Origin of the sequence: Williamsia serinedens (assembly GCF_024171725.1) — a bacterium.
GTDB classification, from domain to species: domain Bacteria; phylum Actinomycetota; class Actinomycetes; order Mycobacteriales; family Mycobacteriaceae; genus Williamsia_A; species Williamsia_A serinedens.
This window is the reverse complement of sequence record NZ_JAMTCG010000002.1, coordinates 401,869-458,582: the sequence shown is the minus strand read 5'-3', so window position 1 is coordinate 458,582 and position 56,714 is coordinate 401,869. Positions and strand designations below refer to the sequence as shown.

At 71.5% G+C, this 56,714-nt stretch carries 56 protein-coding genes (2 of these 56 only partly in view); 29 read left to right on the top strand and 27 right to left on the bottom strand.

Translation table 11 applies throughout. The annotated features are described in order from the left end of the window. Nucleotides 1–993 carry the 3' portion of a Mur ligase family protein gene (locus LX12_RS05640; RefSeq protein WP_253653536.1) on the top strand. 522 nt of this gene lie to the left of the window's left edge, so only the last 993 of its 1,515 coding nucleotides appear in the window; its start codon lies off the left edge, out of view; its stop codon occupies nt 991–993. Here the strand turns inward: LX12_RS05640 and LX12_RS05635 are convergent. Beyond that, on the bottom strand, nt 941–1,552 hold the full coding sequence (locus LX12_RS05635; protein ID WP_253653535.1) for a TetR/AcrR family transcriptional regulator: 612 nt from the start codon (nt 1,550–1,552) through the stop codon (nt 941–943). The two genes, LX12_RS05640 and LX12_RS05635, sit on opposite strands and share 53 nt — an antisense overlap. 104 nt (nt 1,553–1,656) lie before the next feature. Between LX12_RS05635 and LX12_RS05630 the strand changes: the two genes are divergently transcribed. The 6 genes from LX12_RS05630 to LX12_RS05605 all read left to right on the top strand — a co-directional run bounded on the left by LX12_RS05630 (nt 1,657) and on the right by LX12_RS05605 (nt 8,138). Next, nucleotides 1,657–2,838, top strand: a complete 1,182-nt coding sequence (locus LX12_RS05630) for an MFS transporter (protein ID WP_253653534.1) — start codon at nt 1,657–1,659, stop codon at nt 2,836–2,838. Between the two features lie 72 nt (nt 2,839–2,910). Beyond that, nucleotides 2,911–4,317: an amino acid permease gene (locus LX12_RS05625; protein ID WP_253653533.1), complete on the top strand. Its 1,407-nt coding sequence runs from the start codon at nt 2,911–2,913 to the stop codon at nt 4,315–4,317. Beyond that, nucleotides 4,314–5,405 carry an alpha-hydroxy acid oxidase gene (locus LX12_RS05620; protein WP_253653532.1) on the top strand — a complete coding sequence of 364 codons (1,092 nt, stop codon included), beginning with the start codon at nt 4,314–4,316 and terminating at the stop codon, nt 5,403–5,405. The genes LX12_RS05625 and LX12_RS05620 overlap by 4 nt, the downstream gene beginning before the upstream one ends. Further along, on the top strand, nt 5,402–5,785 hold the full coding sequence (locus LX12_RS05615) for a RidA family protein (protein ID WP_253653531.1): 384 nt from the start codon (nt 5,402–5,404) through the stop codon (nt 5,783–5,785). Before LX12_RS05620 ends, LX12_RS05615 begins: the two co-directional genes overlap by 4 nt. Beyond that, nucleotides 5,782–6,792, top strand: coding sequence for a class I SAM-dependent methyltransferase (locus LX12_RS05610; RefSeq protein WP_253653530.1), 1,011 nt, complete (start codon nt 5,782–5,784; stop codon nt 6,790–6,792). The genes LX12_RS05615 and LX12_RS05610 overlap by 4 nt, the downstream gene beginning before the upstream one ends. After that, the gene (locus LX12_RS05605; RefSeq protein ID WP_253653529.1) at nt 6,789–8,138 is read left to right on the top strand and encodes an FAD-binding oxidoreductase; all 1,350 of its coding nucleotides are present in this window, start codon (nt 6,789–6,791) and stop codon (nt 8,136–8,138) included. The genes LX12_RS05610 and LX12_RS05605 overlap by 4 nt, the downstream gene beginning before the upstream one ends. 3 nt (nt 8,139–8,141) lie before the next feature. Here LX12_RS05605 and LX12_RS05600 read toward each other — a convergent pair whose 3' ends face one another. Then, nucleotides 8,142–8,687, bottom strand: a complete 546-nt coding sequence (locus tag LX12_RS05600; protein ID WP_253653528.1) for a molybdenum cofactor biosysynthesis protein — start codon at nt 8,685–8,687, stop codon at nt 8,142–8,144. Nucleotides 8,688–8,734: 47 nt separating this feature from the next. Beyond that, nucleotides 8,735–9,424 (bottom strand): hemerythrin domain-containing protein, encoded by a 690-nt coding sequence (locus LX12_RS05595; protein WP_253653527.1) that lies wholly within the window; start codon nt 9,422–9,424, stop codon nt 8,735–8,737. Between the two features lie 144 nt (nt 9,425–9,568). Here LX12_RS05595 and LX12_RS05590 point away from each other — a divergent pair, with 144 nt between their 5' ends. Continuing rightward, the gene (locus LX12_RS05590) at nt 9,569–9,991 is read left to right on the top strand and encodes a nitroreductase family deazaflavin-dependent oxidoreductase (protein ID WP_253653526.1); all 423 of its coding nucleotides are present in this window, start codon (nt 9,569–9,571) and stop codon (nt 9,989–9,991) included. Nucleotides 9,992–10,017: 26 nt separating this feature from the next. On the opposite strand, the gene LX12_RS05585 is transcribed toward LX12_RS05590, so the two are convergent. Together LX12_RS05585 and LX12_RS05580 are read right to left on the bottom strand one after the other, a co-directional pair. After that, entirely contained in the window at nt 10,018–10,641 is a 624-nt protein-coding gene (locus LX12_RS05585) for a YqgE/AlgH family protein (protein ID WP_253653525.1), read from the bottom strand. A 61-nt stretch (nt 10,642–10,702) separates the two neighbouring features. Then, the gene (locus tag LX12_RS05580; RefSeq protein ID WP_253653524.1) at nt 10,703–11,266 is read right to left on the bottom strand and encodes a TetR/AcrR family transcriptional regulator; all 564 of its coding nucleotides are present in this window, start codon (nt 11,264–11,266) and stop codon (nt 10,703–10,705) included. Between the two features lie 80 nt (nt 11,267–11,346). On the opposite strand from LX12_RS05580, the gene LX12_RS05575 reads away from it, so the two are divergent. Both LX12_RS05575 and LX12_RS05570 read left to right on the top strand, forming a co-directional pair. Further along, entirely contained in the window at nt 11,347–12,312 is a 966-nt protein-coding gene (locus LX12_RS05575; protein WP_253653523.1) for an NADP-dependent oxidoreductase, read from the top strand. Between the two features lie 74 nt (nt 12,313–12,386). Continuing rightward, on the top strand, nt 12,387–13,727 hold the full coding sequence (locus LX12_RS05570; RefSeq protein ID WP_253653522.1) for an MFS transporter: 1,341 nt from the start codon (nt 12,387–12,389) through the stop codon (nt 13,725–13,727). On the opposite strand, the gene LX12_RS05565 is transcribed toward LX12_RS05570, so the two are convergent. Beyond that, on the bottom strand, nt 13,690–14,292 hold the full coding sequence (locus LX12_RS05565; protein WP_253653521.1) for a hypothetical protein: 603 nt from the start codon (nt 14,290–14,292) through the stop codon (nt 13,690–13,692). The two genes, LX12_RS05570 and LX12_RS05565, sit on opposite strands and share 38 nt — an antisense overlap. Nucleotides 14,293–14,372: 80 nt before the next feature. Between LX12_RS05565 and LX12_RS05560 the strand changes: the two genes are divergently transcribed. After that, complete coding sequence (locus LX12_RS05560) at nt 14,373–15,467, top strand: aminotransferase class V-fold PLP-dependent enzyme (protein WP_253653520.1); 1,095 nt, start codon at nt 14,373–14,375, stop codon at nt 15,465–15,467. A 7-nt stretch (nt 15,468–15,474) separates the two neighbouring features. On the opposite strand, the gene LX12_RS05555 is transcribed toward LX12_RS05560, so the two are convergent. Then, the gene (locus LX12_RS05555) at nt 15,475–17,016 is read right to left on the bottom strand and encodes a glycerol-3-phosphate dehydrogenase/oxidase (RefSeq protein WP_253653519.1); all 1,542 of its coding nucleotides are present in this window, start codon (nt 17,014–17,016) and stop codon (nt 15,475–15,477) included. Next, a complete protein-coding gene (locus LX12_RS05550) occupies nt 17,013–17,615 on the bottom strand; it encodes a TetR/AcrR family transcriptional regulator (protein WP_253653518.1) in 603 nt (200 codons plus the stop codon). Before LX12_RS05550 ends, LX12_RS05555 begins: the two co-directional genes overlap by 4 nt. Nucleotides 17,616–17,680: 65 nt before the next feature. On the opposite strand from LX12_RS05550, the gene LX12_RS05545 reads away from it, so the two are divergent. Continuing rightward, complete coding sequence (locus LX12_RS05545) at nt 17,681–19,276, top strand: FAD-binding oxidoreductase (protein ID WP_253653880.1); 1,596 nt, start codon at nt 17,681–17,683, stop codon at nt 19,274–19,276. After that, on the top strand, nt 19,273–20,178 hold the full coding sequence (locus tag LX12_RS05540; protein WP_253653517.1) for a diacylglycerol kinase: 906 nt from the start codon (nt 19,273–19,275) through the stop codon (nt 20,176–20,178). The genes LX12_RS05545 and LX12_RS05540 overlap by 4 nt, the downstream gene beginning before the upstream one ends. A 274-nt stretch (nt 20,179–20,452) precedes the next feature. Here the strand turns inward: LX12_RS05540 and LX12_RS05535 are convergent, their stop codons facing one another. Then, a complete protein-coding gene (locus LX12_RS05535; protein ID WP_253653516.1) occupies nt 20,453–20,989 on the bottom strand; it encodes a Dps family protein in 537 nt (178 codons plus the stop codon). A gap of 179 nt (nt 20,990–21,168) precedes the next feature. On the opposite strand from LX12_RS05535, the gene LX12_RS05530 reads away from it, so the two are divergent. Next, a complete protein-coding gene (locus LX12_RS05530; RefSeq protein WP_253653515.1) occupies nt 21,169–21,387 on the top strand; it encodes a hypothetical protein in 219 nt (72 codons plus the stop codon). Between the two features lie 4 nt (nt 21,388–21,391). On the opposite strand, the gene LX12_RS05525 is transcribed toward LX12_RS05530, so the two are convergent. The 6 genes from LX12_RS05525 to LX12_RS05500 are packed head-to-tail and all read right to left on the bottom strand — an operon-like array spanning nt 21,392 to nt 26,689. Next, complete coding sequence (locus tag LX12_RS05525) at nt 21,392–22,000, bottom strand: class I SAM-dependent DNA methyltransferase (protein WP_253653514.1); 609 nt, start codon at nt 21,998–22,000, stop codon at nt 21,392–21,394. Beyond that, nucleotides 21,997–22,791 carry a PIG-L deacetylase family protein gene (locus LX12_RS05520; protein ID WP_253653513.1) on the bottom strand — a complete coding sequence of 265 codons (795 nt, stop codon included), beginning with the start codon at nt 22,789–22,791 and terminating at the stop codon, nt 21,997–21,999. The genes LX12_RS05525 and LX12_RS05520 overlap by 4 nt, the downstream gene beginning before the upstream one ends. Further along, nucleotides 22,788–23,765, bottom strand: coding sequence for an acyl-CoA dehydrogenase family protein (locus LX12_RS05515; protein ID WP_253653512.1), 978 nt, complete (start codon nt 23,763–23,765; stop codon nt 22,788–22,790). The genes LX12_RS05520 and LX12_RS05515 overlap by 4 nt, the downstream gene beginning before the upstream one ends. Continuing rightward, nucleotides 23,762–24,481, bottom strand: a complete 720-nt coding sequence (locus LX12_RS05510; RefSeq protein WP_253653511.1) for a glycosyltransferase family 2 protein — start codon at nt 24,479–24,481, stop codon at nt 23,762–23,764. The genes LX12_RS05515 and LX12_RS05510 overlap by 4 nt, the downstream gene beginning before the upstream one ends. Further along, a complete protein-coding gene (locus LX12_RS05505) occupies nt 24,474–25,142 on the bottom strand; it encodes an HAD family hydrolase (protein WP_253653510.1) in 669 nt (222 codons plus the stop codon). The genes LX12_RS05510 and LX12_RS05505 overlap by 8 nt, the downstream gene beginning before the upstream one ends. Continuing rightward, nucleotides 25,139–26,689 (bottom strand): catalase, encoded by a 1,551-nt coding sequence (locus tag LX12_RS05500; RefSeq protein ID WP_253653509.1) that lies wholly within the window; start codon nt 26,687–26,689, stop codon nt 25,139–25,141. Before LX12_RS05500 ends, LX12_RS05505 begins: the two co-directional genes overlap by 4 nt. A gap of 101 nt (nt 26,690–26,790) precedes the next feature. Between LX12_RS05500 and LX12_RS05495 the strand changes: the two genes are divergently transcribed. Next, nucleotides 26,791–27,507, top strand: coding sequence for a GAF and ANTAR domain-containing protein (locus tag LX12_RS05495; protein ID WP_253653508.1), 717 nt, complete (start codon nt 26,791–26,793; stop codon nt 27,505–27,507). Here the strand turns inward: LX12_RS05495 and LX12_RS05490 are convergent. The 3 genes from LX12_RS05490 to LX12_RS05480 all read right to left on the bottom strand — a co-directional run bounded on the left by LX12_RS05490 (nt 27,504) and on the right by LX12_RS05480 (nt 31,007). Beyond that, complete coding sequence (locus LX12_RS05490) at nt 27,504–27,941, bottom strand: hypothetical protein (RefSeq protein WP_253653507.1); 438 nt, start codon at nt 27,939–27,941, stop codon at nt 27,504–27,506. The two genes, LX12_RS05495 and LX12_RS05490, sit on opposite strands and share 4 nt — an antisense overlap. Beyond that, complete coding sequence (locus LX12_RS05485; RefSeq protein WP_253653879.1) at nt 27,941–29,104, bottom strand: EAL domain-containing protein; 1,164 nt, start codon at nt 29,102–29,104, stop codon at nt 27,941–27,943. The genes LX12_RS05490 and LX12_RS05485 overlap by 1 nt, the downstream gene beginning before the upstream one ends. A gap of 427 nt (nt 29,105–29,531) precedes the next feature. Beyond that, nucleotides 29,532–31,007: a CCA tRNA nucleotidyltransferase gene (locus LX12_RS05480; protein ID WP_253653506.1), complete on the bottom strand. Its 1,476-nt coding sequence runs from the start codon at nt 31,005–31,007 to the stop codon at nt 29,532–29,534. Between the two features lie 98 nt (nt 31,008–31,105). Here LX12_RS05480 and LX12_RS05475 point away from each other — a divergent pair, with 98 nt between their 5' ends. The 10 genes from LX12_RS05475 to LX12_RS05430 all read left to right on the top strand — a co-directional run bounded on the left by LX12_RS05475 (nt 31,106) and on the right by LX12_RS05430 (nt 44,521). Further along, nucleotides 31,106–32,260 (top strand): NUDIX hydrolase, encoded by a 1,155-nt coding sequence (locus tag LX12_RS05475; protein WP_253653505.1) that lies wholly within the window; start codon nt 31,106–31,108, stop codon nt 32,258–32,260. After that, complete coding sequence (locus tag LX12_RS05470) at nt 32,257–34,689, top strand: DUF6049 family protein (protein WP_253653504.1); 2,433 nt, start codon at nt 32,257–32,259, stop codon at nt 34,687–34,689. Before LX12_RS05475 ends, LX12_RS05470 begins: the two co-directional genes overlap by 4 nt. A 125-nt stretch (nt 34,690–34,814) precedes the next feature. Then, entirely contained in the window at nt 34,815–38,561 is a 3,747-nt protein-coding gene (locus LX12_RS05465; RefSeq protein WP_253653878.1) for a murein biosynthesis integral membrane protein MurJ, read from the top strand. Nucleotides 38,562–38,568: 7 nt separating this feature from the next. Further along, on the top strand, nt 38,569–39,204 hold the full coding sequence (locus LX12_RS05460; protein ID WP_301284193.1) for a DNA-3-methyladenine glycosylase I: 636 nt from the start codon (nt 38,569–38,571) through the stop codon (nt 39,202–39,204). Further along, nucleotides 39,201–40,238, top strand: coding sequence for a nitronate monooxygenase (locus LX12_RS05455; RefSeq protein ID WP_253653503.1), 1,038 nt, complete (start codon nt 39,201–39,203; stop codon nt 40,236–40,238). Before LX12_RS05460 ends, LX12_RS05455 begins: the two co-directional genes overlap by 4 nt. A gap of 31 nt (nt 40,239–40,269) precedes the next feature. After that, entirely contained in the window at nt 40,270–40,923 is a 654-nt protein-coding gene (sigM, locus tag LX12_RS05450) for an RNA polymerase sigma factor SigM (RefSeq protein ID WP_253653502.1), read from the top strand. After that, complete coding sequence (locus tag LX12_RS05445) at nt 40,920–41,708, top strand: anti-sigma factor family protein (RefSeq protein WP_253653501.1); 789 nt, start codon at nt 40,920–40,922, stop codon at nt 41,706–41,708. Before sigM ends, LX12_RS05445 begins: the two co-directional genes overlap by 4 nt. 118 nt (nt 41,709–41,826) lie before the next feature. After that, a complete protein-coding gene (gene trxB, locus LX12_RS05440) occupies nt 41,827–42,813 on the top strand; it encodes a thioredoxin-disulfide reductase (RefSeq protein WP_253653500.1) in 987 nt (328 codons plus the stop codon). A gap of 70 nt (nt 42,814–42,883) precedes the next feature. Continuing rightward, nucleotides 42,884–43,222 carry a thioredoxin gene (trxA, locus tag LX12_RS05435; protein WP_253653499.1) on the top strand — a complete coding sequence of 113 codons (339 nt, stop codon included), beginning with the start codon at nt 42,884–42,886 and terminating at the stop codon, nt 43,220–43,222. 135 nt (nt 43,223–43,357) lie between these two features. Continuing rightward, a complete protein-coding gene (locus tag LX12_RS05430) occupies nt 43,358–44,521 on the top strand; it encodes an N-acetylmuramoyl-L-alanine amidase (RefSeq protein WP_253653498.1) in 1,164 nt (387 codons plus the stop codon). Between the two features lie 35 nt (nt 44,522–44,556). Here LX12_RS05430 and LX12_RS05425 read toward each other — a convergent pair whose 3' ends face one another. The 9 genes from LX12_RS05425 to rpmH all read right to left on the bottom strand — a co-directional run bounded on the left by LX12_RS05425 (nt 44,557) and on the right by rpmH (nt 50,971). Further along, entirely contained in the window at nt 44,557–45,261 is a 705-nt protein-coding gene (locus tag LX12_RS05425) for a hypothetical protein (RefSeq protein ID WP_253653497.1), read from the bottom strand. Nucleotides 45,262–45,381: 120 nt separating this feature from the next. Then, entirely contained in the window at nt 45,382–46,407 is a 1,026-nt protein-coding gene (locus tag LX12_RS05420; RefSeq protein ID WP_253653496.1) for a ParB/RepB/Spo0J family partition protein, read from the bottom strand. Then, nucleotides 46,404–47,417 carry a ParA family protein gene (locus tag LX12_RS05415; RefSeq protein ID WP_372504931.1) on the bottom strand — a complete coding sequence of 338 codons (1,014 nt, stop codon included), beginning with the start codon at nt 47,415–47,417 and terminating at the stop codon, nt 46,404–46,406. Before LX12_RS05415 ends, LX12_RS05420 begins: the two co-directional genes overlap by 4 nt. A gap of 56 nt (nt 47,418–47,473) precedes the next feature. Beyond that, nucleotides 47,474–48,166 carry a 16S rRNA (guanine(527)-N(7))-methyltransferase RsmG gene (gene rsmG / locus LX12_RS05410; RefSeq protein ID WP_253653495.1) on the bottom strand — a complete coding sequence of 231 codons (693 nt, stop codon included), beginning with the start codon at nt 48,164–48,166 and terminating at the stop codon, nt 47,474–47,476. Between the two features lie 99 nt (nt 48,167–48,265). Next, complete coding sequence (locus tag LX12_RS05405; protein ID WP_253653494.1) at nt 48,266–48,874, bottom strand: Jag family protein; 609 nt, start codon at nt 48,872–48,874, stop codon at nt 48,266–48,268. Nucleotides 48,875–48,964: 90 nt separating this feature from the next. Beyond that, nucleotides 48,965–50,122 carry a membrane protein insertase YidC gene (gene yidC / locus LX12_RS05400; RefSeq protein WP_253653493.1) on the bottom strand — a complete coding sequence of 386 codons (1,158 nt, stop codon included), beginning with the start codon at nt 50,120–50,122 and terminating at the stop codon, nt 48,965–48,967. After that, entirely contained in the window at nt 50,116–50,400 is a 285-nt protein-coding gene (gene yidD, locus LX12_RS05395; RefSeq protein WP_253653492.1) for a membrane protein insertion efficiency factor YidD, read from the bottom strand. The genes yidC and yidD overlap by 7 nt, the downstream gene beginning before the upstream one ends. Beyond that, nucleotides 50,397–50,792, bottom strand: a complete 396-nt coding sequence (rnpA, locus tag LX12_RS05390; RefSeq protein ID WP_372504930.1) for a ribonuclease P protein component — start codon at nt 50,790–50,792, stop codon at nt 50,397–50,399. Before rnpA ends, yidD begins: the two co-directional genes overlap by 4 nt. Nucleotides 50,793–50,827: 35 nt before the next feature. Beyond that, nucleotides 50,828–50,971: a 50S ribosomal protein L34 gene (gene rpmH, locus LX12_RS05385; RefSeq protein ID WP_076479106.1), complete on the bottom strand. Its 144-nt coding sequence runs from the start codon at nt 50,969–50,971 to the stop codon at nt 50,828–50,830. A 536-nt stretch (nt 50,972–51,507) separates the two neighbouring features. Here rpmH and dnaA point away from each other — a divergent pair. From dnaA to recF, 4 genes are all read left to right on the top strand, one after another. Further along, a complete protein-coding gene (dnaA, locus tag LX12_RS05380; RefSeq protein ID WP_253653490.1) occupies nt 51,508–53,058 on the top strand; it encodes a chromosomal replication initiator protein DnaA in 1,551 nt (516 codons plus the stop codon). A 494-nt stretch (nt 53,059–53,552) separates the two neighbouring features. Beyond that, complete coding sequence (dnaN, locus tag LX12_RS05375) at nt 53,553–54,716, top strand: DNA polymerase III subunit beta (protein ID WP_253653489.1); 1,164 nt, start codon at nt 53,553–53,555, stop codon at nt 54,714–54,716. 10 nt (nt 54,717–54,726) lie between these two features. Further along, nucleotides 54,727–55,626: a phosphogluconate dehydrogenase (NAD(+)-dependent, decarboxylating) gene (gene gnd, locus LX12_RS05370; protein WP_301284192.1), complete on the top strand. Its 900-nt coding sequence runs from the start codon at nt 54,727–54,729 to the stop codon at nt 55,624–55,626. A gap of 27 nt (nt 55,627–55,653) precedes the next feature. Beyond that, nucleotides 55,654–56,714: the 5' portion of a DNA replication/repair protein RecF gene (gene recF, locus LX12_RS05365; protein ID WP_253653487.1), read on the top strand. 136 nt of this gene lie beyond the right edge of the window; the window shows 1,061 of its 1,197 coding nt (coding positions 1–1,061); it begins with the start codon at nt 55,654–55,656; its stop codon lies beyond the right edge, outside the window.

The window sequence follows — 56,714 nt, the reverse complement described above, 5'->3', positions numbered from 1 at the left end:
GAGGTCTCCTCCCACGCTGCGGTCCACCGACGCGTCGACGGCGTGCGCTTCCGCTCGGTGGCGCTGACCAACCTGGCGCCCGAGCACCTCGACTTCCACGGGTCGATGGAGGCCTACTACCGCGCGAAGACGTCGTTGTTCACCGCCGACCGCACTGGCCGCGCCGTCGTGTGTGTCGACGACGAGCACGGCCGTCGCTTGGCGCGCGAGGTCGGGGTCCCGGTGACGACGTGCTCGGTGTCGGACACGCCCGCGGACGTCCACGCGGTCGACGTGCGCGCACCCGACACCGAGGCCGACCATCTCGGGCACCGGTTCGTCGTCCACACCCCGGTCGGTGACGCAGAGGTGCGCCTGCAGGTCCTCGGACCCCACCAGGTGGCCAACGCAGTCGTCGCCGCGGCAGTGCTCGTCGGTGACGGCCTTCCCGTCGAGGCCGTGGCACAGGGCATCTCGGCGCTGCGAAGCATCCCGGGACGGTGCGAGCCGGGGCGTGTCGGCCAGTTGTTCACCGCACTCGTCGACCACATGCACAACGTCGCCGGGCACCGCGCGACGCTGCCGTACCTGCGGTCGCGCACGCCCGGCCGGCTGATCGTGGTCATCGGCGCCACCGGTGATCGCGACCCCGCGAAGCGGCGGCCGATCGGTGCGACGGCGGCGGCGTACGCCGACCTCGTCGTCGTCACCGACGAGAGTCCCGGCAGCGAGGACCCCGCCGCGATCCGCGCCGAGGTGACGGCGGGGGCCGTCGGCGCCGGCCGGGCCGAGGTGCTCGAGGTCGCCGACCGCGACGAGGCGTTCCGCGTGGCGGTGACCGGAGCCCGGCGCGGCGACACGATCGTCGTCGCGGGTCGGGGGAGTGACCTACGCCGGGAGTACGGCTCGCAGGTCGTCGCGTTCGACGATCACGCGCGGCTCGCGCAGGCCGTCGCCGACCTCACCCCGTGGACGGGTCCCGGAACCGGAGGGCCCCCCGCACGGCGGACGTGAGGTGGTCGACGATCTGGGCGGTGGACCACCCGTGGTGGTGCGCGAGGTCGTACACGACCCGCTCGTCGAACACGGTGACCCACAGGAGGACGGTCGCGGTGACATCGGACGCGGGCACGATCTGGGCGTCGACCAGTTCCTGCACCACTGCGGCCAGGGCGCCGTGCAGCGCGACGATCGCGGGGTCACCGGCGACGAGGCGCTCGATGAAGCCCTGGTGACTGCGGATGTGTCGGACCGCCGGCCCCCACACCTGCGCCTGGGCGACCCATTGCTCGCAATAGGCGTCGAACCTCGGCGCGGGGGCGTCGACGTCGATGCGCAGCAGCGCGTCAACGAGTTCGCCGGCGGCCCGGGAGTAGTAAGCGTGCAACGCATCCGACGGTGAGGGGAAGTGTCGGTAGGCGGTGGCGACCCCGACGCCGGCCTCGCTCGCGAGCTCCGGGACGGAGAAGTCGACGCGACCGTCCTCGAGCAGACGCCCCACCGCGTCGGTGAGCGCGGATCGACTGCGGATCGCGTCGCTGCGAGTCCGCGCGGATGTGTTCCGGACCACCATGCGACGGATTCTATCCGAGAAGATCTTCCCAATTCATCGTCGGTGCGCTAGCGTCCTCCGCCAAGTGACAAGAACTTCTCATTTCACGGCGAAGGGAGACGGACATGCGTGTCGCGATGCCCGGGATCCTCTTCGTCCTCGTGATGGCCCAGCCCAACCTCGCGACCGGGATGATGCCGCTGTACCGGTCGACGTGGCACCTGGCCCCGCTCCTGGTCACGGTGGTGTTCGCGGCGTACCTGCTCGCACTCGTCCCCACCCTGGCCGTACTCGGACGGCCCGCCGGCCGCACCGGATGGTGGTGGCGCATCGCCGTCGGGGTGATCGCCGGGGTGGCGGCCGACATCGTGATGGCGGTCGCGGACTCCGCGACGGGGGCATGCGTTGCTCGTGTCGCTGCGGGCGTGTCCGTCGGCCTCGTCACGGGTTCCATCTCCGGCCTCGTGCTCGAGCGTGCGGGCGACCGCGGCCGCACCACGATGGCGACCGCGACCGTCCTCGGTTCGGCGCTCGGCACCGTCGCCGCCGCCGTGTGCGCGCAATACCTGCCGGCCCCGACGGTCCTGGTCTACCTGGTCCACGCCGGCCTGCTCACCGCCGCGGGAATCGGCGTCGTCCTCGACCGTGCCCCACTCACCGAGGCGGCCGAGTCCCCAGCACCGACGGTGTCGACCTCACGGCTCCCCGCGGACGGCGCCTACCGCCCGGTCACCGGATACGTCAGCGGTGTCTCTGCGTGGGTGTCGGCAGGGCTGGTGGTCGCACTGCTCCCCAGCTACGGCGCGTCGCTGCTCGCCACCGACGACCTCGCCGTCCTCGCAGCGCCGGTGACGGTCTACCTGGTGGCCGCGTGGCTCGTCCAACGAGTGGTGCCGGCGACATCGCGCATGGCGAAACCCGTTGTCGCGCAGACGCTGATCGTCGTCGGCGTGCTCGTGGCCGGTATCGTCCCCCTCGTCCCCGACGTGACCGTGCTGCTCGTCGCGGGCGTCGTCGCGGGAACCGGGCAGGGCCTCGCCTACCGGTCCGGCCTGCGAATCGTCAGCGCAGCGTCCGCGCCGGGTGATCACGCCCGGGCAGCCGCACGCTATGCGGCCGTCTCGTACCTGTTCGCCGCGGTCGCCACCATCGCGTTCGGCGCCGTGGCCACCGCCTGGTCGATGTCGGTGGCCGTCGTCGTCGCCGCCGTCGCTCTCGGCGCACTGCTCATCACCTCGGTCGTCGCCGTCAGGCGCCGTCCGGCTCCGGCATCGGCGCCGGAGACCCCGTCGGACGCGCTCGTCTGACAGCTCTCCACCACCCCGCCGGGCCCGACGTCGTACCCGCGGACACCGTTCACGAACGACCGCGAGGATCCCATGTCCCACCTGCCCGCTTCCTCTGCCACCGCGCCGGCGCTCCGGCGACGCCTCGGCCGCGTCGACCTCATCGCGATGGGGGTCGGAGCCATCGTCGGCGCCGGCATCTTCGTCACCACGGGCGTGGCCGCCGCCACGAAAGCCGGCCCCGCCATCATGCTGTCCTTCGTGCTCGCAGGCGTCATCTGCGTGCTGGTCGCGCTCTGCTACAGCGAGCTGGCGTCGATGACACCGCGGTCCGGGAGCGCCTACACCTACACGCGGGAGTCGATGGGCGAGGGTCCGGCGTTCCTGGTCGGCTGGAATCTGTTGCTGGAGTTGGTCGTCGCAGGATCCGCGGTCGCGATCGGGTGGTCCGGTCTGTTCACCGCCGCGTGCAAGAGCCTGTTCGGGGTGACCCTGCCGACCGCTGTCACCGCGGGACCGTCGGCGGGTGGGGTGATCAACGTGCCGGCCGTGGCGATCGTCGCCGTCATCGTGGGCATCCTCGTGCTCGACGTGCGCATGACCGCGGCCGTGGTCAAGACCCTGGTCGTGGTGACCGTCGGTGTGCTCGTCCTGGTGATCGCGATCGGGGCACCGCACATCTCGACGTCGCACTGGACCCCGTTCGCCCCGTTCGGTGTCCACGGAATCGCGGCCGGTGCAGCACTGGCCTTCTTCGCCTACCTCGGCTTCGACATCGTCGCCACCTCGGCGGAGGAGACGAAGCGGCCCGGTCGCGACCTGCCCTGGGGGATCATCGGATCCGTCGTGATCGCCACCGTGCTCTACGTGGCCGTCGCCGCCGTCCTCACCGGCGTCGCCCCCTATCCGTCCCTGAACAACGAGGCACCGGTGGCCACCGCTCTCGAGGCGCTCGGCGCGGGCTGGATCGGCGACGTCATCCTCGTCGCCTCCGTGATCGCCCTGACCAAGGGCCTGCTCATGCTGTTCTACGGTCAGACCCGGCTGGTCTTCGCCCTCTGCCGCGACGGCATGCTGCCCCGGGGCCTGTCGGCGACGTCGTCACGCGGCGCGCCGCGGCGCCTCGGGCTCGTGCTCGGTGTCGTCGGCGCGGTGATCGCGGGGCTCCTCCCCATCGACACGGTCGCCGAGCTGGTCAACATCGGTGCACTGTTCGCGTTCGCCGCAGTCGCCCTCGGGGTGATGGTGCTCCGCTACCGATCACCCGAGCGACCCCGGACGTTCCGCGTCCCCCTTATGCCGCTCATCCCGGTGCTCGCCATCGCCGGATGCGTCTGGTTGCTGACCACCCTGGACGGGCTCACATGGGTTCGGTTCGCGGTCTGGAGCGCCGCCGGCGTGGCGGTGTTCCTCCTCTACTCACGACGACACCTCGTCACCGCGCCTGTGTCACAGCAGGATCCGATGCCCGTCGCGACGACCGAAGGCGTGACGGCGTGACCGACACCATGTATCCCACGACCGTCGAGTTCGGGTCGCTGGACGAGATCCACGAGACCGCCCTGGGCGTCCTCCCCGGGGACGTCGCCGACTTCCTCGAGGGCGGGGCCGGCGGGGAGACGACGCTGCTGCGCAACCGGCAGGCCCTCTCGCGGTGGGCCGTCGTACCGGAACCGATGAGCGGCGTCGCCCTTCCCGACACGGGGACGACCCTGCTGGACATCCCGTTGTCGGCACCCCTGCTGGCCGCACCCTTCGGCGGGGACACCCTGTTCCACCCCGACGGCCATCGCGCGGTGATGCGGGCGTCCGCGGCGTTCGGTGTCGTGGACATCGCACCCGAGGCGGGCAGTTTCTCCTACGCAGACCTCCGGGCCACCGCTCCCGCCGCGGCGCGGATGGCTCAGCTGCATCCCTTCGCCGGTGCGGTCGACGTCGCAGGGCGCATCGCCGACGCCGGGTACGAGGCCCTGTGCGTGACCGTGGACTGCCCCGTCGGTGGGTTCCGGACCCGCAACATGCGGAACCGGTTCTCTCCCGATCTCACGCCGTTCTGCGGCAACACCCCGGTCTCAGCCGGCGACGCACCACGAGTCGCAGAGGTGATGGGGCAGTTGATGTCCGGCGGCGGGGCGGCGTGGACGTGGGACGATCTGACGCACGCGGCCCGCCGGTTTCGACTCCCGTGGATCGCCAAGGGTGTCCTGACGCCCGCCGCCGCGCTGCGGGCGATGGACGCTGGTGCCACCGGAGTGGTCGTGTCGAACCACGGCGGGCGCCAGGTCGACCCGGCACCGTCGAGCCTCGCGGTCCTGCCCGCGATCCGGGCGGCGGTCGGGCCCGACGTGCCCGTCGTCGTCGACAGCGGCTTCCGCACCGGCGCCGATGTCTTCGTGGCACTCGCGCTCGGGGCGGACGCGGTCATCCTCGGCCGGGCCATCGTCTACGGGCTGGCCGCCGGGGGAGAGGCGGGGGTCACCCGCGTCCTCGAGCTCGTCACCGAGGAACTTCGCGTCCTCATGACTCTCGCCGGTGCCGCCGACTTGCGGGCCGTCACCTCTGACCGGGTGGTGGAGATCCTCCGATGACACGGACCGCGCCCCGCTTCCCGTCTGCCCGCATCCACGCCGGGCTGGTGTACACCTCGGGCCTCGCGAGCATCGACACCGCGTCGATGGTCCCGAGGTTCCCGGACTTCGCCCGGCAGTGCGACGACGTACTCGACCAACTCGACCAGGTCCTGGCACAGCACATCTCGACGCGCGCGGCGGTCCTGCGCCTCGAGTGCTTTCTCGCCGACCGCGGTCACTTCGCCGCGTGGAACGCGGCGTTCACCCAGTACTTCCTCGGCAGCGTCGCCGGGGCCGCGGGCGTCCCCGCCCGCACCACCACCATCGCGACGCTGCCCATCGACGGGTTGCTCATCGAGATCCAGGCCATCGCCTGCACCACGAAGGAGACACCATGACCCTCACCGACTCCACCACCCGACACACCGACGGCACCACCGAGCTCCCCGCGATGTCGATGCGCGACATCGTCGACGGTCACACCGCAGGCCATCTCGTCGTCGCCGCCGACGACTACGGCTGGTGGACAGATCTCCTCGATGGCGTACCCGTCCACGTCAGCACCCCCATGGAGGACGTCGTCGCCGACGGCCTCACCCGCGCAGGTCTGCTGATCCGCGAGGGGGAGACACTCCGGCTGACGGTCGCCGGACGCGACGTCGCGGCCCACCGGGGGTTCGTCCGGGTGACGGTGCGCGGCTGGGAGCCCACCTTCCGCCGTCTGGCGTCGGCGCGTGAGGCCGACCGTGTGCCCGCTGCCACCGAGCCCGACAACGTCGCACGCGGTTGCACCGACATCGCCCGCCGTCGGCCGGAGATCCTGGCCGCCGTCGGCGGCGCGCTGGCGGCCGACGAACCCGGGGTCACCATCGACCTGGGATGCGCCGACGCGGGACGCGTCGCCCTGCTCTCCGCGCTCGCGCCGCACGAACAGTTCATCGGCGTCGACATCGAGGACGGGGTCATCGCAGACGCCACGGTCGACATGGCGGCACGCGGCCTGGCGCAGCGGATCTCGCTGCTCACCGGGTCCGTCCAGTCGACCGACGACCGGCCGTCCTGGCTGGACGAGGTCGACTGCGACGCGGTCACGACGGCGATGTCGTTCTTCCTCCTGCACCAGCTGGCGAGCGACGGTGGCGGGATCGCGGCCGTCCTCCGCGGATGGATGGAGTGGTTCCCGAACCTGCGACGAGTGGTGATCGGTGACGGCATCCGGTTGACCGCGCCGTCATGGACGCAGCAGCCGTGGTTCTCGCCGACCTACGAGATCTACCACGCGATCACGGGCGTCCGGTTGTGGAGCGACGAGGAGTACACCGCGGCGTTCGCCGAGCTGGGATGGACGGTCCGACAGCGTCACTCGGACCACACCATGCTGGTCACGACCATCCTCGAGCGATGACCCCGACCCCGGCGGACGTCCTCGCCCCCGGTATCGACACGCGTCTGTCGGTGCGGGAGGGCTTCACCCGCGACGAGACGGGCCTACGCGGTCGGGTGCCGCGCGGGGTCGTCCGCGCTCGCAGCACCGCAGACGTCGTGGCGTGCGTGCGATGGGCAGCCGCCGTCGGGGTCCCGGTCATCCCGGTGGGTGCGCGGACGAGTCTCGAGGGCCATCTGCTGCCGCTGGGAGACGAGGTGATGCTGGACGTCTCCGCGATGTCCGAGATCATCAGGGTCGACCAGTCCGATTTCGTCGCCGTGGTGCAGCCCGGGGTGACGCGGCGACAGCTGTCGGCGGCGGTGTCCCCATACGGCCTGCACTTCCCGGTCGATCCCGGAGCCGACGCCACCCTCGGGGGCATGGCCGCCACCAACGCGAGCGGGACGACATCGGTGCGCTACGGCGGCATGCGCCGCAACGTCCTGTCGCTGACCGTCGTGACGGCCGACGGCACCGTCCACCGGCTCGGGCGGCAGGTCGCCAAGACGAGCAGTGGATACGACCTGAAGGACCTGTTCATCGGCTCGGGCGGCACGCTCGGGGTGATCACCGAGCTCACCGTCCGACTGCACCCGGTACCGGACTCGCAGGGGTCGGTTCGGCTCTCGTTTCCCGACGTCGAGGCCGCGGTCGACGCGGCGACCGACCTGATCGGCACGGCGGCACCGGTGTCGAGACTCGAATTCGTCGACGCCGCCGCGACCTCCGCGCTGAACGGCTTCTGCGGGGGTGGGCTCCCGCCATCACCCGCCCTGTTCGTCGACGTGGAGGCCACCTCGAGCGCGGCGTTGGTGGACGTCCTCGACGGCGTGGAGGCCATCGCGCGGGACCACGGACTCCTCGACGGCTGCCGAGCGCAGTCCGCCGCAGACCGCACTGCGCTGTGGGACATGCGTCATCGGCTGTTCCCGGCGATCAAAGCGGCGCATCCGGGCCACGGTTTTCTCGTGACCGACACCGCCGTCGCCTACTCACGCATCGCCGAGGCGGTCGCGCGCGCTCACCGCGTCGCCGACGAGCTGGGCGTCCACGTGACCACCGCCGGACACATCGGGGACGGCAACGTCCACGCGGTCGTGCCGTACTCGGGTGCCACGTTCGACCGGGCACGCCGCTTCTCCGACCGCATGGTGGAGCACGCTCTGTCGGTCGGGGGCACCGCGACGGGCGAACACGGGATCGGGCTCGCGAAGAAGCGCTACCTCGCCGACGAACACGGGTCCGCGTGCGTCCTCATGGCGGCCGTCAAGACCGCGCTCGACCCGCAGAACCTGTTCAACCCGGGAAAGGTTCTCGACCCCTAGAACTCAGATCGGCTGAGCCCGGCGCACCTGATCGGCCGCGCGGGCCGGGTCGAGGTCGACGTCGGCGACGACGACGCCGGGGCCGACCCGGAGGATCCCGTCGGTGAGCGGCTGCGCCCGCAGGCCGCCCCGTCCGATGAGTGCCTTGCGCGTGCCGTAGCCGGCCATCGTGTCCATCCACGAGCACGGGTGTGCCGGACGGCCGCCGCGGAAGCGGATCGGTCCGTCGCCGGTGTCGAGGGTGAACTCGACGCCACGCAGCGGGTCCAGCTCGAGTCCGCGGACCATCACGTTGCGGCGCGCGAGGTGGGGATCGGCGTCGGCGGCCGCGGCCTCCCACGCCTCGAGCGCGAGAAAGGTCACGGCCGCCTCGGTGTGGGCGCGCACCCCGAAGAACCGGTCACCACGGATCCCCTTGTCGGCGACGATCTCGACGCTCGCGGGATGCGACGTCTCCACGTCGTCGGCGGCGCCGTCCTTCGGTCGCCCGAAGTACGCGTGACGCGGGGACACCAGGAGGGACACCACCTCGATCGGGTAGGTGTGCATGCGTCCACGGTGGCACAACCGCTTCCGCGCCGGCGTCGGGCAGGCGCTCACGCGCCGGCGATGACCGCCTCGCGCCGGGCGAACGCGCGTCCCGCGGTGGCCTTGATGACCGAGAGCATCAGTCGCAGGCCGACACCGCCGTCGGCGAGGGCACGGTCGAGCTCGGCGGGCGTGGTGTGCACGAGGAACCGCGGGAACTCGAAACCGAGCTTGCCGCTCTTGCGGGCGGTCTCCTCCACCGACGACCACGCCTCGGGCGAGAGGTGCCCGCGGATGATCGGGAACACGAGTCGCTCCTCCTCGGCGATGTGCTCGTCGAGCAGCGTGTGCAGATCGCGGAGCAGGCCACCGAGCGCAGCAGCCGTCGACGGGTCGGGGTCCGCGGTGCGGTACGACGCGACGAAATGAGCGGTGAGCGACCGGAGTCGATCGAGCAGCGGGTCGAGGCTGTCGTGGTCGTCGGTGAGCTCGGTCAGGTCGACCGAGTCGCCGACGGCCTCGACGATCAACGGCCACAGGACGTCGTCCTCGACGGTGTGGTGGTGGTGGATCGAGTCGGCGAAGTCACGCAGGTACGCGCCGATCGCACTCGCCCGGCGTCGCGAGCAGGGCGCGCCGGCCCCGACTGCGGCGAGCATCGTCGCGAAACGGTCCGAGTCGGCGAGCATGCCGCGGTGGGCGACCTGCATGCCGAGCAGGTCGAGTTCGGCGGCGGGGGCGGTCTGGCTGGTGGTCATCGTGTCCTCCGGTGTCGGTGTGGTGGGACCACGGTCCGACGGCCCGCTTGGAGATCACTGGGAGGCCGCTTGGCGCGCACACCGCGGAACGCACCGACGAGCGTTCGGCGGAATCCTGACGGCCCGGCGGCGTTGATGGACGGCATGGCGGAGAAACCGGAACTGAGCCCCACCGACTGGGTTCGCGACCAGACCGAGAAGATCCTCGAGCAGGGCACCACCGACGGTGTCGAGGTGATGGGCCGACCCGTCGTGCTGTTCACGACGACCGGCGCGAAGTCGGGTCAGAAGCGCTACACGCCGCTGATGCGGGTCGAGGAGAACGGCAAGTACGCGATGGTCGCGTCCAAGGGCGGCGACCCGCGACATCCCGCCTGGTACCACAACGTCAAGGCCAACCCGGCGGTGACGGTGCAGGACGGCACCGAGGTCCGCGAGATGACCGCTCGCGAACTGTCGGGCGACGAGCGGGAGCACTGGTGGTCGCTCGCGGTCGACGCGTACCCGCCGTACGCGGAGTACCAGACCAAGACCGACCGGCAGATCCCGGTGTTCGTCCTGGAGTGACGGGTGCGGCGTCGAGCGCCGCGACGTCAGTTCCGGTCGACGTCGACGGGGTGGGTCGCCAGGAGGGGCAGCGGCCACGGTTGCCGACGGAGCACCGAGGCGAAGACGTCGGTCTGGGCCGAGGCCAGGAGGTCGCCGGGAAGCGCTGAGCCGACGAGCCACGAGTCGCGGCGCAGTTCGTCCTCGAGCTGGCCGATGCCCCAGCCGGAGTACCCGGCGAAGATGCGCAGCCCGTCGAGCACGTCGGCCAGCTCCTCGGGATCGGCGTCGAGGTCGACGAGGACCACACGTCCGTCGACCGGGCGCAGACCCGACACCCCGGTCGCGTCGACACCGCGGCGGACGACGCCGAGGCACAGGGCCGCGTCCTGCTTCACCGGCCCGCCGATGAACACCGCCCGTGGTGAGGCCGACAGGTCGGTCCACCGGGGGAGGAGGTTGTGCACGGCGGTCTGGCTCATCCGGTTGACGACGACCCCGAGGCTGCCCGCGTCGTTGTGCTCGATGATGTAGATGACCGTCCGGCGGAACGTCGGCTCGGTCAGCGTGGTGCTCGCGACGAGGACGCTGCCGGCGCGAATCCGATTGGCTGACACCGTGTCGTCCGGGCCCCCGTACTCGGGTCCCTGGTGCTCCGGATCATGCGGCATCGGCATCACCTCATTGTGGCACGCACCACCGGCACACTGCGGTGCCTTGACCCCGCGACGCTCAGTCGCGCCGGACGAGGTCGGACACCTCGGCGCTCGCCGCATCGATCAGCCTGGTGAGATCGTCGGCGCCGACCCCGTTCCAGTCCGCGACGGCGCGTTCGAAGATCGCCGCCCCGATCCGCGCGGTCAGGCGGGCCGTCGGCTCGGGGACACCGCGTCCCGCGACGGCGTGGGTCACGGCCTCGTCGACAGCTGCGGCCTTGGCGCGGGCGCGCTCCTGCAGAGCCGGGGAGGTCGCGATGATGCGCGCCCGGCGGTGCGCGACGGGGCGGCCGGCGACGACCAGCGGGACAGCCCCGTCGTAGGCACGCAGCACGAGGGCCAGAAGCGAGAGGTCGTCGGGCGCGTCGACGATCGCGGCGACCATCGTGTCCAGCAGAGCGGCCTCCCCGTCGAAGAGGACTTCGCGCTTATCGGCGAAGTGCCGGAAGTACGTCCGTTCGGTGACACCTGCCCGCTCGGCGATCTGTGCGGTCGTCGTGGCGTCGTAACCCTGCTGCTCGTACAGGTCCAGTGCGGCTTCGCGCAGTCTCGCGCGCGCTCCCGCTCCGCTCCTCGGCATCACACCATCGTAGCGACAGTCGCTGTCGTTACGTGTAGTGTCAGTGACTGTCACAACGATTCTGCTCCCGGGAGGCACACATGCCTGCACGTCAGTCTCGCGTCCTGCGCTTCCACTCGTTCGGGGAACCGCTCGACGTGCTCTGCGAGGACCACGTCGAGGTCGCGGACCCGCCGGCCGGCACCATCCGGGTCCGCACGATCGCGACCGGCCTCAACCCGGCCGACTGGGAGCTGTGTCGAGGGTTCCTGCAGGCCCCGCTGCCGCGCGGTGTCGGATACGACGTCGCCGGGATCGTCGACGCCGTCGGGCCGGACCTCTCCGAGGGCGCCCCGGGCGTCGGTGATCTCGTCGTCGGCTCGGCCGACTTCGCGCGGCAACCGAGCGCGGGTGCCGCGGACGTGGCGATCCTCGACGCCTGGGCACCGGTCCCGGACGGTCTGGCTCCGGTGGAGGCGGCGACGCTGCCCATGGTGGTGCAGACCGCTGCGTGGACCCTGCAGGCGATGGGCGTCCACGCGGGCGCGACGGTTCTCGTCCACGGCGCCGGCGGCATGGTCGGCCACGCGGCGGTCCAGATGGCGCTCGCACGCGGCGCCCACGTCCTCGCGACCGCCGGGAGCACCTATCGCGACGACCTGACCCGGTACGGCGCTCACGTGACCGGGTACGGCGCCGGGATGGTCGAGCGGGTACGCGCCCTGCCCCGGGGTTCGCACGTCGATCTCGTCCTCGACGCCGCGCGGCCGAGCCCGGGGACGATTCACGATCTCGTCACACTCGCCGGCGGCGACCCCCGGCGCGTGATGACCATCAGCAACCACGACGAGGCGCGCGCCGCCGGCGCACGGGTCAACCTCGACGAGATGTCGCCGGCCTTCACGCCGTTGCCCGAGCTGCTCGCGACCTACGCGGCGCTCGCCGCACGTGGCGCGTTCCGTCTGCCGATCGCGCGAGCCGTGCCGTTCCCGCAGTGGCGGGACGCCGTCGACCTCAGTGTGTCCGGTGCACCTCGCGGCAAGGTGGTCCTGCTCGTCGCGCCCTGACGGAGTCCGCCGGTCCCGGTCGTCGATCTCACAGGTCACGGCACGGCTGCGGCGCTGGTCGTACCCTCGTGTGCGTGAAAGCTGTTCGTGCACTGTGCGAGCGTCCCTTCGCCGGGCGTCTGCTGACCGTGCGCATCAGCAGCCAACTCACCGACGGCCTGTTCCAGGCGGCGCTCGGCGGGGCCATCCTGTTCAACCCCGAGCGTCACGCCGATCCTCTCGCCGTCGCCGGCGGACTCGCCGTGCTGCTGCTGCCGTACTCGGTCATCGGGCCGTTCGCGGGCGCGCTCCTCGACCACTGGGACCGACGGACCGTCCTCATCTGGGCCAACCTGCTGCGCGGTCTGCTGATCTGCATCGCCGCCGCGACCATCGCGCTCGGTGCCCCCGACTACGCCGTGCTGGTCGCCGCACTCGCGGTGACCGGGTCGAGCCGGTTCGTCGCGTCCGGCCTGTCGGCGGCGCTGCCGCACGTCGCGGTCCGCGAGCGGCTGGTCCCGACCAACGCCGCCTTCACGACCATCGGCTCGGGAGCCCTCGCGCTCGGCGCGGGTCTCGCGCTCGGCCTGCGCGCGATCTTCGGCTCCGACAACGCCGGCAGCGCCGCGACCACACTCACCGCCGCGGCACTGGCCGTGGTCGCGGCGGCCATCGCCGTGGGGTTCGGCCGACTCGCGCTCGGACCCGACCACCCCGACGTCGACGGCGCCCATGTCGACGAGCGTCACCCCCGGGGTCCGGTGCTCCGGGCCGTGGCCGTCGGGTTCGCCCACGGTGCCCGCGCCGTCGTCCGCACGCCGACGGTGCTCGCGGCACTCTCGGCCATCGGCGGGCACCGGCTGGTGTTCGGTCTGAACACCCTGATGCTGCTCGTCCTCGCCCGGCACTCCGGGTCGTCGGGCGGGTCGTCCGACGGCCTCGCGGGCATCGGCCTCGTCGCCACGCTCACCGCGGTCGGGCTCGTCGCCGCGGCCGTGGTGACGCCCGTGTCCATCGCCCGCCTCGGTCGCCGGCGGACGCTGTTCGTCGCGCTCGCCGTCGGCACGGTCGCCGAGCTCTCGCTGGTGTCCTTCGACACCGTCCTGATCTGCGTCGCCGCGCTGGTGCTCGGGCTCATCGGACAGATGGCCAAGCTGTGTGGGGACGCCGCGATGCAGATCGACACCGACGACGCGGTCCGCGGGCAGGTCTTCTCGGTGCAGGACGCGGTGTTCAACGTCGCCTACGTCGCCGCGGTCACCGTCGCGGCGCTCACCATCGCCCCCGACGGTCGGTCACCGCTGTTGCCCGTCGTCGGCGCGGTGCTGTACGTCGTCGCGATCGTCGTCGTGCGGGTGATCCATCCGCGGCTGGACCCCGCCCCTCGCGACGAGACGCTCAGCCCCGTTCGTCCCGGCGACCGACTGCCGACCTGAGCGGTTCGTCCTCGCGTCCGCTGCCGTCGGCGAAGGCGGGATCACCTCGCACCAACCATCGGTCGGCGACGCCGTCGGCGTCGGAGTCGACGAGGGCCGCGTCCGCCCGCTCGTCGGCGTCGAGGTCGACGAGGACCCGCACCGGTGTCGTCGACGAGCCCGCGGGGAAGACCAGGCCGATGCCGTCGGGGGCAGTCGGCGTTGTGGGGGCTGCCGGGGCGGCAGGCGGGCTCGGCGCCGCCGCGGCCCGGGGCTCGGCGGCCGGCTCGCGCGGGGCCGGGCCGACGTCGTGGACGCGGTGGTCCCACAGTCCGCGTCCGGTGTCGGAATAGATGCGGTACTCACCGTCGGCGTCGACGACGACGAGGTCGGCGCGGCCGTCGCCGTCGCTGTCCCACATCGCGTCGTCGCGGTGCCCGTCGCCGTCGAAGTCGAGGGTGAGGGCGTCGAGCACACCGTCGCCGGACACGTCGCGGTCGAGCGGGGACGTCCACGTGTGGACGGACCCGTCACCGGTGCCGAAGGAGTAGACGAGATCGTCGGTGTGAGCAGGCTCCACGTCCATTCGACGCAGCCCACGGCTGGCCGGTTCCACCCGTGGGGGCGGCGGTACGGTGACAGCGCGGTCGAGCGGAGAGGCGGGGCATGTACATCAGCGAGCTGGGGGACTTGTGGCACCGCTCGCGCGTCGCCCCCGACATCGTCCACCTCGACTCCGCGGCCGCCTCCCGTTCGTCGGACGCGGTGATCGGCGAGGTGACGGACCACCTGTGGCGGGAGTCCGCCCGCGGTGCCTATGTCGCCGCCGAGCAGTGCGCCGAACGACTCGACCGTGCCCGCCGCGACCTCGCGGCGATGGTCGGACACGACCCCGACGGCATCGCGTTCCGCGAGAGTGCGTTGTCCGCGCTGCGTGCGCTGCTGACCTACTGGAACATGCCCGTCTCCGCGACGGTGTGGGTCTGCCCCACCGAGTACGGACCGAACCTCGATCAGTTCGAGCGCCGCGGCTACTCGGTCCACACCATGCCGTCCACCGACGACACCGGCCGGGTGAACACCGACGCGCTCGAGAACATGCTGCAGTTCGAGCAGCCCGACGTGATCCACGTCTGCCACATCGGCTCGCACAGCGGCGTGGTGCAACCGGCCGCCAAGATCGTCGAACTCGCCCACCGCGTGGGCGTGCCCGTCGTCGTCGACGCCGCACAGGCCATCGGCCAGGTCGACTGCGTCACCGGAGCCGACATCGTCTACGGCACCAGCCGCAAGTGGCTCGCCGGCCCACGCGGCGTCGGGTTCCTGTCGGTGAGCGACACGTCGCTGCGTCCCGTCGAGATCGAGAGCTCGGAGGCGTTCATCGCCGGCCGCATCGGTTTCGGCACGGCCGTGCAGGAACTGCAGAGCTACGGACTCGAGCGGGTCCGTCGTGAACTCGCGACGATCGGCGAGCGCACCCGCACACGACTCGACGGCGTCGGCAGCTGGCAGGTCGTCGAACCGCTCGACGAGCCGTCGGCGATCACCACGCTCGCACCGCCGCCGGGATGGCAGGACTCCGACGTCGCGGCGGCGCGTGAGGCACTGCGCTCGCGGGGCATCCTCGTCACCTGCGCCGACACCTGGCGGGCACCACTGTCGCGGGAGGAGCGGTCGGTGCTGCGCATCAGCCCGCACCTCGACGTGGAGGACACCCACCTCGACCGCCTCGCCGCCGAACTCCTCGGCATGGGCTGGTGACCCGCCACTAGGCGGTGTGGGCCGCCCCGATCTGGTCGAGGATGTGCACCACCGCAGGGCGCGCGCGGGCCGCGTCGGCGTCGACCAGCCCGATCCGCGTGCGACGCGCGAGGATGTCGTCGGCGTCGCGGGCGCCCTCGGCGGTGACGGCGAACTCGATCTCGGCGCGCGTCACGTCGATCCCCGGGGCGATGGGTGCGAGCGGCGCACCGACGGTCGACATCGCGACCACCCGGTCGGCCTCGCCGCCGTGCCGGGCCAGCAGCGACGCGGGCAGACGCCGGTTGCGCGGTCCCTGCGCACCGATGAGCGGGATGGACGCGGTCACACAGGGGTGTGCGTCCAGTCCGCCGTGCTCGACGGCGAGGTCGAGGGCGTCCGACGCCATCTTCCGATAGGTCGTGAGCTTCCCGCCGACGACGGTGATCACGCCGTCGTCGTTGCGGGTGACCGAGTGCTCCCGCGACACGTCGGCGGTCGCGCCGTCGGACTCCAGCAGCGGACGCAGACCGGCGAACGTCCCCACGATGTCGTCGCGCGTGAGCGGCCGCGCGAGAGCGGTGTTGATCGTGTCGAGGATGAAGTCGACGTCGTCCTCGGTGGCGGTCGGGATATCGGGGACGGGTCCGGGCGCGTCGGTGTCGGTGAGTCCGATGTGCACCCGTCCGAGCTGGGCGGGGATCGCGAAGACGAACCGGCTGTGTGACCCGGCGACGGGCACCGTCAGCGCCGCGGTCGGGTTGCCCAGACGCGCGGCGGACACGACGAGATGCGCACCGCGGCTCGGCCGGACGGCGATGGACGGGTCGACGGTGCCCGCCCACACGCCGGTGGCGTTGACGACGGTGCGCGCGGCCACGTCGAACGACTCCCCGGTTGCCGTGTCGGTGAGGCGCGCACCGCGGCCGGTGATCTCGTCGGCCCGCACGCCGGTGACGACCGTCGCGCCGTGGGCGGCCGCGGTCCGCGCGATCGCGACGACGAGGCGGGCATCGTCGACGAGCTGCCCGTCCTGCGACGTCCATGCGCCCTTCACACCGTCGAGGGAGACAGCCGGGCACAGGCGCGCGAGATCGTCGGCGTGGATCCGGCGCGGCGGCGCCAGCACACTGCGCGGGGTCCGCGCGCCGCGGCGGAGGAGGTCACCGAGCAGCAGCCCGGAGTGGACGATCGTCGCCGCGCCGCGCGACGTGATCGGGATGGCCTGGGTGAGCGGGCTGACAAGGTGCGGCGCGATCGTCGTCATCAGGTGGTTGCGCTCGACGGCGCTCTCCCACGCGATGCCGACCCGGCCCGACGCGAGGTAGCGGAGGCCGCCGTGGACGAGCTTGCTGCTCCACCGTGACGTGCCGAACGCCAGGTCGTGGGCCTCGACCAGCGCCACCGACAGTCCACGCGAGGCGGCGTCGAGCGCGACGCCGACACCGGTCACGCCACCACCGACGACGAGGACGTCCCACGGCGCGCGCTGGGTACGCAGCCGGACGCGGTCGGCCTCGCGACGACGCGGTCCCAGGTCGCCGGCGAAATCGGGGCGGCGTGTGCTCATCGGGAATCGTCCTCCGAGATCGGGTCGGGTGCGAGGTAACCGCGCACCACACGGGCGAGTTCGTCGGCCCAGTCGTCGCCGATGATCGCCGCCACGGTGGCGCGGCCGGTGATGGCGGACTGGGCGACCAGGATGACCATGGCCGCGATGCGGTCTGCGTCGCCGCGGCGGACGGCACCGACGTCCTGCGCCGCGGTGAGGCGCGTCGCGAGACTCTCCAGCGCCATCTGCTGACTCGCACCGAAGCGTTCGAAGACGTACGGCGCGAGCAGGTCGGGCTGTCGGCGGGTGAGGGACTCGAACAGCGGATCCGCGGTCACGGCGTCGGCGACCCGCACCACCGCGGCGACCACCGCGTCCAGGACGCCCTCACCGCGGGCGAGCGCGTCGTCCACCGCCGACAGGTGCTCGGCGCTGAGGTGCGCGAGTTCCCGCGTCAGCAGATCGCGGATCACGGCGGAGATCTCCGGCCAGTGGCGGTAGACGGTCGGACGACTGACGCCCGCCTCCCGTGCGACCTCGGCCAGCGTCACCTTCCGTCCCTCGCTGCGCACGAGGCACCGCCGCGCCGCGTCGAGAACCGCATTACTGGTTGACATGTTGTGTAAAACTGTAACGCATGTCAGCGTCGGCGTCCTCCTTCTCCTCCGTCCCCGCACCCCCGATGCGCTGGGACGGCTGGGGCGACCCGGACCGGGAGACGGTCCTGTCGGACGCGATGCTCGGTCTGATCCGTGACGCGCTCGGTGTCCGGGGTGACGCCCGATCGCGGCACACCCCCGACGACGTCGTCGTACCCGACTGCCGGCTGACCGACGACGATCTGGCCGAGCTCACCGGGATCGTCGGCGAGGACCACGTGTCCCGCGCGCCCGTCGACCGGTTGCTGCGCGCCGCGGGACGCAGCACCCCCGACCTGCTGCGCCGCCGCGCGACGACACAGTCCGCTCCGGACGCGGTGGTGGTGCCCGGCTCCACCGACGAGGTGGCCGCCGTCGTCGCCTGGTGCGCGGACGCCGACGTCGCGGTGGTCACCTACGGCGGCGGCACCGCCGTCACCGGCGGACTCGCACCGCTGGCCGGCGGACACCGGGCGGTGATCTCCCTCGACATGCGCCGCTTCGACGGTCTGGTCGACCTCGACGAGGTGTCGCGCATCGCCGCCCTCGGCGCCGGCGTCACCGGCCCGCGCGCCGAGGAGCTGCTGGCCGAGCACGGGCTGTCGCTGGGTCACTTCCCGCAGAGCTTCCGCTACGCGACCGTCGGCGGGTTCGCCGTGACCCGGTCGTCGGGGCAGGCGTCGGCGGGCTACGGCCGGTTCGACGAGATGGTCGTGGGCCTGACACTGGTCACCCCCCGCGGCGTCCTCCGTCTCGGCCCGGTGGAGCGGTCCGCGGCCGGTCCCGATCTCCGACAGCTCGTCCTGGGTTCGGAGGGCACGTTCGGTGTCGTCACCGAGGTCTCGCTGCGCGTCCACCCCGTCCCCGAGGCGGTGGTGGCGCAGGCGTGGCGGCTGCCCGATTTCGCGAGCGGCGCCGCGGCCGTGCGCACGGTCGCCCGCTCGGACGCCCGGCCCACCGTCCTGCGGATGTCCGACGAGGCGGAGACCGCCGTCAACCTCGCCTCCCCGGGCGCGATCGGCGCCGACGGGTCGCCGGGCGGGTGCCTGGTGATCACCCGGTTCGAGGGCACCGAGCGCGACTGCGCCGACCGGCGGGCACGCGTTGCTGACCTGCTGACCGAGGCGGGTGCCACCGACCTCGGCCCGGAACCGGCGCAGGCGTGGGCGCACGGGCGCTTCGACGCGCCGTACCTGCGCGACGCCCTGCTCGCGATCGGCGTGGGGTGCGAGACGGTGGAGACCGCGACGACGTGGTCGGGTGTCGTGTCGCTCCGCACGGCCGTGTCCGACGCCCTGACAACGGCCCTGGGATCCGACGACGGACCGTTCGCGGCCTCGCCGGCCATGGTGCTCTGCCACATCTCGCACACCTACGCGACCGCCGCCTCGCTGTACTTCACCGTCGTCTACCGCCTCGACGAGCGCGATGCGGTGGGGCAGTGGGAGGCGGCGAAGGAGGCCGCGTCGCGGGCGATCGTCGACCACCGGGCGACCATCACCCACCACCACGCGATCGGCACCGACCACCGCGCCCACCTCGCGGCCGAGATCGGGGACCTCGGTGTGCAGGTCCTCCGGGCGGTGAAGGCGACGCTCGACCCGTCGGGCGTGATGAACCCCGGCAAGCTCATCCCGTGACCCGTGCGGTTCGCGACGTCGTCGCGCTGGTCAACCCCCGCTCCCGCCACGGTGCCGGTGCCGCGACGGCCCAGGCGGCGGTAGCGGCCCTGCGGGCCCGCGGCCTCGGTGTCGACGTGCGGTCCGGGACGGACGCCGACGACGCGCGCCGGGTCGCGGCGGCGGCGGTCGCCGACGGACCCGACGCGGTGGTCGTGATCGGCGGCGACGGGACGATCGCCGGTGTCCTGGAGGCCGCGGTCGGATCCGCGGTGCGCGTCGGGATCATGCCGGCCGGGACCGGCAACGACCACGCACGTGCCCTCGGCATCCCCGTCGGGGACGTCGACGCCGCCGCCGACATCGTCGCCGCAGGTCACAGCCGTGCCGTCGACCTCGGACGCGTGCAGGCGGGTGACCGGTCGATGGTGTTCGGGACGGTCGCGGCCATCGGCCTCGACGCCGCGGTCACCGAACGCGCGGTGGCGATGCGATGGCCGCAGGGACAGGCGCGGTACCCCCTGGCCGCGATCGCGGAGATCGCGCGCCTGACACCGCACCGCACGCGCATCACGGTCGACGGTGAGGTGCACGAGCTCGAGGCGATCCTCGTGGCGGTGGGCAACACCCCGAGCTACGGCGGCGGGATGCGCATCTGCCCGGACGCCCGGATCGACGACGGGCGTCTGGACGTGACGGTCGTCGAGCACACCTCCCGGGGACGACTGCTCCGACTCTTCCCGACGATCTACCGCGGGACCCACGTCCGACACCACGGTGTCCACACGTTCAGCGCGACGACCGTGACCGTCGAGTCGACGGATGGCCTGCCGGCGTCGGCCGACGGCGAGGTGTTCGGCGTCACGCCGGTCACGGTCGAGGCCCTGCCGGCAGCCGTGCAATTCCTCGTTCCCGCTGTGTGATCGGGACCACACGTCCAGTTGTCCACACTTTCCACAGCGACCTGTGGACAAGGGTCCGACACACCCTGTCGGGCAACGGCTTCGCGAGAGCCCCGGTGAACGGTACAGGGGGACAGGACGTCTCACAGGACCCCCACAGCCAGGCGTGGGCGGTCCGGACTGGGTCCGAACCGCCCACGCGGGCGACGCCTCCCGGGCAGGAGAGAGCGTTCGTTATGGGGTTGTCATCACGGACTGTCGTGAAATCGACATCCGCCGACGTGGAGCGCCGAGGTCAGCGGGCCTTCTCGGCCGCCTCCTGCTCGGTGGTGGCGCCGGCGTTCGACAGCTCGCCGGTGTAGCTCTCCAGGTGGGCGCGCACGAACCAGTGGAACTTCTCGAGCTCGGCGGTCTGGCCGATGAGGATGTCCTCGGTGACCGGATCGATCTTGCCGGTGGTCTCGATCGCGTCACGGTGCGACTTGATGACGCCCACGTACACGAGGTCGAGCGCACCCAGATGCGCCTGCACCGAGTCGCGGCCGAGGCTGTAGTCGTCCCAGCTGCGGTTGTCCTCGATCGCCTTGGCGGTCCCCTGCGGGGACGCGCCCATCGTGGCGATGCGCTCGGCGAGGGTGTCGGCGTACCCACGGACCAGTTCGACCTGGGGGTCGATCATCTCGTGGACACCGATGAAGTTGGTGCCGACGACATTCCAGTGGATGTGCTTCAGGGTCAGGTGCAGGTCGTTCAGGGCGCTGAGGCGCTCCTGGAGGGTCTTCACGACGGTGGCGGCGCTGTCCTCTGTCAGTCCTGGTGCGGTGAAAGCCATGTGTCCGACCGTAGGTATGCAGGTCGGGGGCCGACAGGGGCTGCCGGTGATCGCAACCAGAACGTCGTCGAGATCACGAATCGATAACGGGCCGTCGTTATCTGTTCGAGATCGAGGCGAGACCTCCGCGACACCTCACGGGTGCTCGTCCCGCGACGCACGCCTGGGAGGGTGACAGCATGACACGACCCGACAGCACGTGGCCGGGAGGCTCCTCCTGGGGCCGCCTGGCCCCCGAGCATCGCGCCGCCATCGGCACGGTCCTGCTGCTCGCCCTCGCGACCTGCCTGTTGATCGTCGCTCTGCCCATGGTGGGGTCGCTGGTGATCGGCGCCGCGGTGGTCGCCGGATTCGCCGGCGCCGGAGCCGCCACGCTGTACGTGCTGTCCCGCGACTGATCGGTCACGGCGGCGGGGCGAGCCCCTCGGTCACCGCCACCGACTGTTCCCCGGGCGCGGCGAACACCTCGATCACCATGTCGTCGTCGCGGTACGTCGCCATCGACGCGCCGAGGGCGTCGTGCAATACCGCGTGCACCTCGTCGCCCGATCTGACGTGCTCGGGGACGGGGTGTCGGAAGTCGACCGCGACGACCGTCGCGCCGGCGTCGCGCATCGTGCGCGACCACGACGTGACCGACGCGAGGTCACGGTCGTCCAGGTAGTAGAGGACCTCGCTGAGGACCACGAGGTCGTGGGCCTCGGTGGGACGCCATCGCCGGATGTCGCCGACCTCGACCCGGACGCGATCGCCGGCCGCGGCGAGACGCCGCCGCGCGACGTCGACAGCGCGCGGGTGCAGCTCCACGCAGGTCAGGCGCTCGCACCGGGCGATCAGGGCGGCGCTGAGCACGCCGGTCGACGACCCCACCTCCAGGGCGTGGTCGTAGCGGCGACGAGGGAGGACCGCCACGGTCAGGTCGCGCTTGCGCTGCTCGTACCAGAGGTGGTCGAACCCCCACGGGTCGTCGCCTGCGGCGTACATCGCGTCGAAGTACGCTGGGTCGGTCACGTGAAGAACAGTTCGGTGTCGGTGACGAGGCGCTCGAGGACCTCCGGCGGCAGGATCGCGCGATCGGCCGGATCGTCGGAGAGGTCCTCCACCTGGCTGACGAAGCGGGCCACGGCAGCGCGCTTGGCCGCGACCACCTCCGCGGGCAACGGCAGGACGCGCGCACGGGCCCACGGCACCGACACGTCGTCGGGGGAGGCCCAGTGCCACATCCACACCGGGTACTCCAGGTAGACGCTGCCCGCTCCCGCCGCCGCGGTGGCCGCCGCCCATCCGACCGCGGCGTGGTCGGGATGGCGGTCACCGCGCCACACCCCGACGACGACGTCGTGCCCGCCGAAGGTCGCGATCGCCTCGTCGATCTCGGCCACCATGTCCTCGGCGTGGTCGGACAGCGCACCGTCCGGAAGAGACCGGTGCTGCACGTGCGCGACACCGAGGGCGTCGAGGGCGTCGACGAGCTCGGCCCGACGGCGCAGCCCCAGATCCTCGGGGGTGACGGTGGGCGAGCCCGGGTGGGAGGCCGCCCCGTCGGACAGGCAGAGCACCGTCACCTGTCCGCCGTCGCGGATCGTCCGGGCCATGAGCCCGCCGGCCCCGAGCACCTCGTCGTCCGGGTGCGCCGCGACGACCAGCATCCGCACCGAGGCCGTCCGCGCGGGGTGGTCGTCGTCGAGAACCGGGAACGAGCGCTCCGTCATCCACTCGCGCCACCGCCGCGCCGACGTCACCCCGGGGTCGGAACCGCGGAACGCGGGCACCGCGCCGTTGCCGATGCTGCCGCCGCTCACGGTCGGCCGTCCCGCTCGGCGACGAGGTCGCCGAGAGCCGCGAGGTCGTGGTCGGCGTGGGACTGACGGATGTAGACCGTCAGGTCCGCGACGGCGGCGACGTGATCCGGTTCGGCGACCATCGGCCCCGGGCCCAGCGCCCGACCGGCGCGGTCGAGCACCGTCGCCGCGACACCCTCGATGACCGCCCGGGTGCGCAGCGCAGTGGTGTGGGCGACGGCACGGTCGGCGGGATGCCGGTCGACGACGGCCGCCGCCTCGACGAGCGCGGCGCGTCCCGCCCAGAGCGCCGTGTCGACGGCTCCGACGTGCGACCGGGTGACGGGGTCGTCGCGCCTGGTCCGCAGCACCCGCTCGCCGACGGCACGGGCGCCACCGAACCAGCACGCGGCGACCCCGATGGCCCCGTGCCAGAAGCCGGGTCGCTCGAAGTAGTCGGCGCCGCTGCCGACGCGGCGAGCCGGGGTGTCGGCGAAACGGACGGGTCGGGTGACGGTCGCTGCCATCCCCGCGGAGTACCACGGGTCGGGCCCGTCCGAACCCACCCCGTCGCGCGTCAGGTCGACGGCGAAGAGCGCGCGCTCGTCGTCGACCCACGCGGTCACCAACGCGTGCGTGCACCCGACGGCGCCGGAGCACCAACCCTTCACCCCGTCGAGGAACCACCGACCGTCACGCGGGGTGGCGGTCACGCGCGCTCCCGGCGCCTCCGAGGCCCAGACACCCCACAGCTCGTCCGGGCCCGGCGCACCGACACCGAGGTCGGCGAGGATCTGCTCGGCGTCGACGTGCGCCTCGACGAGCCGACCGGTGGGGATGTCGTCCCGCGCGAGGTCGGACAGCGCGTCGAGACGTTCACCGGTTCGCCCCGACCCCGGCGCGGGCAGTCGCAGACCCCCGACGAGGGCGCGGGCGCGCGTCACCGCGTCGGCGTCCGCGGGCGTCGGTGCTCCGTCGCTCACCCAGGCGATCATGCCGTCCCCGGGAGGTCGATGATCTCGGCGAGCGCGCCCGCGAACCCTGCCGGGGCGCGGCCGACACGACGGGTGGACGTCGCGACCGGCGCCTCGGTGTCCCACGCGATGGTGCATCTCGCGTTCTCGAGGGCGGCCACCAGGGCGACGTCCTCGTCGGACCGCGTCGCGGGGAAGCCTCCGACTCTCGCGTACGCCGAGCCCCGTACGCCGATGTTGGCGCCGTGCACGTGACCGTGCCGCCCCCGACGTTGCCGGGCGCGGTAGTCGGCGTCGAAGACTCGACCGGCGTCCACCGACCACTGCGCCCAGTCCCGCGCGACCACCGTCCCGACCACCGCGTCGACACCGGCGTCCGCGAGCCACAGGTGACGATGCAGCCAGTCCCGGGGCACGCGCGAGTCGGCGTCGGTGGTCGCGAACCACACGTCGTCCCCCGCGTGATGGCACGCGAAGCCGGAGCGACGCGCTGCACCGACACTGCGGACGTCGACGGCCACAACGTCGATCCCGGGTCCGGGGATCGACGCGGATGCGTCGGTGCACGCGTCCAGCACCACGGTCACACGGACGGGGACGTCGAGGACCGCCGCCGCGTCCGCGACGGCGTCGAGAGCGCCGGCCAGTTCGTCGGCCTCGTCGTGCACCGGGATCACCACGGTGACCGCTCGGATCGGGGGGCGGTCGCGCGCCGCGTCGGCCGTGACCTCACGCATACAGCGGTGAGTGCTCGAGGAGATCGAGCGCGTCGCGATAGGTCTCGTCCGCACCCGCCTCCCGCAACTCGGCAGCGCCGATGCCGCCGGAACTCACCCCGATCCCCCGGACCCCGAGCGGTGACGCGGCGAGGAAGTCCCAGGTGGCGTCGCCGATCATCACCGCCGCGGAGGCGGGCACCCGCGCGCGGCCGAGGGCGATGTCCACGACGGTCCCGTCCGGCTTCGCCGTCTCCACGTCCTCCGAGGAGGTCACCGCGTCGACGAGGTCGTCGACGTCGAGCAGCGCTCGCAACGCCGTCAGCTCGTGCTCCGGCGCCGACGTCGCGAGGACGACGGTGTAGCCGCGATCCTTGCTGGCACGCACCAGCTCTCGCGCGCCCGGCAGGACCGTCAGCTCGCCGACCCGGTCACCGTAGAGCTCGTCGTGCGCCGAGGCGAGCGCCGAGGTGAGGTCCTCGTCGTCGCGGTCGCCGCCGGCGATCTCCACGAGCTCGGCGACGAGCAGCGAACCGTCCTTGCCGATGCGCGCATGGATCTCGCTGTGCGGCACCGACAGTCCGTGCCGACGGAACGCCGACCACCACGCGGTGACGTGGTCGTAGACGGAGTCGACGAGCGTGCCGTCGATGTCGAACAGGACCGCCCGGACCCGGCTCACGCGCGGGCGCGCATGGACTCGCGCGCGGGGTTGTCCTGCTCGGCCGCCTTGGGGTCGTCCTGATCGGACTTCTCCGCCACGCCGTCGGCGATGGCCTGCCCGACGCCGGCGTCGATCCGACGCCAGTACTCGAGCGCCCGCTCGAGCACCGGCGCGGACACCCCGTTGAGCAGGTGGCCGACGACATTGTCGACCAACCGCTCCCGGGCCTCGTCGTCCATCACCTCGCGGACGAGCGTGCCCGCCTGGCCGAAGTCGTCGTCGGCGGGGTGGTCGACGTACGCACTGCGGACGATGGCGCCGTCGGCCGCCCAGCCCGGGTCGAGCCCGGGCGGCGGGTCGGCGTGCGGCCCGCCGTAGGAGTTCGGCGCGTAGACGGGATCGCGCACGGGCTGCACCCGCATCGCACCGTCCTTGGAGTAGCTGTGGGTCGGCACCGTCGGGGCGTTGACGGGGACCTGCTTGTAGTTCGCGCCGATCCGGTACCGATGGGCGTCGGAGTAGGCGAACGACCGGGCGAGCAGCATCCGGTCCGGGCTGAGCCCGATGCCTGGCACGAGACTGTTCGGCTCGAACGCGGCCTGCTCGATCTCGGTGTGGTGGTCGACGGGGTTGCGGTTCAACGTCAGTCGGCCGACCTCGCGGAGCGGGTAGTCGTCGTGCGGCCACACCTTGGTGAGGTCGAACGGGTTGAACCGATAGGCGGTGGCGTCGTCGTACGGCATCAGCTGCACCTTGAGCGTCCACGACGGGTGGTCGCCGGCGTCGATCGACTCGAACAGGTCGCGGGTGTGGTAGTCGGTGTCGGCCGAGGCCATCTGGTCCGCCTCGTGCTGGGTGAAGCACTCGACGCCCTGTTCGGAGATGAAGTGGTACTTGACCCAGTGCTTGACGCCGTGGGCGTTCTCCCACAGGTAGGTGTGCGACGAGTACCCGTTCATGTGGCGCCACGTCCGCGGGATGCCACGATCACCCATCAGCCAGGTGACCTGGTGGGCCGACTCCGGCGACAGGGTCCAGAAATCCCACTGCATGTCGTGGTCACGCAGGTTGTTGTCGGCACGCCTCTTCTGCGACCGGATGAAGTGCTGGAACTTCATCGGGTCCTTGATGAAGAAGATCGGCGTGTTGTTGCCGACCATGTCGTAGTTGCCCTCGCGGGTGTAGAACTTCAGCGCGAACCCCCGCGGGTCGCGCCAGGTGTCCGGACTCCCGCGCTCACCGGCGACGGTGGAGAACCGTGCCAGCACCTCCGTCTGCTCACCCGGGGAGAACACTGCGGCACAGGTGAACTCGGAGACGTCGTCGGTGGTCTCGAAGACGCCGAACGCACCACTGCCCTTGGCGTGTGGTTGTCGCTCCGGGACGCGTTCCCGGTTGAACTGCGCCATCTGCTCGATGAGGTAGTGGTCGTGCAGGACGATCGGGCCACCCGGTCCGACGGTCAGCGAGTGCTCGTCGCTGGGCGCCGGCGCGCCGGAATCGGTGGTGGTACGTGGGGTCGACGAACGCTCAGAGGAGCTGTCGACAGCAGGATTCGATGTCATCAGGGCCTCCGCCCATCGGTCGTGCTCAACAGCACCCGAGGGCTTCAGGCCGTGGACTCGATACTATCCAGAGACCCTTCCGTGTCAACCGAGGACGATGTATGAGCGCAGGCGACAAGACCACCGGTGCACGGCTCGCCGCGCTGGCACGGGAACTGTTCGAGCACGGTGAGCAGTCCGGTGAGCCGACGCTGCTGACCTCGGTCACCGACAGTGCGGTCGACTACGTCGACGCCGCCGACTTCGCGGGCATCACCCTGGTGGACAACGGGACACTGACATCGGTGGCGCCGACCGACCCGGTCGCCGCCCGCCTCGACGAACTGCAACACGAACTGCGGCAGGGTCCCTGCCTCGAGGCCGCCTGGGCCGACCACAAGGTCCTCGTCGACGACATCACCACCGACGACCGCTGGCCGCGCTTCGCGCGGCGTGTGGTCGAGGAGACGGCGGTGCGGTCGATCCTCGCCTTCCAGCTCTATCGCGGTGAGACCGCGATGGGTGCGCTGAACCTGTACGCCACTGCGCCGCAGGCGTTCTCGACCGACGACCAGGAGACCGCCCTCGCCGTCGCCACGCACGCGTCGCTCGCGTTGCACACGTCACGCCGCGGGGAGCAGTTCACCAGCGCCCTCGCGAGCCGCGACGTCATCGGGCAGGCCAAGGGCATCGTGATGGAACGGTTCGACGTCGACGCCGTCGCGGCGTGGGAGCTCATCCGGAAGTTGTCCCAGGACACGAACATCCGTGTCGCGGACGTGGCACGGCAGCTGGTCGAGGCGGACCACCCGGCCCGACAGAGGGACCTGACGACCTAGTCCGGCCGCGACTCGTGGCCGGGTCGGCCGTGGGTGCGCCGACCCTCCTTCATCTCCGACTCGAAGACGTGGCGACGCCCGTCGAGCAGCTCGTCGCGCACACGCTTCTCGGCGGCCCGCACGGTCGAGTAGTAGTTGTCGTCGTACTCCTCGACGAGCTGGAACGACCACCGTCCCGGGAAGGTGTTGAGCCCCACGATCTCTCGCCGGACGTCCTCGGCAAGAGCGCTGTGTCCGGCTTTCTCGAGCAGGTCGGCCGCCTCCCCGAAGGAGAGGTCGGCCGTACCCGACAGCTGGTGCAGTTCGAAGAGATGGCCCCGGACACGCTCCACGCACTCGAGCGCCTCGGTCATCTTCCCGACCGCCTCCACCGTGGCGTCGTCGACACCCTCGGGGCGACGGTGCGGATCGTCCTGGGGGAGTTGATCACCCATCAGTCGACGGTGAACCGCGTGAGGATCGAGTGGACGGCCTGGGTGACCGTCACCCGGTCATAGGACTGGATGAAGTCGAATGTGCGGTCCATGTCCTCGGCCTCGACGTAGAGATCCCGTGCCGAGAGCAACGCGCAGAAGTGGGGTCCGAGGACGGCCACGTTCCACTCGTCGACGAGCGGGTCGCCCTCGTCGAGCGGTGCGTGCTGCACGTTGCCGTCGATCATGTTGGCCAGACCGACGCCGTACACACCGGCCAGGCCGGCGCGGTCGGAGAGGTCGCGCCAGCGGTCGGCGGTCAGCGCGGTGAAGTGCCGTGCGTGCTGGAAGGTGCCCAGCACGACGACGGCACTGCCCGCCGCGGACGCCTGGGCCTCCAGCGACTTGCTCATCTCGATGAGCAGGCGCTTCGTGCCACGGCGAGGCGTGTGGGTGGCCGTCCCGATCTGGTACGGCGTGAGCAGACCCGGGTCGGGGGTGGCCCACACCGGGACGTCGGGCAGTGGGTCGAGGTCGTCGACGAGAATGCGCTCGGGGTCGGCAACGGACGGGAACAGTGAGCCCATCCCGTAGGAGGCGCCGATCGTCTGGGCGGCCATCAGCCGCTCCTCGCTGTCGACGCCCTCGGCGATGACCACCGCGTGGCTGCGCTCCACATGCGCGGCGAGGGCGTGCGCGAGACGCGCCATGTTCGGTTCCGTGGTCCGCGACAGCAGTTCCGGACCGGTGATGATGACGTCGGGCTCGATGAGCGCGAGCAGCGTCACCGCGTATTCGCTGACGCCGAGGCCGTCGACGCAGATGACGTGACCGGCCCGGCGGGCCGCCGCGACCTTCGTCATGGTGCGGTGCGGGCTGTGCAGGACCTCGTCGGGCCGGACCGACACGGCGAGACGCTCGGCACCGACCGGCTGGTCGACGGCGTCGACCGAGTCGAGGTCGACGGAGACGAGCAGCGGCAGGCGGGCAGCCGTGGACTGCGCGCGCTCGGACCGGGCGAAGGCGAACTTGTGCCGGTCGAGCGAGCGTTCCTGCTGCATGAGGCGGGCGGCGTGGCGGAGGGCCTCCGCCGACCGCAGGGCCGATCCACGGGGGCCGCAGACCTGCAGCTCCGCGCCGGCGAGCACGCGGTCACGCAGGCGCCGGATCGGCGCGAACTGCATGCCGACCTCGAGTGCGCCGACGAACGAGTCCTCCTCGACAGCGGGCCGGTGGTCGACATCGATGCGCGGGGCCTTCTTGCTGACGGGTTGTGAATCAGTTGACATGGTCGTCACCTGCTAACAGGGCGACCACCGGCTCAAGGACGGTGGTCTGTCGACGATGGACCGCACGCGTCGCGGAAACCCTGAGTGCCCGACGGGCTGTGCGGTGAAGTGTGTGCATTGCTCTCCCGCCCATGTCTCCCGATGCGCATGACCTGCGCTGACCGGGTTGTTTCGGGGTCCCTCTGCCCGGGACCGTGGACGGGGGCCGCTGCTGGACCTGGTACTCAGGGTAACGGCATGTCACGACGCGGTCCAGAGAGCATCACGCAAGGAACCCGGCCGGACACGCTGGTCACGGTCGGATAACGGCACGCAGTGCAGGTCAGGACGTCGCGTCCGGGTTCTCGGGTTGACGTGCCCACCACTCGCGCAGAGCCGCCTCGGCGTCGTCGCGGTCGAGCGGGCCGGCGTCGAGCCGCAGTTCCTTGAGGAAACGCCAGGCCCGGCCGACGAGCGGACCCGGGGGCAGCCCTAGCATCTCCATGATGGCGTTGCCGTCGAGGTCGGGCCGGACCCGAGCGAGGTCCTCGGCCGCGGAGAGCTCGGCGATCCGCCGTTCGAGGTCGTCGTATGTCCGCTGCAGCCGGGCGGCCCGCCGCCGGTTGCGCGTGGTGCAGTCGGCGCGGACGAGCTTGTGCAGGCGGGGGAGAAGCGGTCCAGCGTCGGTCACATAGCGGCGCACCGCCGAGTCGGTCCACCGCCCCTCGTCGTAGCCGTGGAACCGCAGGTGCAGGAACACGAGCGTCGCGACGTCCTCGACGACCGACTTGGGGTACTTCAGGGCCCGCATCCGCTTGCGGACCATCTTGGCCCCGACCACCTCGTGGTGATGGAAGCTGACGCCGCCGTCCGGTTCGTGCCGTCTGGTGGCCGGCTTGCCGATGTCGTGCAGGAGCGCCGCCCACCGCAGCACGAGGTCGGGGTCGCCCTCCTCGAGGTCCATCGCCTGCTGCAGCACGGTGAGGGAGTGCCAGTAGACGTCCTTGTGCTGGTGGTGTTCGTCGATGGCCAGCTTCATACCGGGGATCTCGGGCAGCACGCGCTCGGCGAGGCCGGTGTCGGTGAGTGCGACCACACCGTCGACGGCGTGCTCGCCCAGGATCATCTTGTCGAGCTCGGCGGCGACCCGCTCGGCTGTGATGCGGTGGATGGAGTCGGCCATGGCGCCGATCGCGGCCGACACCCGCTCCGACGGCGTGAACCCCAGCTGGGCGACGAACCGGACGGCACGGAGCATGCGCAGCGGGTCGTCGGTGAACGAGACCGACGGTTCCGACGGTGTGTCGATGACGCCGGCGAGGAGATCGTCGAGACCGCCGAGCGGGTCGAGGAACTCCTGCTGCCCGCCCGGGCCCAGACGGACGGCCATCGCGTTCATCCGGAAGTCCCGGCGGACCAGGTCACCGTCGAGGGAGTCGCCGAACTCGACGACCGGGTTGCGCGTCACCTGGTCGTAGGTGTCGGCGCGGAAGGTCGTGATCTCGATGTGCTGCCCGCTGCGCGCCGCGCTCACCGTGCCGAAGGCGATGCCGGTGTCCCAGACCGCGTCGGCCCACCCGCGCAGCAGCTTCTGGACCGCGTCCGGGCGGGCGTCGGTGGTGAGGTCCAGGTCCGTCCCGAGCCGGCCCAGCACGGCGTCGCGCACCGATCCACCGACGAGATACAGCTCGAAACCGGCGTCGGCGAAGCGCTCGGCGAGGGGGTCGAGGACATCCGACAGGGTCCGCAGCGACACCGCGGCACCGGCCAGCAGGCGGGTGCGGCGGTCCTCCGAGGCCCCGGTGGCCGATCCCGTCACGACGCAGCAGCCTACCCACCTCAGGACCCCGCCAGGGCACGCGTCGGCCCTCCCGACGCTTCCCGAACAGGAGGTGACCTGCCCGCTAGCATCAGGGGGTGTCAGCCGAACCCCACGACCCCGACCCCGCCTCGGCGGACGTCGGCGGCCGCGAGCCCTCCGGGCGCTCGCGGCGGCGTCGTGGTCGGCGGCGCGGCGGGCGTGGCCGCCAGGCCGCCGCGGACACCGACTCCACCCGGGTCGAGTCGACCGGCTCCGACCCCGGCGCCCCGCGATCGGGTGCCGCAGGTGAGACGGGCCGCCCCCGACGGTCACGCCGCGGGCGTCGTCGCGGTGGCCCCCGTCCCGCCGACGCCGCACCCGGCATCGCCGGGGGTGCGCCCGACGACGCCGCTGTCGTCGTCACCCCCGCGACGCCGGACGGCGGTGCGGGCACGCCCGGCCGCCCGGTGACCCCGTCGGACGTGAGCGCGTTGACCCGTCCGTCGCGACCGGCGAACGGACGCCCCGGCCGCGACGGGGGCGGCCGGAACAGGTCGCGTCGCGGTGCGGGCGAGCGCGGACCGGGCCAGGACGCGACCGACACGAACACCCCGCGTCTGCGGACAGTGCGGGAGACCTCCGCGGGCGGTCTCGTCGTCTCCGGCATCGACGGTCCCACCGACGACCGGTGTGCCGCGTTGATCGGCCGGGTCGACCGGCGCGGTCGGATGATGTGGTCCCTGCCCAAAGGGCACATCGAGACCGGCGAGACCGCGGAACAGACCGCCGTCCGCGAGGTGGCGGAGGAGACGGGGATCGAGGGCAACGTCGTCGCCCCGCTCGGCAAGATCGACTACTGGTTCGTCAGCGAGGGCAAGCGGATCCACAAGACGGTGCACCACTACCTCATGCGGTCCACCGGTGGCGAGCTGTCGGACGCCGACTACGAGGTCGCCGAGGTCGCCTGGGTCCCCCTGTCGGAGTTGCCGCACCGGCTGACCTACTCCGACGAGCGTCGACTCGCCCGGGCGGCGGCGCAGGTGATCGACGATCTGGCCGACGACCCCGAACGCCTGGCCCGCTCGGAGGCCGACTCGCTGCGGACCGAGCCCAACGACTACGAGAAGGCCGCCGCGGCCCGCAACCAGCGCCGCAACGAGCCTCCCCGCGCCCACCGTCCGCGGCGCCGACGCAAGCGGGACGCGCCCGGACGGGACGGCACCGGACGCGTTGCCGGCGAGGCCCCGCGCCGGGACACCGACGGCGGATGACCGATCACTGCGCACCGGCGGTGCGCCGCGTCCTCGTCGCCGCCGTCGCGGTGGTGATCGCGCTCCTCGCGCCGGGTGTGGTGTCGGCGGCACCGGCGGGGACGTCACCCGGCCAGACCACCCGCTTCCCCGAGGCGGCCCAGTTCGTCGACCTGTCGCTGCAGTCGGTGACCCCGTCGACGGTGACCGCGTCGAGCCCGGCGACGGTCACGGTGACCGGCACCCTGACCAACATCGGTGACCGGGACGTCCGCGACCTCGTCGTGCGCCTGCAACGCGGCGAGTCGGTGTCGTCGGGTGCGGACGCCCGGACGTCGCTCACCCTCGACCCGGCCCAGTACGAGACGACGACGCCGTTCACCACGGTCGGCGGCACCCTGAAGCCGGGGGCGCGGGTGACCTTCTCGGTGACGGTGCCGCTGGCCGGCGGGCCCGGCAGACCGGGCCTCGGCATCGACCGCCCCGGCGTCTACCCGCTGATGGTCAACCTCAACGGCACCCCCGACTACGGGTCCGCCGCCCGTCTCGACGACACCCGCACGCTGCTGCCCGTGCTGGCGGTCCCGGCCGACACCACCCGGACGCCGTCGACACCGGTGGGTCCGGTGACGTCCACCCCCGCCCGCACCACGTTGCTGTGGCCGCTCGCCGCCCCGGGACAGCTCGCGCCCGGCGTGACCGGCGGGGGGTCCGAGCCGGTCCGTCTCGTGGGCGACGACCTCGCGACCTCGGTCCGGCCGGGAGGCCGGCTCCGTGGGCTGCTCGACGCGCTCGACACCGCGACCGGCGACGCCTCGTCGCCGGTCACCCGCAGCGTCTGTCTCGCCGTCGACCCCGACCTGCTGGTGACCCTGCAGGCGATGTCGCGCGGCTACGTCGTCTCCACGAACCCCGCCGATCCGCGGTCCTCGACCCGCGACGGGACCGGCGCGACCGACGCCGCCGACTACCTCGGCGACCTGCGCCAGGTCGCGAGCCGCGTCTGCACGGTGGCCCTGCCGTTCGGTCAGGTCGACCTCGACACCCTGGCGCGTGCGGCCGATCCGGCCCTCACCCGCACGGGCCTGCAGACCCCCGCCGACATCGTCGACTCGGTGCTCGGCGTGCGCAGCGTCCGCGGCATGGTCCTGCCCACCTCGGGCACGGTCTCCGACGCCGGGGCGCGCCTGGTCACCGCGAGCGGCTCGTCGTCGGTGCTGCTCGGCTCCACGGCCCTCGACCGGAGTCTGCCGACCGCCGACGGCCGCTACCGGGTCGGCGCGATGGGTGTGCAGACGTTCGACCCCGCGGTCACCACGGCGCTCGGCGCGATGGGCACAGCGCCGTCGACCCCGGCGATCACCCCGGTCGACCAACGCTTCGACCTCATCACCGAATCGCCCGACGCGCGTCGCGGCGCAGCGGTCGGTGCCATCGCCTACGCGGCACTCGCGCCGACCACGGACACCGACACCGTGCGGATCGGCGGTAACCCCGACGACCCGACCACCGGCCGCAGCGAGGTGATCTCGCCACCGGCGGTGTGGTCCGCCTCCGCCGACGACGCGACCGCGGTGCTCGGGATCGTCGACGCGGTGTTCCGTGCCGGTCTCGCGACACCGCAGCCCCTGCAGGACGTCGTCTCCGCGATGCCGTCCGCGGGAACGCCTGCCTCCCTGCGAATCCCGCCCGACTCGACCGTCGGTCTCACCGCGCTCGACCCGGACACGACGTCGTCCATCGCCCGTACCGCGGGGACGCTGTTCGCGCTCGAGGCATCGATGGTGGCGGGCAACGACGTCGCCATGTCGCCCCGGACCTACGTCGCGCCGCTCGCCGAGGACCTGGTGCGCGCCATGCGGTCGGCGCCGGTCGACTCGACCGCCGACCGGCGAACGGTCACCGACGCCGCGCGGACACGCCTGCGCGCCGTCGATCTCACCGTCGACCGCATGCGCGACGCCGTCGCCATCCTCGACCCCGGTGGGCGCTACACGCTGGCCTCCGAACGGTCGCCGCTGCTGCTGGTGGTCCGCAACGACCTGCCGCTGACGATCCGTGTCCGCCTCGACACCGCCGCCCCGCAGGACCTCGACATCGGTGACGTCGGGGTGGTCGAGATCCCGCCTCGCGGCACCCGTCAGATCCAGATCCCGACGCAGGCGAAGTCGTCGGCGTCGATGACCGTGAACATCGCCCTGGTCACCTCCAGCAACGTCGCCGTCGGGACGGCGATCGACCTGTCAGTACATTCCAACGCCTATGGCAAACCGCTGTTCATCATCACGATCTGCGCGGGCGTCCTGCTGGTGCTGCTGGCGGGCCGCCGACTGTGGCATCGGTTCCGCGGCCAGCCCGACCCGGCCGACCTCGACCGACCCGAACCCGACGAGCGGGAGCGCCTGATGGCCGACAGCCGTTTCCTCCACAGCGACGGCGAGAAGCTGTGACCACCCCTGACGACCCCCGCGGCGATCGTCGCGCGCAGCCCCGGCACATCCCGCCGGCCGGGCAGGCACCGACCATCCGCGCACGTCGACGACAGGCCCCGCCGCCACCGCCGCCGCCGGGTCCGATGTCCCGTCGTCCCGCGGGGATCGCCGTCGCGTCACCCACGGAGTCGCTCGACGACGCCGTCGACGCGGCCCCACCCGTCGGTCGGGACCAGCCGTCCGACGAGAGCGTGCTGCGGACCAGCGGGTCGATCGCCTTCGCCACCCTGACGAGCCGCATCACCGGGTTCGTGCGCACCGTGCTCGTGCTGGCGATGCTGGGCGCCGCGGTGGCGTCGGCGTTCCAGGCCGCCTACGTGCTGCCCAGCATCGTCGCCGAGGTCGTCCTGGGCGCCGTGCTCACCGCGATCGTCATCCCGGTGCTCGTCCGCGCCGAGGCCGAGGACGCCGACGGCGGCGAGGGGTTCATCAACCGCATCTTCACCCTCGCGCTGACGATGCTCGGCACGGCGACCGTGGTCGCACTCGTCTGCGCGCCGCTGCTGACCTACCTCAACCTCGGCGACGGCGAGGTCAACCGGCCGCTGGCCACCGCGCTGGCGTACCTGCTGCTGCCCGAGGTGCTGTTCTACGGGATGTCGGCGCTGTTCATCGCCATCCTCAACATGAAGGGTGCGTTCCGGCCCGGGGCGTGGGCGCCGGTGTGGAACAACGTCGTCCAGATCGCGACCCTCGTCGCGTACTACGTCGTCCCCGGTGACATCTCGCTGAACCCGGTCCGCATGGGCGACACGAAACTCCTCGTCCTGGGTGTGGGAACGACGCTCGGCGTGGTGGTGCAGGCGGCCATCCTGCTGCCCGCGCTGCGCCGGTCCGGGGTCCGTCTGCGCCTGCGGTGGGGGCTCGACGACCGCCTGCGGACGTTCGGGAAGATGGCCGGCGCCATCGTGCTCTACGTGGCCGTGCTGCAGGTCGGCTTCTTCATCACCTATCGGATCGCCTCGGGTGCGGACTCGTCGGGCGTCAGCGTCTACGCCACGCACTGGCAGCTGCTGCAGCTGCCCTACGGCGTCCTCGGCGTGACGATCCTGACCGCGATCATGCCGCGGCTGTCCCGCAACGCCGCCGCGAACGACACCCACTCGGTCGTCGACGACCTGTCGCTGTCCACGCGGCTGACCATGGTGGCGCTGGTTCCGGTCATCGCGTTCATGACGTTCTTCGGTCCGGCCATCGCCATCGCGATCTTCGACGTCGGCAAGTTCGACCTCGACGCCGCCGACCAGCTGGGCATGGTCCTCAGCTTCGGCGCGTTCACGATCATCCCGTACTCGATGACGCTGGTGCAGCTACGCGTCTTCTACGCCCGGCAGGACGCCTGGACCCCCACGCTCATCGCGGTGGGCATCACCGTCGTGAAGGTCGCCGCGTCCTATCTCGGCCCCGTCCTGTTCGACGACGGGCACACCATCGTGCGGTGGCTGGCGTTCTCCAACGGCCTGGGTTACCTGGTCGGCGCGATCGTCGGCCACTTCCTGCTCCGGCACCGCCTGGGCTCGCTGCGCATGACGAACGTCGCACGCACGACGGTGGCGACGCTGGTCGCCTCGATCGTCGGTTGCGGCCTCGTCTGGGGGATCGCGCGGGTGTCCGGGCTCGCCCGGCTGTCCGACGACCACGGCAAGATCGCGTCGCTGGGGTACCTGGCGCTGACCGCCGTGGTGTCGCTCGGACTGGTGTACTCGGCGCTGGTGCTGCTGCGCATCCCCGACGTGATCGCGGTGAGCGTCGCGGTGCGGCGGATGCTGGGTCGCGTCATCCCGGCGGTCGCGCCGCGCGCCGAGCCGCCCACGGAGTCCGTCGCGGAGATGACGGTGGCGTTCCCGCGCATCACCGGCGAGGAGTCGACACCGTATTCTGGCCAGGTCCAGGTCATGCGACGTTTCGACAGCGGCACGTCGCGGTGGCAGGCATATTCGGACTACACCGGCGGCGCCGTCGGCCTGCGACCCGGCGGTGGTCCGCTCCGTCCGGGCAGCACACCGCCGGACATGCGCTACCGGCGGAGAGGAGTGGGTTTCGTGGGAGAGGGCAGCGACTCGGGTCGCCCCGGTGTCGACCGTCCGGAGGTGGACGGCGGAGGTGTGCACGACCTCCCCGGCGCCGTCCACACCGACCCGCGGTTGTCGGCCCTCCGTCCCGACGGCACCCCGCGCACCCCGGACGCCCCCACGGAGACCCCGTCGGACACGCCGCCGCCCGAACCGCCGACCGACGCCCGCGCCGACGAGGCTCCCGTCGCCGCCCCGCGGCGGGGTCCGCGACTCGTGCCCGGCGCAGCGGTCGCCGGTGGTCGCTATCGCCTGCTGTCGGAGCACGGTGGTGCGCGTGGGCTCCGGTTCTGGCGCGCCCGCGACATCAACCTCGACCGCGACGTCGCACTCACCTTCGTCGACGCCGACCAGACCGCGCCGTCGCCGCCTGCGGGCGAGGCCGTCGGGTCGCGCGGCGAGGGGCCGCAGGCGGTGCTCTCGCGCACCCTGCGCCTCGGCCGCGTGAACGCACCGGGCATCGCCCGCGTCCTCGACGTCGTCCGCGGATCGTCCGGCGGGATAGTGGTGTCGGAGTGGGTGACCGGGTCGTCGCTGGCGGAGGTCGCGCGCACCAACCCGTCGCCGATCGGTGCGGCCCGCGCCGTGCGAGCCCTCGCCGCGGCCGCCGAATCCGCCCATCGCACAGGCAGTTCGCTCTCGATCGACCACCCGGACCGCATCCGGATCTCGCGGGAGGGGAACGCCGTCCTCGCCTTCCCGGGCACGCTGGCCGGCGACGACAAGTCGACCGACGTCCGTGGTCTCGGCGCGGTGCTCTACGCGCTGCTGCTCGCACACTGGCCCCTGGATCCCGACGACGTGTCGAAGAACGCCACCACCGACACCGTCGACGAACCCATCGGTGGTCTCGAACCCGCGGTGCCGTCGGCGGCCGGGGGCCCGGCCGAACCGCGGGCGCAGCGCCCGGACGTCCCATTCGAGATCTCCGCCGTGGCCGCACGCGCGCTCGAGGGGAACAGCGGCATCCGGACGGCGGCCACCATCCAGCACGTGCTCGACCAGGCGACGGTCGTCGACCAGAAGACGGACCTGATGCCCGTCATCGGACCCGACGGCGCGCGCCCGACCCCGACCAGCAACGTGGCGCCGGGATCCGCCGGGAGCCGGTTCTCGTTGCGGGACATGTCCTCCCGGTCGAAGCGTGTCCTCGCCATCTCCGCGGGCGCGGCCCTGCTGATCCTGCTGGTGATCGTGGCGCTGGTGGTCTGGCTGTCCGACGCCGTCGGGCCAGACACCTCGCCGACCGACATCAACTCGATCATCACCTCGTCGGAGAGCGCGGCACCGTCGGGGGCTCCTGCCGGCACCGCCGCGGCAGCGGCCGTCCCGCTGCGGTCGGTGACGGTCGTCGACTACTCGCGGCAGACACCGGACTCCTCGACCAACGTCGGCAACGTCATCACCGGGCAGGACCCGCCGTGGCGGACCGACCTCTACCGGGGCGGTCCACGGTTCGGCAACCTCAAGCCCGGTCTCGGACTGATGATCGCGCTGCAGAACCCGGCAGCGGTCCGCACGGTCACCGTACGTACCCCGGATCCCGGTGTGTCGCTGCAGATCCGGACGGCGCCCTCGGCGGACGCATCGTTCGACTCGACGGTTCCCGTGGCCGCCATGACGGTCGGGCAGCCGACCACCACCGTGACCGTCGACCAACCGCGTCAGAGCCCGTACATCCTGGTCTGGCTCACCGAGCTGCCCCAGGTGGGACGCGGGTACCAGGGTGTGATCAGCCAGATCTCGATGACCACCTGACCCGTCGATGACGGAGGAGACGGACCTGGTCGCCGGCGACGACGGGCGCGCACGGCCGGTCTGGGCCGCGCGGCCGGGCCTGATGCAGGACTACTACGACACCGAGTGGGGCTGCCTCGTCGACGGCGAGAACGCGTACTTCGAACGGCTGAGCCTGGAGGGTTTCCAGTCGGGCCTGTCGTGGGCGACCATCCTGCGCAAACGGCCCGCGTTCCGAGAGCTGTTCTGCGACTTCGACGTCGACACCGTCGCGCGCTTCACCGACGCCGACGTCGATCGCCTGATGGGGGACGCCCGGATCGTGCGGAACCGGGCCAAGATCGAGGCCACCGTCGGCAACGCCCGCGCGACGCAGGAGCTGCGGCACGACGGTGGGCTCGAGCAGCTCATCTGGTCGTTCCGGCCGGAGACCACGCCGATGCCGCACACGATGGCGGAGGTCCCCACGGTGTCCGCCGAGTCCACCGCGCTGTCGAAGGAACTGCGCCGGAGAGGCTTCCGGTTCGTCGGGCCGACCACGGCGTTCGCGCTCATGGAGGCCCTCGGTGTCGTCGACACCCACCTGGTGGGGTCACATCGCCGGGGCTGCTCGGGCGTCTGGGCCCCCGACGGCACGTTCCGCGGTCGCGGCGCGGGCGCATGATCACGCTCGGCGACCTCCCCGTCCCGATCATCGGCGCCCCCATGGCCGGCGGGCCCACCACCGACGACCTCGTCATCGCGGTGTCGCGTGCCGGTGGCATGGGTGTCCTCGCGACCGCGTATCGGACCCCTGCGCAGACCGCGGCCTCCGTCGCTGCCATCCGTGCGGCCGGGGTCACCCGCTTCGGGGCGAACCTCTTCGTGCCCGAGTCGGGCGTCCGCTCACCGGAGGACACCGGGCCGCTCGAACGGTACCGAGACCTGTTGCGGGACAGGATCCCCGGCGTCGAGCCCGGCGAGATCGCGCCCGCCGGCACCGCCGAGTACGACGAGACCGTCGAGGTGGTGCTCGCCGCGGGAGTCCCGTGGGTGTCGTTCACCTTCGGGTTGCCGAGCGCCGACGTCGTCGACCGTCTGCACGCCCGCGACACCGCCGTGGTGGTCACCGTGACGTCGGTGTCCGACGCCCACGCGGCGGTCGCGCGGGCTGCCGACGTCGTGTGGGTACAGGGCCCGGAGGCCGGCGGTCATCGCTCGACGTTCGACGTGGCAGCCGAGCCCCCGGCCACACCGCTGCACGAGCTCCTCCCCGCCGTCCGCGCTGCGGTCGACGTGCCCCTGGTCGCGTCCGGCGGCGTGGCCGACGCCCACGATGTCACCCGGCTGCTGGACCTCGGTGCCGACGCGGTCGGGGTCGGGACCGCCCTGCTGCTGGCCGACGAGGCCGGGACCAGCGCCCCGTACCGCGCGGCGTTGACCGATCCCGCGTTCACCGAGACCGTGCTGACCCGCGCGTTCTCGGGCCGCGTCGCACGCGGGCTGCGGAACCGCTTCCACGACGACCTCGCCGCACACGCACCCGCCCGGTTCCCCGAGGTGAACACCCTGACCGGTCCGCTCCGACGCGCGGCGACCGCGGCCGGTGACCCGCACGAGATCTCACTGTGGGCCGGCACCGGCCATCAGGCCGCCCGACCCGGCCCCGCGGCCGCGATCGTCGCTGCTCTGTCCACAGGGGCCGACGCCGAGCTGTGACGTCGCTGTGAGCGGGAACTAGTCTCCCTCCATGGCCGGGGGTGGAGAGGACGTGCGGAGCGACGCCGACCTGCTCGCGGCCCACGTCGCCGGCGACCGGGACGCCTTCGCCGAACTCATCGGGCGACACCGGGCGCACCTGTGGGCCGTCGCGGTGCGCACGAGCGTCAGTGACGACGACGCGGCCGACGCGCTGCAGGAGGCCCTGCTCAGCGCGCACCGCGGGGCTCACCGGTTCCGGTCCGACGCCAAGGTGAGCTCGTGGCTGCACCGCATCGTCGTGAACGCCGCACTCGACCGACTCCGACGGGAGCGCCACCGCCGCGACCTCGCACCGCTCGACACGACCGCCGACACCGTGGTCGACCCGACCGACGCCACGGGGCACGTCGAGCTGAGGATGTCGGTCGGCGGCGCCCTGGCCACCCTCCCTGCCGATCAGCGGGCTGCCGTCGTCGCGGTGGACGTCGAGGGCTACTCCGTCGCCGACGCGGCGGCGCTGCTGGGCGTGCCGACGGGCACGGTGAAGAGCCGCTGCGCCCGCGGACGCGCCAAGCTCGCGGTGTCCCTCGGCCACCTCCGTGACGGCACATCGGACACCGCGGGAACCGATCGGACGCCGCCGGCGTCTGATGGGGGAGGGACACCACAGCCGGTGCGCCCGGAGCGGGGAGGTGACCGGTGAGCGACCAGCCGACGGGACCGGTGCAGCCGTCCGTTCCCGTCGACCTCATCGCCGACCTCCACGCCGGTGTGCTCTCCGAGGACGACGCCCGTGCCGTCCGGGCGCAGGTCGAGGCGGACCCGGCCTCACGCCGCGTGCTCGCCGCACTCGACGCGACGGTGGAGGACCTCCGTGGTGCGCCCGTCACGCCGATGGAGCCGCCTCCCGCGGTCGCGGCCGCCATCGACGCCACCCTGCGGTCCCTGCGGGACGGGGGCGCACCCCCGCAGTCCCCGCCGGAGCCCGCCCACGATCCTCGCGTCGCCTCCCTGGACGCCGCCCGTGACGCGCGACGCCGCCGCGGGCTGCTGGTCGCGGCCGCGGTGGCGGTGGTGGTCGCCGTCGTGAGCGGCGTCATCGCGATCTCCACGGCCAGTCAGCCGTCGTCGGACACCGTCCGCGCCGATCCCTCGACGGCCCCGGATGGTGCGTCGACGACCGCGTCCACCGCCCCGTCGACCGTGTCGCTGTTGTCGGTGGTCGGCCGCACCGATCCCGCCCTGGGAAGCCCCGACGACCCGGGTTCGCGCCTGCGAGGGTGCCTCTCCGCCAACGGCGTACCGGCCTCCGTCGGCGTGGTGGGGTCCGGACCCGTCGTGCTCGACGGGGCGCGGCGGATCGTCGTCCTGCTGACCACCGGTGTCGCAGGTCGGTTCGAGGCGCTCGTCGTCGGCGAGGGATGCGCCGCGGGCCGCGCGGAGACGGTCTCCCGACAGGTGATCGGGGTCACCCCGCCGACGCGGTGACCTGCGACGACGCGTCGTAGGCGACATCTGTCACGCCGGGGTCGCGCGTGCACTGCGCGGGGAACAGAAGCCCCTAGGCTGACGTTGCACAAGCCGTTCGCGCAAGAGAAGAGGACCGATGAGCGACACGGGTACCGACACGATCCACGACGTGATCATCGTCGGATCGGGCCCCGCCGGATACACAGCCGCCGTCTACACGGCTCGCGCCGAGCTGGCGCCCGTCGTGTTCGAGGGGACGCAGTTCGGTGGTGCCCTGATGACCACCACCGAGGTCGAGAACTTCCCGGGCTTCCAGTCCGGCATCCAGGGCCCGGCTCTCATGGACGAGATGCGGGAGCAGGCTCTCCGCTTCGGTGCCGACCTGCGCATGGAGGACGTCGACGCCATCCGCCTGACCGGCGATGTCAAGGAGGTCGAGGTCGCCGGAGAGGTGCACCGCGCCCGCGCCGTGATCCTGGCGATGGGTGCCGCGGCCCGCTACCTCGACATCCCGGGTGAGCAGGACCTTCTCGGTCGCGGCGTGTCCGCCTGCGCCACCTGCGACGGCTTCTTCTTCCGCGACCAGGACATCGCTGTGATCGGCGGTGGCGACTCCGCGATGGAGGAGGCGACCTTCCTCACCAAGTTCGCGCGCAGCGTCACCCTGGTCCACCGCCGCGAGGAGTTCCGGGCGTCGAAGATCATGCTCGAGCGCGCGCGCGCCAACGAGAAGATCCGTTTCGTCACAAACGCCGCCGTGGAAGGCGTCCTGGGCGACACCTCCGTGACCGGACTGCGCCTGCGCGACACGGTGACCGGCGAGGAGTCAACGCTCGACGTCACCGGCATGTTCGTGGCCATCGGTCACGACCCCCGCAGCGACCTGGTCGCCGGCCAGGTCGATCTCGACGCCGACGGGTACGTGCTCACCCAGGGCGGCACCACCGCCACCTCGGTCGACGGTGTCTTCGCCGCGGGCGATCTCGTCGACCATCGGTACCGGCAGGCGATCACCGCCGCCGGCACGGGCTGCAGCGCCGCGATCGACGCCGAGCGGTGGCTGTCCGACCGGGCCGACGGGGCCGTGGCAGTGCCCGCAGACGCCGCGGTCGCCGCACTCTGAACTGTCCGACCCCGGCCGCACGACGCCGTGCGGCCACCAGACCGTCACCGTCAACACAAAGGAGGCACCCATGGGTGCGAACACTGTCACCGTCACCGACGACACCTTCCAGAGCGAGGTCCTCGGTGCCGACAAGCCCGTCCTCGTCGACTTCTGGGCCACCTGGTGCGGCCCGTGCAAGATGGTCGCCCCGGTGCTCGAGGAGATCGCCGCCGACAACGGCGACAAGCTGACCGTCGCCAAGCTCGACGTCGACGCCAACCCCGCCGTCGCCCGCGACTTCAAGATCATGTCGATCCCGACCATGATCCTCTTCGAGAACGGCCAGCCGACCAAGACCATCGTCGGCGCCAAGGGCAAGGCCGCGCTCCTGCGTGAGCTCGACGGGGTCATCGGCGCGTCTGCCTGACGCCGCGGGTCCATCCGTCCCGTCTTGACTGTCTGGTCCGGTCTCGCGCCCCGCGCGGACCGGACCAGCCATGTTGGTCTGAGGACGACGGACCTGCGAGACTCACACGGTTCGGCCGACGAGAGAGGGTGACAGATGACGTTGTACCGCCTGGGTGATCAGGGGTCTGCCGTCATCGAGGTCCGTTCTCTGCTGACCGACCAGGGGCTGTTGCCCCGCACCGACTCCGACGGTGGCCGTCACAGTCGCGACACGTCGGACGTCTTCGACGCCGACACCGACCACGCCGTACGCGCTTTCCAGCAACACCGCGGGCTCATCGTCGACGGCATCGTCGGTCCGGCCACCTTCCGCGTCCTGCGCGAGGCCTCACACCGCCTGGGCACCCGTGTCCTCGCGTTCCGGCTGTCCGCGCCGATGCACGGCGACGACGTCGCCACCCTGCAGTCGCGTCTGCAGAACCTCGGCTTCTACACCGGCCTCGTCGACGGGTCGTTCGGCGCGACCACACACGCGGCCCTGTGCACCTATCAGTCCGAGAACGGGATGTCGCCGGACGGGATCTGCGGTCCCGAGACGCTCCGGTCGCTGGAACGTCTCGGCACCCGGGTCACCGGCGGGTCACCGCACGCCATCCGCGCCCAGGAGGACGTCCGTCGCTCCGGCCCGCGGTTGTCGGGCAAGCGGATCGTCATCGACCCCGGCACCGGGCGACCCGACGAGATCGTCGATGCGGCAACGGCATCGGAGGAGACCGCCATCCTGTGGGACCTCTCCCACCGGCTGGAGGGACGGATGGCGGCCGCCGGGATGGAGACGTTCGTGTCCCATCCTGCCGACGCCGATCCCGACGACGCCGACCGGGCGCGCACGGCCAACGCCTTCGGCGCCGACCTCGTCATCGCGCTGCGGTGCGGGCGCTATCAGTCGCCCGTCGCCAACGGGGTCGCCACCTTCCACTTCGGCAACTCCCACGGGTCGGTCTCGACCATCGGACAGTCGCTGTCCGGCTACATCCAGCGGGAGATCGTGGCGCGCACCCCGCTGCAGGACTGCCGCTCGCATGGTCGTACCTGGGACATCCTGCGGTTGACCCGGATGCCCGTCGCACAGGTCGACGTCGGCTACATCACGAGCCCGCACGACCGCGCGCTGCTCGCCGACGGCGTCGTCCGTGACACGATCGCCGACGCCATCCTCGTGGCCGTGAAGCGGTTGTACCTGCTCGGCGAGGACGACCGCCCCACCGGCACATACACCTTCGCGGATCTGCTCGCCTCCGAGCAGATCGCTCGCTGAGACGCCGCGACCCGGACCGACCCGGCGGGATCGTCTCAGCCGACCGGGCTGGGGACCGCTGTCCGCTCCCGCCCTGCGACGTCGATCGTCGCCATCAGCACCAGCTTGTCGAGCGCGCTCTCGACGGCGGTCTTCCATCCCAGTCCCTCGTCGAGCTCGATGCGATACCGGGGGAAGCGGTGGTGTGCGGCCACGAGTTCGAACCCGGAGTCGGCCAGGAAGTGGGCGTCGACCATGCAGCCCGGGCACAGTCCTCCGGGCACGCTGTCCTCTCGGACAGCTTCGGCCGCGGCATCGCCCTCCGCCGACGACCGTATGATCCCGAACGCCTCGACGGCACGCACGCCGCGCTGGACGAGGTCGGCGAGGACGGCGTCGACGAGTCGTTGCGCTGTCCCGACCACGCCGGCATCGACGCGGACGGACGTCACCAGGACAGCGTCCGGGCTCACCGGTGACGTCGGGAACAGGCGGGCGCGCGGGACACGTCCCGGCGGGGCGTAGAACGCGGTCCCGACCACACGCCCCGTCTCGCTGTCCACGGCGACCTGTGCGCAGCGGCCCCAGTCGAGCATCACCATCGAGATCCACGCCTCCTTGTCGAACTCGGAGTCGATGGACCGACCCGACCCCGGATCCGGGATGGCCTCCGGATCGACCTCCCAGAAGACGCACCGGCGCACATGCCGGGGGAGTGTCTCGAACTTGTCGAGGTCGAGCGCGCGGATCACGGTGCTCACGCGGGTGATCCCGCCGATCCTGCTGCCGCACAACGGTTTCGGCGCCGACAACCGGCCCCGACACCTTCTGCCGTCACAGTGACGTTTCGCCCGCGGCCCCGCGTACCCGAGATCACGGCGTCAGTGGTTCCCGTTCCGGGCCAACAGGTCGACGATACGTTCGAGGTCGTCGACGGATCCGAACTCGACGACGATCTTGCCCTTGCGCTTGCCGAGCGACACCGTCACGCGCGTGTCGAGTCGATCCGACAGGCGTTCCGCCACGTCCTGGAGACCCGGCATCTGCATCGGCCGCCTCCGCGGAGGAGTCGGCGTCGTCGCGGGACCGTCGTGGTTCGCGAGCGTCACCGCTTCCTCGGTCGCACGGACCGACATCCCCTCCGCGACGATCCGGGCTGCGAGCGCCTCCTGCGCGTCGGCGCCCGACTCGAGCGACAGCAGTGCCCGAGCGTGTCCGGCCGACAGCACGCCGGCGGCGACGCGTCGCTGTACGGGGATCGGCAGCTTCAGCAGACGGATCATGTTCGTCACGACGGGCCGTGACCGACCGAGGCGCGCGGCGAGTTCGTCGTGGGTGACACCGAACTCCTCGAGCAGCTGCTGATAGGCCGCCGCCTCTTCGAGGGGGTTCAGCTGGACCCGGTGGATGTTCTCCAGGAGGGCGTCCCGGAGCATGTCGCCGTCCTGTGTCTCGCGGACGATCGCCGGGATGCGCTCGAGGCCCGCCTCCTGGCTGGCACGCCATCGACGCTCGCCCATGACGAGCTGATAGCGGACGTCGCCGCGAGGCCGGGGGAGTCGGCGGACCACGATCGGCTGCATCAGACCGAACTCGCGGATCGAGTGGACGAGTTCTGCCAACGCCTCGTCGTCGAACGCGGTGCGCGGCTGTTGCGGGTTCGGCTCGATCTCCGCGGGCGGGATCTCGCGGTAGACGGCGCCGGCCTCGTCGAGTTCCGGCGTCGACGGGGGAGCGTCGTTCCGGGCCGACGCGCTCGACGACCCGTCGCCGAGGACGACGTCGGCGGCAGCGGAGGTGAGACGCGGACCCTCGTCCGGGCCCGTCGGGATCAGCGCGGCCAGGCCACGTCCCAGACCACCCCGACGCTGTCCCGCGGCACGGGTGGGAGTGGGCTTGTCGGTCATCGCGGCTGTCCCTCCCCGGTCGTGCGCGCGGCGCGCAGACCGATCTCCCTGCCCGCGTCGAGGTAGCTCATCGCCCCTCGTGAGCCAGGGTCGTACTGGATGATCGTCATCCCGAATCCGGGTGCCTCGGACACCTTCACGCTGCGCGGGATGACCGTGGTCAGCACCTTGTCACCGAAGTGCCGACGGACCTCCTCGGCCACCTGGTCCGCGAGCTTCGTGCGGCCGTCGTACATCGTCAGCAGGACGGTGGAGACGAAGAGGTCGCGGTTGAGGTGTGCCGACACCAGCTCGATGTTCTGCAGCAGCTGGCCGACGCCCTCGAGTGCGTAGTACTCGCACTGGATGGGGATCAGGACCTCCTTGGCCGCCACCATGGCGTTGACGGTGAGCAGGCCCAGCGAGGGCGGGCAGTCGATGATCACGTAGTCGATGCCTCGCCGCCGGATCACCTCGGGATCGAGCGCGTTCCGGAGTCGTGTCTCTCGCGCGACCATCGAGACGAGTTCGATCTCGGCGCCGGCCAAGTCCAACGTGGCCGGCACGCACAGCAGGTTCTCGTGCGCCGTCGACTGCGCGATCGCCTCGTCGAGGGATACCTCCCCGAGGAGGAGCTCGTACACCGACGCGACGTCCGGGTTGCGGTGATCGATCCCCAGCGCGGTGCTGGCGTTGCCCTGGGGGTCCAGATCGATGACGAGGACGCCCAGCCCGTGCAGCGCCAGGGCGGCGGCGATGTTCACCGCCGTCGTGGTCTTGCCGACGCCACCCTTCTGGTTCGCGACGGTGATGATGCGCGTGTCCGCGGGGTGGGGGAGGTGGCCGGACAGCCCTCGGGTGAGAACCTGGCTCGCCCGTTCCGCTGCGGCCGCAATCGGGGTGTCCGCGTAGCGACCTGTTTCACGTGAAACATCACCGTCGGCGACGGGAGCGCGGTCCGGCGCTGCGGGCGTCTCGTCCGGCGTTCTGTCGGCCACCACATCACTCCTTCGACCGCGCCTGCCCAACATCGTGCGCTGCACCCCATCGCTGTTCCCGGGCGACCGACGTCGACCCCTGCTGCTCGTCACCGTGACGTCCGGCGGCGCTTCTCCGGTCTGTCCACCCGGCGCCCGCGCACGATCGTCGTCGGCACAGAAAGGGTATCCGCCCCGACCGTCTCCACGCGCAGCGCGGTCAATCCGACCTTGCCGACGGCGGACGCGTGCGTGGCGATCTCCTCCGCGGCCGACGCACCCTTGATCGCGACGAGTTCCCCACCCGACCGGATGAGGGGTGCAGACCACCGGGCCAGCCGGTCCAGCGGCGCCACCGCACGGGACGTCACCACATCGGCGTCACCCACCGCGGCGATCACCGACCGCTCCTCGGCACGTCCGCGCACCACCTCGATCTCGAGGCCGATCGCCTCGACCGCCTCGAGGAGGAAAGCGTGCCGACGTTCCAACGGTTCGACGAGGGTGACGCGGAGGGTCCTCCCGGCAAGGGCCAGCGGGATGCCCGGTAGTCCGGCACCGCTGCCGATGTCGACGACGCCGGCGCCGTCCGGCAGGGCGGTCGCCAGCACCCCACAGTTCAGGATGTGCCGATCCCACAGTCGCTCGATCTCGCGGGGTCCGATCAGCCCCCGCTCGACACCGGCGGTCGCGAGCAGGTCCCGATACACCCGGGCGCGACCGAGGCGATCACCGAAGACGGCGAACGCTGCAGACGCGATCTCGTCGCGGTCGAACTCGCTGTCGTGTTTCACGTGAAACATGCTCCGTTTCTCGCTGGGGGGAGGGGAGTGCGATACGACGCAGGGCCCCGACCCGGAGGTCGAGGCCCTGCGCTCAGGACTACGTCGCGCGCGGCGACGTCACTCGGCGATCACGACGACACGACGTCGGGGCTCGGTGCCTTCACTCTCGCTGTAGACGCCTGACACGGCGGCGACCGCGTCGTGCACGATCTTCCGCTCGAAGGGCGACATCGGGTCGAGTTCCTCCCGACCTCCGGCGCCGCGGACCCGCTCGGCGACCTCCGTGCCGAGACGGCTCAGGCGCTCACGTCGACCCGCCCGCCATCCGCTCACGTCGAGCATCAGCCGCGAGCGGTCTCCGGTCGACTGCTGCACGGCGAGGCGGGTCAGCTCCTGCAGCGCGTCGAGGACCTCACCGTTCTTCCCGACCAGCTTGCCCAGATCGCGGCCACCGTCGATGCTCACGACGGCGCGGTCACCGTCGACGTCGAGATCGATGTCGCCGTCGAAGTCGAGGAGATCCAACAGCTGCTCGAGGTAGTCGCCGGCGATCTCGCCCTCTTCGACGAGTCGGTCGTCGTCGCTCTCGTCGTCACCGGCCTCGTCGGACTCGGCCACGTCGACCCCATCGGTCACCGGCACATCGGCGGGCGTGGACCCCTCCGCGTGCGCCTCCGTCGCGTCGTCGGTCACCTCGTGTTCGGCGTCGCTGGTGTCTGTCGTCATGGGTCATCCCTCGCAATCGTGTGTGGACATGTCAGTGCGTGGTGTCCGCGGACACCGGGGTGGGGCGGCCAGACGTGTGGCCGCCGCGCATCATCGGCGTTTGCGTCGCTTCTGCTGGGTCCCCGTCGGACGCTGGCCCGGACGCGGTGCGCCGCCGGTGCTCTTCCGCGCCGCACCCCCGGCGGGTCGTTTCGCGGTGCCACCCTTGGTCAGATCGGTGCGTCCGGCCGACGGGGTCGACGTCTCGGAAGCATCCGGCGTCGTCGTGTTCTCCGTGTCCTCCGACGGTGCGTCACCGTTCGTCGACGCCGGCGCCGCCTTCTTCTTGGCGCGGTCGGGACGGGCGCCGGGCTTCGGGGCGTTCGCCTTCAGCTTCTCCTGCTTGGCGAGCTTCGCCTCTTCCTCTTCCTTGGCGATCTGCCCGAAGACGATGTGCTGCTGGGCGTACGTCCAGAGGTTGTTGCTGACCCAGTAGAGGAGGATCGCCACCGGGAAGAACGCACCGGACACCAGGATGCCGAGCGGGAAGACGTAGAGCGCAAGCTTGTTCATGATCGCGGTCTGCGGGTTCTCCAACGCCGCCGCGGTCTGCCGCGCGACCGAGGCCCGCGAGTTCATGTGCGTCGCGATGGACGACAGGATCACGAGCGGGATGACGAGGTAGATGATGTGGGCGCGGGTGAAGTCGACGACGCCGTCCGCGCTGAACGCCACCCACTCGGTCTTCGGCTGCGACACCGCGGCCGAGAGCGGCACGCCGAAGAGCCGCGCGTCGAGGAAGTTCTGGACCAGTTCGGGCGAGAAGAAGTAGTTGCCCGTCGCGCGGGTCTGCTCGGCCGTCATCCCCAGCTGACCGAATCCGGTGCCCATCCGGTTGAACGACCGCAGCACGTGGAACAGACCGATGAACACCGGGATCTGCGCCAGCATGGGGAGGCAACCGAGGAGCGGGTTGAACCCATGCTCCTTCTGGAGCTTCTGCATCTCCTCGGTCATCTTCACGCGATCCTTCGCGTACTTCTTCCGGATCGCCTGCAGCTGCGGCTGGATCTCCTGCATCTTCTTCGTCGTGCGGACCTGCTTGACAAAGGGCTTGTAGAGGATGGCGCGGAGCGTGAACACGAGGAACACCACCGACAGCGCCCACGCGACGCCACTGCCGCCGGGGGAGTCGGGCAGGACATGGCTGAACAGCCAGTGCCAGACCCACATGATCCCGGAGACCGGGTAGTAGATGAAGTTCAGCACGGTGTCACTCGCTCCTCACTGGCACAAGAGTGCTCCGATGGATGTCGTTCGGGGACCGGGTCGTATCCCGGTGCGTGCCACGGCCCGCACTTGAGCAGGCGCCAGACGGCGAGTGCGCCACCGCGCACCGCGCCCCACGTGGTGATGGCCTCGGCGGCGTAGGCACTGCACGTCGGCTCGAAGCGGCAGGCCGGCATCCGCGTCGGGGAGATCCAGGTGCGGTAGAGCTCGATGGACCACACGAGGGTCCGGCGCGGGATCGCCGCGACGGCGTTCATGCGCGGACCTGCTCCCGCTCGCCGAGACGGGTGCGCGCGAGGCGCAGGGCGGCGACGAGTTCGTCGGTCAGTTCCGACCCCGATCGATGCGCCGCGCCGGGCAGCGCCCGGATGACCACCAGACCGCTCGCGTCGGTGCCGAGCCCGCCACCCGCGTCGGCGGCGGCAGCGGCGGCCCGCAGGCGACGCGCGACGGCATGCCGGGTGACCGCGTCACCGACGGACTTGCTCACGATCAGCCCGTACCGCGCACCACGCTCGACCGCGAGGACATCCGTCTCGTCGATCCGCGCGGCGTGCACCTGGATGTCGGCACGACGAACCCGCACACCCCGTCGGAGTGCGCGGGTGAAGTCGGAGCTGCGTGAGATCCGCTGATGCCGGGCCAGCACAGTGCTGCCGTCCGCGAGCCCGAGGGCCGCGGAACTCAGGCGGTCAGGCTCGCGCGGCCCTTGCGGCGACGGCCGTTGACGATGGCGCGACCCGCACGGGTCCGCATGCGCAGACGGAACCCGTGGACACGGGCACGACGGCGGTTGTTCGGCTGGAAGGTGCGCTTGCCCTTGGCCACGGTTGAACTCCTCGATCGGTGGTGGTCTCCTGCCGGGCCTCCGTCATCGCGGGCGGTGGACGGCCCCGGACGCACCGGTCAACACATGTCCACGCGCCGGAGACGATCACACCTCGGCGACCCTGCGAGACTACTGATCCGGTTCGGCACCGTCAAACCGCTGTCGGGCCGACTACCAGCGACGACGCGCCTCCCACACCGACACGCGGACGCGTCGACACGCCGGGGCCGCGGCGGTCGTTGAACTTCGGCGCCGCGTGTGATGCGAACTGTTGAGTCCACCGGGATCCGTCTGTTAGCTTCTCTCGGACGACGGAGTCCCGACCGTGCCGTCCGCGTCGAGACGCGGGTCGACACCAGGGTCGGATGCAGGTCGTCTGGTTTCCGCATCCTTGTCCACAGCTGTGGATAACCGTGTGGACAATTGCTCGATGCCGGGCCACGATGAGACCCGTTCGCATGGCGCGGCCGTGATCGAGCACCAGGATCTGCACCCGGATGCACGCGGGCAGGTCGAGGCGGCCGGGGAGGATTCAGTGAGCACCGACCGTGAACAGCTCGATCACGAGTCCCGTCCCCGTGAGTCCTTCCCCGAGGTGTGGCAACGCGTCCTGGTGGACCTCACCGCCGACGGCGAGGACCTGACCCGCCAGCAGAAGGCGTGGCTCTCGCTCGTCCAGCCGCTCACCCTCGTCGAGGGGTTCGCACTTCTCGCCGTGCCGTCCGCCCGGGTCCAGGAGCAGATCGAGCGGACCCTGCGCGAACCGATCCGTGCCTCGTTGAGCACCCATCTCGGGCGCGAGGTCGACCTCGGGGTCCGCATCGACCCGGACGCGGAGCCGCCGGCCGTGCCCACCTCGGTGGGCGAGTCGCCGCGCGTCGACGCCGTGGACGGGCTCGACGCCCTCTCCGACACCTTCGCCGACCGGCGGGACACCCCGCCCGACACCCGTTTCGACCCCGCACGGACCGACGGCCTCCGCGATCCCGGACTCCCCCCGACCGCGGGTCGCGACGGCGACTGGTCGAGCTGGTTCAACCCCGGCCCCGACGACCCGAGCAGCCTGAACCCGAAGTACACCTTCGACACCTTCGTCATCGGTGCGTCCAACCGCTTCGCACACGCCGCGGCGGTGGCGATCTCGGAGGCGCCGGCGCGTGCCTACAACCCGCTCTTCATCTGGGGGGAGTCGGGACTCGGCAAGACCCACCTCCTGCACGCAGCGGGTCACTACGCCCAGCGGCTGTTCCCGGGGATGAAGGTCAAGTACGTCTCCACCGAGGAGTTCACGAACGACTTCATCAACTCGCTGCGTGACGACCGGCGGGTGGCGTTCAAACGCCGCTACCGGGACGTGGACGTCCTGCTCGTCGACGACATCCAGTTCCTCGTCGGCAAGGAGGGCATCCAGGAGGAGTTCTTCCACACCTTCAACACCCTCCACAACGCGAACAAGCAGATCGTCATCTCCTCCGACCGCCCGCCGAAACAGCTTGCGACACTGGAGGATCGGCTCCGCACCCGGTTCGAGTGGGGGCTAATCACCGACGTCCAGCCGCCCGAGCTCGAGACCCGGATCGCCATCCTGCGCAAGAAGGCGCAGATGGACAACCTGCAGGTCCCCGACGACGTGCTCGAACTCATCGCGTCGAAGATCGAGCGCAACATCCGCGAGCTCGAGGGCGCCCTGATCCGCGTCACCGCGTTCGCGTCGCTCAACAGTGCCGAGCTCAACCTCGCGCTCGCCGAGATCGTGCTGCAGGCGCTCCTGCCCGACACGGGCAGCGTGGAGATCAACGCCCCGACGATCCTCGCCATCACCGCGGAGTACTTCGGCATCAGCGTCGACGAGCTCCGTGGGCCCGGCAAGACCCGCTCCATCGCCCAGGCCCGCCAGATCTCCATGTACCTGTGCCGGGAGCTCACCGACCTCTCGCTGCCCAAGATCGGCGAGACGTTCGACCGTGACCACACGACCGTCATGTACGCGGACAAGAAGATCCGCAAGGAGATGGCCGAACGGCGCAAGGTCTACGACTACGTGCAGGAGCTCACGGCGCGCATCAAGCAGCGCTCGCACCCCTGACACAGGCCGCCGGCAGGGCCGGTGACCTCGTCATGTCTGAACCCCGACTCGACACTTGACGGTGCCGAGAATCCCGTCATGTCCTCCGGTCGGACGATTCCCCAGCTGTGGATAACTCGGTGGATAACTGCCGTCCGCTGTGGACGGTCCGTGGACGCCGATGAACAACCGTCGACGTGTGCACAACCCCTCGGCATCACCCCGGTGACCGTCCACACGGGGTCCACACCCCCGACGCGCGACGTGAACTGCACCGCGGCCCGTCTGTCCACAGATTGCACAGCCGCTATGACTGTCATGAAGTTCTCTCTCGAAGAGAATCCTTGAAAGAAGCGATGTGGACAGAGCGGTGTCCCCACCTCGTCGGGTGATGTCCCGTTCGGGTGAGCGGAACCCGCCCCGTTGGACACGACACGGCAAAGCGCGTTCTAGAGTGGGGCGACATCGAGCAGCAGCCACATCGGTGGCCGGCGGGTACGGGAGGGTCGAACGCGGTGAAGTTCCGTGTCACACGCGATGAGTTCGCCGACGCCGTCGCCTGGGTGGCGCGCAGTCTGCCGAGCCGTCCGCCCGTCCCCGTCCTCGGCTGCGTGGTCCTCACCGCCGGCGACTCCGGCCTGACGGTGTCCGGCTTCGACTACGAGGTCTCGGCCCAGGTCGACATCTCCGCCGAGGTGGCCGACGAGGGTCGGGTGCTGGTCTCGGGCAAGCTCCTCGCCGACATCACCCGCTCGCTGCCGTCCAAGCCGGTCGATGTCGCGATCGACGGTTCCCGTGTCGTGATCAACTGCGGCAGTTCACGTTTCTCGCTCCCGACCATGCCGGTCGAGGACTACCCGAGCCTGCCGGAGGTGCCGGGTGTCACCGGCACCATCCCCGCCGAGCTGTTCGCCGAGGCGATCGGACAGGTCGCCGTCGCGGCCGGCCGGGACGACACGCTGCCGATGCTCACGGGCATCCGGGTGGAGATCGAGGACGACACCGTCGTCATGGCCGCCACCGACCGTTTCCGTCTCGCCGTCCGGGAGCTGACCTGGCAGCCGAGCGGGTCCGACACCGCCGCGGTGCTGGTGCCCGCGAAGACGCTCTCGGAGTCGGCGCGCTCGGCCGGGTCCGACGGGTCGCCGGTCTCCCTCGCGTTGGGGTCCCCCGGCACGATCGGTGCCGAGGGCCTGCTCGGCATCCTCGGGCAGGGCCGTCAGACGACGACCCGGCTGCTCGACGCGGAGTTCCCGAAGTTCCGACAGTTGCTGCCGACGTCGCACACCTCGATGGCGACCGTCGACATCGCCGAGTTGACCGACGCGATCAAGCGCGTCGCGCTGGTCGCCGAGCGGGGTGCGCAGGTCCGCCTGGAGTTCTCCGAGGGCACCGTGCAGCTCACCGCGGGCGGCGACGACGCGGGCAAGGCCGAGGAGGAGGTCGCCGTGACCTTCCACGGCGAGCCGCTGACCATCGCGTTCAACCCGACCTACCTCCTCGACGGCCTGTCTGCGCTGCACTCGTCGTCGGTGGAGTTCGGGTTCACCACACCCAGCCGTCCGGCGGTCCTGCGGCCCGCCGGTGAGGAGACCCCGGTCCCCGACGACAGCGGTGCCTACCCGGCCCCGTCGAGCGAGTTCACCTACCTGCTGATGCCGGTCCGCCTCCCGGGCTGATCGGGAGAGGATGTCCGCGATGCAACTCGGACTGATCGGTCTCGGAAAGATGGGCGCCAACATGCGGCGCCGGATCGCGGACGCGGGTCACGAGGTGGTCGGTTACGACCCCCGCCCGGAGGTGAGCGACGTCGCCTCGCTCCAGGAGCTCGTGTCGACGCTGAGCGCACCGCGGGTCGTGTGGGTGATGGTGCCGTCCGGACCCCCGACCCGCGAGACGGTGGAGACGCTCAGCACCCTGCTCGAGTCGGGCGACCTCGTCATCGACGGCGGCAACTCGCGCTACACCGACGACGGACCGCACGCGGAACTGTTGTCCGCCAAGCAGATCGGCTACGTCGACTGCGGCGTGTCGGGCGGTGTCTGGGGCCTGGAGAACGGCTACGGGCTGATGGCCGGCGGCTCACCCGAGGACATCGAGAAGGCGATGCCGATCTTCGACGCCCTGCGTCCGGAGGGGGAGCGGGCCGACGGCTTCGTGCACGCCGGTCCGGTCGGAGCTGGTCACTACGCCAAGATGGTGCACAACGGCATCGAGTACGGCCTGATGCACGCCTACGGCGAGGGCTACGAACTGTTGTCCGCCGAGCCGCTGATCGACGACGTCGCCGGCACGTTGCGGGCCTGGACGCACGGCACCGTCATCCGGTCGTGGCTGCTGGACCTCCTCGTCGAGGCCCTGAAGGATGACCCCGGCCTGGCCGAGATCTCGGACTACACAACCGATTCCGGCGAGGGACGCTGGACCGTCGAGGAGGCGATCCGTCACTCGGTGCCGGCGAACGTCATCTCGGCTGCGCTGTTCGCGCGCTTCGCGTCGCGACAGGAGTCCGGGTCACCGACCCTCAAGGCAGTCTCCGCGCTGCGTCAGCAGTTCGGCGGGCACTCGGTGCGCCCCGCCGGCTCCTGATCGCGCCCGCGTCCCCGCCCCGTCGCCGTGTACGTCCGGTCCCTGCGTCTGCGTGACTTCCGGTCGTGGCGCACGCTCGACGTCGACCTGCGACCCGGCGCCACGATCGTGGTGGGCCGCAACGGATTCGGGAAGACGAACCTCGTCGAGGCGCTGAACTACGTGGCGACGTCGCGCTCCCACCGGGTGAGCACCGACGCCGCGCTCGTCCGGAGCGGCTGCGAGACCGCGTCGGTGGCGGCCAGCATCGTCAACGCCGGCCGAGAGCTCACGGTCGAGGTCACCATCACGCCGGGACGGGCCAACCGGGCGACCGTCAACGGGGCACCGTCGAGGCGGGCGCGCGACGTCGTCGGGATCCTGCGATCGGTGATGTTCGCGCCCGAGGACCTCGCACTGGTCCGCGGAGAGCCGGCCGAACGTCGTCGGCTGCTCGACGAACTCGCCGCGCTCGCCGGACCGGCGATGGTCGCCGCACGATCGGACTACGACCGCGTGCTCCGACAGCGATCGGCGCTGCTGAAGACGGCGGCCGCGGCACTGCGCTCGGGTGGGTCGTCGGCCGAGTCGGTGATCAGCACCCTCGACGTCTGGGACACCCAGCTGGCGCAGTTCGGCGCGGTCGTCACGGCGGGGCGGATCGACATGGTGAGTCGCCTGCGGCCGCACGTCGTCGCCGAGTACGCGACCCTCGCGCCGGCCTCGCGCCCCGTCGACCTGCGCTACCGCCCGGCGGCCGGGGAGGAGATCGTCCCGGCGCAGGGCCGCGCCGACGTCGAGTTCATCGAGGCGACCCTGCTGACACGGCTCGCGGCGGCGCGTCAGAAGGAGATCGACCGCGGGGTGTGCCTGGTCGGTCCGCACCGCGACGACCTCGACATCGTCCTGGACGGGCAGGTCGCGAAAGGGTATGCCAGCCATGGGGAGTCGTGGTCGCTGGCACTGGCGACCCGGCTCGGTTCGGTCCAGTTGATCCGGGACGACGGTGCCGAGCCCGTCGTCGTGCTCGACGACGTGTTCGCCGAGCTCGACGCCTCTCGACGGGCTGCTCTCACCACCTTCGCGGAGTCGGTGGAGCAGGTGATCAT

Bases quoted from the DNA above. Each gene is read 5' to 3' on its own strand.
- LX12_RS05635 (WP_253653535.1), bottom strand. From the start codon at position 1,552: ATGGTGGTCCGGAACACATCCGCGCGGACTCGCAGCGACGCGATCCGC.
- LX12_RS05630 (WP_253653534.1), top strand. From the start codon at position 1,657: ATGCGTGTCGCGATGCCCGGGATCCTCTTCGTCCTCGTGATGGCCCAG.
- LX12_RS05625 (WP_253653533.1), top strand. From the start codon at position 2,911: ATGTCCCACCTGCCCGCTTCCTCTGCCACCGCGCCGGCGCTCCGGCGA.
- LX12_RS05615 (WP_253653531.1), top strand. From the start codon at position 5,402: ATGACACGGACCGCGCCCCGCTTCCCGTCTGCCCGCATCCACGCCGGG.
- LX12_RS05610 (WP_253653530.1), top strand. From the start codon at position 5,782: ATGACCCTCACCGACTCCACCACCCGACACACCGACGGCACCACCGAG.
- LX12_RS05605 (WP_253653529.1), top strand. From the start codon at position 6,789: ATGACCCCGACCCCGGCGGACGTCCTCGCCCCCGGTATCGACACGCGT.
- LX12_RS05600 (WP_253653528.1), bottom strand. From the start codon at position 8,687: ATGCACACCTACCCGATCGAGGTGGTGTCCCTCCTGGTGTCCCCGCGT.
- LX12_RS05595 (WP_253653527.1), bottom strand. From the start codon at position 9,424: ATGACCACCAGCCAGACCGCCCCCGCCGCCGAACTCGACCTGCTCGGC.
- LX12_RS05590 (WP_253653526.1), top strand. From the start codon at position 9,569: ATGGCGGAGAAACCGGAACTGAGCCCCACCGACTGGGTTCGCGACCAG.
- LX12_RS05585 (WP_253653525.1), bottom strand. From the start codon at position 10,641: ATGCCGCATGATCCGGAGCACCAGGGACCCGAGTACGGGGGCCCGGAC.
- LX12_RS05580 (WP_253653524.1), bottom strand. From the start codon at position 11,266: ATGCCGAGGAGCGGAGCGGGAGCGCGCGCGAGACTGCGCGAAGCCGCA.
- LX12_RS05575 (WP_253653523.1), top strand. From the start codon at position 11,347: ATGCCTGCACGTCAGTCTCGCGTCCTGCGCTTCCACTCGTTCGGGGAA.
- LX12_RS05565 (WP_253653521.1), bottom strand. From the start codon at position 14,292: ATGGACGTGGAGCCTGCTCACACCGACGATCTCGTCTACTCCTTCGGC.
- LX12_RS05560 (WP_253653520.1), top strand. From the start codon at position 14,373: ATGTACATCAGCGAGCTGGGGGACTTGTGGCACCGCTCGCGCGTCGCC.
- LX12_RS05555 (WP_253653519.1), bottom strand. From the start codon at position 17,016: ATGAGCACACGCCGCCCCGATTTCGCCGGCGACCTGGGACCGCGTCGT.
- LX12_RS05550 (WP_253653518.1), bottom strand. From the start codon at position 17,615: ATGTCAACCAGTAATGCGGTTCTCGACGCGGCGCGGCGGTGCCTCGTG.
- LX12_RS05545 (WP_253653880.1), top strand. From the start codon at position 17,681: ATGCGCTGGGACGGCTGGGGCGACCCGGACCGGGAGACGGTCCTGTCG.
- LX12_RS05535 (WP_253653516.1), bottom strand. From the start codon at position 20,989: ATGGCTTTCACCGCACCAGGACTGACAGAGGACAGCGCCGCCACCGTC.
- LX12_RS05530 (WP_253653515.1), top strand. From the start codon at position 21,169: ATGACACGACCCGACAGCACGTGGCCGGGAGGCTCCTCCTGGGGCCGC.
- LX12_RS05515 (WP_253653512.1), bottom strand. From the start codon at position 23,765: ATGATCGCCTGGGTGAGCGACGGAGCACCGACGCCCGCGGACGCCGAC.
- LX12_RS05510 (WP_253653511.1), bottom strand. From the start codon at position 24,481: ATGCGTGAGGTCACGGCCGACGCGGCGCGCGACCGCCCCCCGATCCGA.
- LX12_RS05500 (WP_253653509.1), bottom strand. From the start codon at position 26,689: ATGACATCGAATCCTGCTGTCGACAGCTCCTCTGAGCGTTCGTCGACC.
- LX12_RS05495 (WP_253653508.1), top strand. From the start codon at position 26,791: ATGAGCGCAGGCGACAAGACCACCGGTGCACGGCTCGCCGCGCTGGCA.
- LX12_RS05490 (WP_253653507.1), bottom strand. From the start codon at position 27,941: ATGGGTGATCAACTCCCCCAGGACGATCCGCACCGTCGCCCCGAGGGT.
- LX12_RS05485 (WP_253653879.1), bottom strand. From the start codon at position 29,104: ATGCAGTTCGCGCCGATCCGGCGCCTGCGTGACCGCGTGCTCGCCGGC.
- LX12_RS05470 (WP_253653504.1), top strand. From the start codon at position 32,257: ATGACCGATCACTGCGCACCGGCGGTGCGCCGCGTCCTCGTCGCCGCC.
- LX12_RS05465 (WP_253653878.1), top strand. From the start codon at position 34,815: ATGTCCCGTCGTCCCGCGGGGATCGCCGTCGCGTCACCCACGGAGTCG.
- LX12_RS05460 (WP_301284193.1), top strand. From the start codon at position 38,569: ATGACGGAGGAGACGGACCTGGTCGCCGGCGACGACGGGCGCGCACGG.
- LX12_RS05455 (WP_253653503.1), top strand. From the start codon at position 39,201: ATGATCACGCTCGGCGACCTCCCCGTCCCGATCATCGGCGCCCCCATG.
- sigM (WP_253653502.1), top strand. From the start codon at position 40,270: ATGGCCGGGGGTGGAGAGGACGTGCGGAGCGACGCCGACCTGCTCGCG.
- trxB (WP_253653500.1), top strand. From the start codon at position 41,827: ATGAGCGACACGGGTACCGACACGATCCACGACGTGATCATCGTCGGA.
- trxA (WP_253653499.1), top strand. From the start codon at position 42,884: ATGGGTGCGAACACTGTCACCGTCACCGACGACACCTTCCAGAGCGAG.
- LX12_RS05430 (WP_253653498.1), top strand. From the start codon at position 43,358: ATGACGTTGTACCGCCTGGGTGATCAGGGGTCTGCCGTCATCGAGGTC.
- LX12_RS05420 (WP_253653496.1), bottom strand. From the start codon at position 46,407: ATGACCGACAAGCCCACTCCCACCCGTGCCGCGGGACAGCGTCGGGGT.
- LX12_RS05415 (WP_372504931.1), bottom strand. From the start codon at position 47,417: ATGTTGGGCAGGCGCGGTCGAAGGAGTGATGTGGTGGCCGACAGAACG.
- rsmG (WP_253653495.1), bottom strand. From the start codon at position 48,166: ATGTTTCACGTGAAACACGACAGCGAGTTCGACCGCGACGAGATCGCG.
- LX12_RS05405 (WP_253653494.1), bottom strand. From the start codon at position 48,874: ATGACGACAGACACCAGCGACGCCGAACACGAGGTGACCGACGACGCG.
- yidD (WP_253653492.1), bottom strand. From the start codon at position 50,400: ATGAACGCCGTCGCGGCGATCCCGCGCCGGACCCTCGTGTGGTCCATC.
- gnd (WP_301284192.1), top strand. From the start codon at position 54,727: ATGTCCGCGATGCAACTCGGACTGATCGGTCTCGGAAAGATGGGCGCC.